The organism is Flavobacterium sp. ZT3R18 (genome assembly GCF_007097385.1).
Lineage (GTDB): Bacteria > Bacteroidota > Bacteroidia > Flavobacteriales > Flavobacteriaceae > Flavobacterium.
Genome location: NZ_VJZS01000018.1, coordinates 57,672 through 100,112, shown reverse-complemented (window position 1 = coordinate 100,112; position 42,441 = coordinate 57,672). Strand labels below are relative to the sequence as shown.

10 protein-coding genes (1 of these 10 cut by a window edge) are annotated in these 42,441 nt (G+C 32.2%); all 10 read right to left on the bottom strand.

The features are described from left to right. On the bottom strand, positions 1-2,534 hold a 2,534-nt coding region (locus FNW52_RS16320), incomplete at its 3' end, for a condensation domain-containing protein (RefSeq protein ID WP_143378544.1). 5 nt (positions 2,535-2,539) lie between these two features. Beyond that, positions 2,540-4,144 (bottom strand): MBL fold metallo-hydrolase, encoded by a 1,605-nt coding sequence (locus tag FNW52_RS16315; protein WP_143378543.1) that lies wholly within the window; start codon positions 4,142-4,144, stop codon positions 2,540-2,542. Position 4,145: 1 nt separating this feature from the next. Continuing rightward, entirely contained in the window at positions 4,146-10,712 is a 6,567-nt protein-coding gene (locus FNW52_RS16310; protein ID WP_143378542.1) for a non-ribosomal peptide synthetase, read from the bottom strand. Beyond that, complete coding sequence (locus FNW52_RS16305; RefSeq protein ID WP_143378541.1) at positions 10,712-15,163, bottom strand: type I polyketide synthase; 4,452 nt, start codon at positions 15,161-15,163, stop codon at positions 10,712-10,714. The genes FNW52_RS16310 and FNW52_RS16305 overlap by 1 nt, the downstream gene beginning before the upstream one ends. Then, the gene (locus FNW52_RS16300; protein WP_143378540.1) at positions 15,153-22,760 is read right to left on the bottom strand and encodes a non-ribosomal peptide synthetase; all 7,608 of its coding nucleotides are present in this window, start codon (positions 22,758-22,760) and stop codon (positions 15,153-15,155) included. Before FNW52_RS16300 ends, FNW52_RS16305 begins: the two co-directional genes overlap by 11 nt. Before the next feature lie 121 nt (positions 22,761-22,881). Beyond that, positions 22,882-25,275, bottom strand: coding sequence for an outer membrane beta-barrel family protein (locus tag FNW52_RS16295; RefSeq protein ID WP_143378539.1), 2,394 nt, complete (start codon positions 25,273-25,275; stop codon positions 22,882-22,884). A gap of 41 nt (positions 25,276-25,316) precedes the next feature. Continuing rightward, positions 25,317-31,799 (bottom strand): non-ribosomal peptide synthetase, encoded by a 6,483-nt coding sequence (locus tag FNW52_RS16290; protein ID WP_143378538.1) that lies wholly within the window; start codon positions 31,797-31,799, stop codon positions 25,317-25,319. Positions 31,800-32,263: 464 nt separating this feature from the next. Continuing rightward, a complete protein-coding gene (locus FNW52_RS16285) occupies positions 32,264-40,957 on the bottom strand; it encodes a non-ribosomal peptide synthetase (protein ID WP_143378537.1) in 8,694 nt (2,897 codons plus the stop codon). Between the two features lie 72 nt (positions 40,958-41,029). Next, entirely contained in the window at positions 41,030-41,260 is a 231-nt protein-coding gene (locus FNW52_RS16280; RefSeq protein WP_143378536.1) for a hypothetical protein, read from the bottom strand. A 984-nt stretch (positions 41,261-42,244) separates the two neighbouring features. Beyond that, on the bottom strand, positions 42,245-42,441 hold the 3' portion of the coding sequence (locus FNW52_RS16275; RefSeq protein ID WP_255515623.1) for a tetratricopeptide repeat-containing sensor histidine kinase. 1,495 nt of this gene lie beyond the right edge of the window; only the last 197 of its 1,692 coding nucleotides appear in the window; the start codon falls outside the window, past its right edge — the gene reads right to left on this strand; it ends in the stop codon at positions 42,245-42,247.

Here is a 42,441-nt window from a genome sequence, read left to right as displayed (position 1 = left end):
AGGATGTAAATCTGTGTGTTGGCTACTGGTTTTCCAATAGAAAAATACTTCCTTTCATCATACAATAATATTGTTGAAGCAACAGTAGCTTCAGTGGGACCATATTTGTGATAAAATTCACAGACATTTCTCCATTTATCTGCTAAACCAACAGAACACATGTCACCACCTGTCAAAACTCTTTTTAAACTAGGATATTTCTTTTTTTCAGATATTCTTTCAATTACAGAAGGTACCGCATGAAAATGAGTAATATCAGCTTTTATTAAAAAATCCTCCAGTTTATTAGAATCTAATACAATATCTTCTGTAATAATAAATAATTTTGCTCCATTTGTAAAAGCTAAAAATATCTGTTCTACAGAAGTATCAAATGAAATATTGGCAAACTGTAAAATATTATCGGTTTCTATTATAGAAAATTCTCGTGATTCGGAAATAATAAAATTAACAATACTGGTGTGCTCAATCATAACACCTTTAGGATTACCCGTAGAACCAGATGTATAAATGACATACGATAAATCATTCGGACTGTTTATCTTTAATATATTATCAGTCGAATAATTAGTCTGCACTTTATAAAATTCAGCTAATTCTTTTTCATCAATAATAAGCTTGCTTCTGCTGTCTTTTTCTAAATATGAAATTCGTTCTTGTGGATAATCTGTATTAATAGGCACATATGCAGCTCCAGATTTTAAAACTGCTAATATTGCCAAAATCATTCTTTCACTCCTGTCTAACTTTATACCTATTAAATCATTAGGCTGGATTTTATAATTTTGCCTTAGATAAGAAGCAAATTGATTGACCTTTCCATTTAATTCATCATAATTCCATTCAATGTCATTAAAAACTATCGCACCATTTGCAGGAGTCTTTTTTACTTGCTCTTCAAATAAATCGATAATTGTTTTATCTCTAGGATAATTTACTTCTGTATCATTAAAATCTATTAATAATTGATTTCTCTCAAACTCTGTTAAAAAATTCAATTTTTTCAAAGCAATATGAGAATCACTTACTACAGCTTCAATTAATCTTTCTAAATGTTTTACAAATCGGCTTATAGTCAAACTATTGTATAAATCGGTACTGTAATGCATGGACAAATCCAATCCATCTTCCAGTTCACTAAAAGAAAATGTCAAATCAAATTTACTTACTGCATGATTTCCCTCATTATATCTGCTAATTTTTAAATCATTATAAAAATCTGTCCCGCTTTCAGCGCTGTTCTTTTTATTGTCTAATACTACCATTACATCAAATAATGGATTTCGACTCATATCGCGTGTTAAGTTCAAATCTTTTACCAGCTCATCAAATGGATACATTTGATGGTTATAAGCTTCAAGGATATTCTTCTTTGTTATCTCCAATAAATTTAAGAAACTTTCATTTTCATTAAACTGAGAACGCAAGGCTAAAGTATTAACATAAACGCCTATTTGGCTCTCTAAATCAAAATGCTCTCTTCCTGCAACAGGGGTACCAATAATAATATCAGATTGATTAGAATATCTATACAGTAAAGTATTGACAATACTTAATAACCCCATGAATAATGTTGTATCCTGATGCTGAACAAGTTTTTTAAATTGTTTAACAAGGGATGGATTTATAAACTTGCTGTATGATCCTCCACTATAGGACTTTGTAATTGGCCTGCTTTTATCCTTAGGTATATCAAGTACCGGTAAAACACCTTTAAATTGATCTAACCAATATGATCTGTTTTTATTAAAAACTTCTCCTTTTAAATTTTCCTGCTGCCAAACAGCATAATCTTTAAACTGAATCCTCAATGATTGCAGCGGACTGCTCAAACCTCTTTTATTGGTCTCGTAAAGAGAAAATAATTCATCCATCATCACTTCCATCGACCAGCCATCATGAATAATATGATGTAAAACTAAAGTTATAATATATTGTTCTTCTGACACCTGAATCAGGTTCACTCTAATAAGTATATCATTAGCTAAATCAAAAGTTTTTTGCTGCTCTTCCTTGATGCATTGATTAATTATATTTTGATCCTCAACTAAACTTAGGTTTACATAATTAAGTTTAAAATTAACCTCCTGCGTATTCAATATCACTTGTCTTACATCACCTTGCTCATTGATTTTAAAAACCGTTCTTAAAGATTCATGCCGCCCAATTAAATAATTAAAAGTCTCCTCCAGCAAAAAAAGATCAAGTTTACCCTCTACTTTATAAGTAGCTGAGATATTATAAGCAGAATTACCATCCTCAAATTGACTTAATATCCATAATCTATATTGCCCTGAGGACAAAGGATAATCTGATGCAGCGGGAGCCGCAGCAATTGAAAAATGCGGATTAGATTTAAGACCTTCATTTTTTAAAAACTGTATTATTTTCTGCTTATTCTCCTTAAGCTGTTCTTGAAAAATCGGATCCAAATCTTCAGTATCATAGTATACTTCAAGATCAGAATCATCATTTAACATTACGTCAATTGAGTTTCTTTTTAAGTCTATTAAAAAATTTTTTATTTGAAGCATTTTTACTATTTTTTCTTATTATATAATATCTCTTTTTCCCCGAATAATCTTTCTGATATTATGTTTCTAGATAAACATTCCTTTATTAAAAGATTTGATTGAACAATTGGATTCGATTCCTCAGTATGCTTTAAACTGCTGATAAATTCACACCACGGTTCTTGGCCCATAGCATATACATATACTTCAGAAGGGTTAAATATATCCACTAAATGCATCCCTCTTTTGCAGTCAGAACCTGAAAGCCTTCTTGACTGATCATTTTCTTTCGACAAATTATTAATAATTAAAGGTCCATATAACCATGTCAATGGAGCGCCATCACATTCCATTCCCAAAAACAGGACATCTACATCTCCAACTAAAGATTGAGCATGTTTATATAATTTCTGCTCCAGAATTCGTGAGTCAGCAGCAAAAAAGAGGGTAAAATCACCTATCATTACATGATAACAAATTTTAGCTTTAATGTCTAAATCACTATGTTCTCCTGTAAATGGTATTCCCTTAATCTCGCAGTCAGAAAATTTTATCGTTGCAAACTCCTCAATTTCAATAACATTGGAAAAACCTATATTATTAAACATTAATTTCAAACTTGGATCCTGAAGATGCCCACCACCAGAGCGTGGTACTATTATATTTTTTATTTTATGCCTAAGCGGTAGTAAAGTTTCAAGTAAAATATGGTCTTGATGATTGTGTGTTATTAAAACATAATCAATTACCTCGGGAAGATCGTAATCAGAAAAATGATCTACAGAAGATTGATAACCGTAATAACTAATTAATGGATCTAACAGAATAGTAATGTCTTTTGTTTCAATTAATATACATGCATGACCGAAGTATCTCATTCTAATTTTATCTCCTTCATATTTAGAATATGGTACCACTGAAGTTTCGGTAAAAAAGGATTTAAATAAAGATTCCTGAGCATCATCCAAAGAACCTAGCATTTCTCTTATTTCTTTATAAGGACGCGGAGTTCTCTTCATCTTACCCAATTCATCAATGAATTTATCTTCAAAAGGAATATTAAGATGTAATATATTCTCCTCGTCTAATCTAGGAGTACTCAAGCAAAAAGGTCGAGAATCATTATTAGTAACCCATAGAGCTATGCTCTGATTTGTAATATTATAAAAATTGCTATTATATAATAGGTGCTCATAAAATCTAAAAGATGGATTTCCGTTAAGATCATAAATCAACTCTACATAACCTTTCAAAATATCCGGTACTAAACTATAAAAATCTTCCAGCGACTGACCTTTTGCCTCTTTGTTTAATAATAAAACTAATTTTCTTACTGCCAAAGAAAAATTTATCTCCTCTTTTTGATTTAAAAAAGTTGATTCTAATAATGCCCTAACATCTTCAGATCTATCCTCTTCATAATCCATAAAAGGTCCCCCTAGCATTCTTGGATCCTGCACTGCTTCTTTGTGTAATTCAGGAGATTCTAAATATGAATTCATTATTTCAATATGTCTCTTCATTATATTCATTGATGCAGTTGCAGGTGATATAATATGCGGCCATGCATACCATCTGCCTATTAATGGCTCTATAACTACGTTTGGCTTTAAATAAACTAAATTTTCCATTTTAAATAATTGTTTTTGATTTTCTTTTTTGCATTATAGAAAGTGACAGTAATTCTTGAATTATAGATGCAGCGTTTTCAATTGTTGGTTTAATAATAAGATCCCCGATCCCTAATCTAATTTCAAATTCATTGCTGATTAAATTTAGTACCCTCATTATCTGAAGACTATTTCCTCCTAATTCGAAAAAATTATCGGTCACTCCAATTGACGAAATACCCAATACATTTTCCCATATTAAAACCAATTTTTCTTCTGTTAAACTTCTTGCTTTAATATATTCTCTTCTGATCAGATCCTCTTGTGAGATTTCCGGAAGCGCCTTGCGGTCTATCTTGCCGTTTGAAGTCAAGGGTATTTGCGGAATCGCGGCATAAAAACTCGGAACCATATAATCCGGCAGTTTACTTTCCAAAAAGACTCTCAATAGTGATTTGTCGATATCATCACCTACAACATATGCTGCAAGCGCATTCTCTTCATTAACCATTTTTATCTCAACCACGACTTGGCTTATGTTGTCTGAATACTCCAAAATAGTGCTCTCAATCTCACCAAGCTCAATTCTGAATCCTCTGATCTTGATCTGGTGATCTTTCCTTCCCAGATATTCAAGTTCACCGTTTTCTCTCATTTTCACTATATCTCCAGAGCGGTATAAAATTTCTCCTGAAACAAAAGGACTTTGAATAAATTTTTCGCGGGTTAAATCATCTTTATTTAAATACCCTTTTGCCAATCCTTCACCTCCTACATAAAGTTCACCAGGAACACCAATTGGCTGTAAATTTTCATTTTGATCTAATACGTAACAGCTCATTGTTGGGATAGGCACACCAATATTACTTGCATTACTATTCATTTCATCAACTGTAATTTCTTTGTAAGTAACATGAACTGTAGTTTCTGTAATACCATACATATTTACAAGTTTTGTCATTGGATATCTTTCAGCATAATCCAATAACTTTTGAGAATTCAGTGCTTCACCTCCAAAAATCACAAAACGCAAAGAGAGATTATGTAATGGTCTTTTTAATTCTTCAAATAATAAATTGTAAAAATTAGACGGTGTCTGATTTAAAACCGTAACCTTTTCTTTAATCATCACGTTAAGAAATGCCATTGGATCTTTGGCAATATCACTTGAAATAATTATCAATTTACTTCCATTAAATAATGCTCCATACATTTCCCATACTGAAAAATCAAAACAATAGGAATGAAACATCGTCCAAACATCATCTTCTTTAAAATCAAATAATAATTTATCCGTCTTTAATAATCTAACAACGTTACTATGTTTAATTATAACCCCTTTAGGATTGCCTGTAGTTCCGGAAGTATATATCACGTAAGCAGAGTCGCTGACTTGATTGATCTTGCTTATATTTGTCTTTGAGTAGGAATTTTGGGCTTCAAAAAATTGTGCCAGCGCTGTATTATCAATGATTATTTTGCTGTCTATGTCTTTCTCTATATATGCAATACGCTGTTCTGGATAATTTAAATCAATAGGCACATAGGCGCCTCCAGATTTTAAAACTCCTAAAATTGCTATAATCATTAACTCACTTCTATCGAGTTTTATCCCAATTAAATCATTTGGTTCAATACTGTAATTTTCTCGCAAATAATGACCAAACTGATTTGCCAGCTCATTAAGTTTATAGTAGGTCAGCTCAATTTCTTCAAATAATACTGCTATATTATCCGGAGTTTTATCAACCTGTTCTTCAAACAGGTCAACAATGGTTTTTTCTTTTGGATAATCAGCCGCTGTGGAATTAAAATCAATCAGTAATTCCACTTTTTCAGCTTCGGTTAGATAACTGATCTCTTCAATATTAACCTCTGGTCTGTCTATTAATTTAGTGACAAAGATTTCCAAGTGCGAAAACATTCTTTCTATAAAACAAGAATCATAAAGATCCGTATTGTAATCAATTATTAAATCTAATTTCTCGTTTTCTACAAAAGTAAAACACATATCAAATTGAGAAGTAGTGCTCTTAAGGTCAAAATAAGTGGCCTTAAGGTTAATAAACTCTTCTCTTTCTTTTAAATTTTGGAGCTGGTCCTGATTTTGTAAAACAACCATTACATCAAATAAAGCAGAACGGCTTGAGTCTCGTTTTAAATTCAATTTGCCAAATAATACATCAAATGGATACCCTTGGTACTCAAAAGCTTCTAATAAAGTTTCTTTCTCATGTACTATCACATCTAAAAAGCTGTTTTGTTCTTTAAATCTGGTTCTAATGGCCAATGTATTTAGATATAACCCTAACTGATTCTCTACATCAGGATGTTCTCTTCCTGCTATAGGAGTACCTATAATGATATCGTCCTGACCTGAATACCTGTAAAGTAAAGCATTGATACCAGCAACCAAAGTCATAAACAAAGTGGCATCATGTGCTTTTGAAAATGATTTTAGCTTATCCAGAAATCGTTTGGAAAATTCATGTCTTATAGCTGCCCCATTAAATGTTTTGACTACTGGACGCAGTTTAAAACTTGGTAAATCTAAAACTGGCAGTTGTCCTCTAAATTGATTTAGCCAATACTGCTCTGATTCTTGTAACTTTTCTTGTTGTATTTCCTCGTTCAACCATACTGCATAATCTTTGTATTGGATATTTAACACTGGTAAATCAACATTTTTCTCCTGAACAAGACCATTATAGATCTGTACAATCTCCGAAATTAATAACTGTATAGACCAGCCGTCCCCAATAATATGATGCATTGATAAGAAAAACACATGCTCATCTTCTTTTAATTTAACTAACGAGCCTCGAATCAGAGGAGGGTTTTCCAAATCAAATGGAAGCTGATTTTTCTGTAAAAGATAATCAGATACCATTTCTGTAGAATCAGGCTCTGAACTATAATCCTGCAGATCAATTCTAAAATCTAATTCATCTGCCGGTATGATGTGTTGACGAACCTCGCCTTCTTCATTTATTTTAAAACTTGTCCGAAGAATTTCATGACGCTCAATCATTATACTAAGACAATCTTCAAGTTTATTTGCCTGTAATGCCCCTTTCAAAGTAACAGCAGCCATCATATTATAGGCCAGAGAACCTCCTTCCAATTGACTCAGAATCCATAGTCTTGACTGGGAAGCGGTCGCAGGATAAGATAACATCTCAGCTGCTTTAGGTATTGAAACATATTCATTAACAGTTAGCTCACCACTTAAATCAAGAATACTTGGATTATTAAAAAATGCCTTAAATGAAATGGTCTTCCCTAACTGCTTATTTATTCTGTTTATTACTTGGGCAACCATCAAGCTATGGCCTCCCAACTCAAAGAAATTATCCGTTATACCAATTGATGAGATTCCAAGCACTTCTTCCCATATGGATACTAAATTCTTCTCTAGATCATTTCTTGGGCCAACAAACTCCCTTCGCAATAAGTCCGATGCCGAAACCTCTGGAAGAGCCTTTCGGTCAACCTTGCCGTTTGGCGTTAAAGGAACAGCATCAATCTCAACATATAAGCTCGGAACCATATAATCAGGCAAATGCTCTTTCATATAATTCTGAATCTCTTTTGGTGAAAAGACCCCATTGGAAACAATGTAGGCTGTCAGGTTTTTATTTTTATTTTCATCCGTAGATATCAACAGCACACTTTGGCTTACCAGCGGACACTGGTGCAGTACGTTTTCTATTTCACCTAACTCTATACGGATTCCATTTATTTTTACTTGATCGTCTTTTCTGCCTATAAATTCTAATATACCGTCAGCATGCCATTTGGCTAAATCACCGGTCTTATATAATTTTTCACTGTGATTTAAGCTTCCTTCCCTGAAAAATGGATTTCTAACAAATGCCAGCTGTGTTTTCTCAATATCATTCAGATAACCCTGGCCCACACCTATTCCCGAAACATACAGATCACCTGCTGTTCCATGTGGCAGTAAGTTCAAATGATTATCCAAAATATAAATACTCATGTTCTGAATAGGTTTTCCTATTGGAACAGAACCTCTCCAATTTTCAGAACATTCCTTAAATATATAATGCGTAATATCATCTGAACACTCCGTTGGTCCATAAACATTCGCCATGGGGATTGACGGATAATACTCAAACCATTTTTTGCAATATTCAACCGGCAATGACTCTCCGTTCATTATCAGGTATCGTAGACTTCTTAATAATGGCAGAACTGACTCTCTTGATAAAAAATCCAATAAAATAGAAAAATGTGCCGGTACACTCTCTAAAATTGTTATACTATTATTATCTATACATTGAAATATTTTCTCAGGATTCCATGCGTCTTCGCCAATTAAAATAGTCGTCTTTCCTCCAACTATCAAAGCTGTCATGAATTGCCAAATACTCACATCAAATATGTGCGTTGCTGTTTGTCCTACATTATCTTTATCCGAAATCTCAAAATCAGTAATCTTTGCAAATAAATGATTGACCATCCCAAAATGCTCAACCATGGCTCCTTTTGGAACTCCGGTAGAACCTGAGGTAAAAATTATATAGGCCAAAGATTTAATTTCTAAAACTAAACCAAGATTATCCTTATCATAATTCTCACAATAAGCTGCTTCAAAAATTAAATAATCTACATTATCTCCTAATGCTTCAACTTGTAATAGGTAATCATTACTACTAAGAATAAAGAAATCTTTGGCTTGTTGAAGTATCCCCTTATTTCTTTCCGTAGGGAAATTAATATCCAAAGGAGTGAAATGCCCTCCGACTTTCCAAACCCCTAACATACACACTAAATAATCAATTCCTCTTTCCAGGAAGAAAAATACATGTGTATTTGATTTTACTCCTTTTTCTCTTAAATAATGCGCCAGCTGATTCGATTTCTCATTTAATTCCTGATACATTAACACCTGATCCTCAAACACAACAGCTATATTATCTGGTGTTCTTGCTACCTGATCCTCGAAAAGATCAACTATAGTTTTATCCTTTGGATAAGCTACTTCTGTCGAATTAAAATCAAACAATAACTGATGCTTCTCTGTCTCTGTGATATAACCAACATCTTGAATATTGATCTTGGGATCTTCAATCAATTCACTCAATAAATTCTCAAAATGTAAAAACATTCTTTCTATCAAATATGAAGCATAGATATCCGTATTATACTCAATTGCAAGGTATAATCCTTCACTCTCCACAAAGGTAAAACTCATATCAAATTGAGACGTCCTATTCTCAAAACTATAATTACTTACTTCAAGATCAATCAATCCCTCATTACTATTAATACTGGTAAGTTGACCCTGATTTTGTAGTACAACCATAACATCAAATAAGGCTGAACGACTCATATCCCTTTTTAAGTTCAATTTACCAACTAGTGCGTCAAATGGGTAACCTTGATGCTCATAAGCACCCAATAAGGTTTCTTTTTGTGCTGCAATCAAATCTAAAAAGCTATTTTCTTCTTTAAATTTGGTTCTAATAGCTAAAGTATTTAAATACAAACCCAATTGATTCTCTAAATCCGGATGCACTCTTCCTGCGATCGGCGTACCAATGATAATATCGTCCTGGCCTGAATACCTATAAAGCAAGGCATTGATACCCGAGATCAATGTCATAAACAATGTAGCATCTTGTGATTTAGAAAAAGTTTTTAACTTATCTAAAAATGATTTTGAAAATTCATGTCTAATTGTTTCTCCATTGTAAGTTTGAACCAAAGGACGTGCCTTAGAACTTGGTAAGTCTAAAACGGGTAGATCTCCGCTAAATTGATTTAGCCAGTACTGCTCAGATTCTTTCTGCTTTTTTTGTTGCAATTCTTCGCTCAACCATACTGCATAATCTTTATATTGGATATTTAACACAGGTAAATCAATCTCTTTTTCCTGAATCAGGCCATTATAGTTTTTTATTATCTCTGATATTAATAACTGTATAGACCAACCATCTCCTACGATATGATGCATCGATAAGAAAAATACATACGCATCTTCTTTTAATTTAATTAATGATCCTCGAATCAAAGGGGCCTGTTCCAAATCAAATGCCTCTCGATTAATATCTTGTAAATAATCAACAACACATTGCTCCGGATTTACTTCTAAACTATAATCTCGATGGGTAAGTCTGAAATCCAATTCTTCAATAGGCATAATATATTGTTGAATCACTCCTTCTGAAGTTGTTCCAAAATAAGTTCGCAGAATCTCATGTCGCTCAATCAGTAATCTAAAGCATTCTTCAAATTTGTTTACTTCAATTAATCCATTTAATCTAATAGCATTATGTATATCATTTGCTACTGAACCATCTTCCAACTGACTCAAAATCCAAAACCTATTTTGAGATGGAGTTAAAGGATATGATTCTCTTTTAGATGCCTGCAAAAGAGGTCTATAAATATTCTCAACCTTCACGTTTTCTTTTAAAAAAGAAATAAGATTAAATTTATTTTTTCTTATCTCTTCTAAAATATACTCGGGAATATTTTCTCCATCAAATTTTATCTTTAAGTTTTCATTCTCTAATGAAATATGAATTTTATTTTCTCTAAGTGTAGTTATTAATTCTCTCATTAGATAGTTATTTCATTTTCTAACTCAATATTATTGTTTAGCCATTTTTTTTCTTCAATTAAATTTGCAGTACCTTGTATATTCTTATTGGAGAAAAAATCACTTATAGAGATTTCTATATTAAATTCTTTATTAATTTTTTTCAGGATTACCATTGCTCTTAACGAATCTCCTCCTAGTTCGAAAAAGTCATCAGTGACCCCTATATCAAGTATTTCAAAAAAATCTTCAAAAATTACTTTAAGTCTTCTTTCTATATCTGTTTGAGGTGATTGATATTCTGATTGTAAAACTGGACGCTCAATTTTTTCAAAAATTTGTTTGCTTTTTAAAGCCTCGCTTTGAATACTAAACATCCTATTCAATTTTAACGGAATATCTTCTTTAGAAACATAAATTACATTAGACGATTTAATATTCAAGCTTTTTTCAAAAACCTCGATTACTTCATCTACAGACAATATATTTTGCTGTTTGTCAACAAGACTTTCTTCAAAATTAATTTTCGGTAATTGCACACATTTTAATTTTCCGGATTTACAAAAAGTAAAATAATCTAAATAGCAATTAGCAGCAGCATAAGCCCCAAAGCTAATACCTCCGAATGTTGCTGCCAAACTAGAACTCATCCATATAAAATCTAAATCATGATTTTTGAAAACTTCATATAGGCATTCTACTCCTTTTACTTTTGCAGCCAACATACTTATTGTTTTTTTAAAAGATGTATTTTCTATGAATTCCAGATCATTACTATCTACATTTCCAGCAAGATGAATAATCCCGTTAATATCATCAAACATCGCTTTATTTACTGATAATTCTTCTTTAAACTCATCAATATTTGATATATCTACATTGAGATAAACTACATTATTATTTATACTTTTTAACTCTTTAAATCTTTTTTCATAAAGGTTATTTTCATTTATCTCATTAAGGCTTTTTCTTCCTAATAATATGACATTAGCTTGGTGTTTATTTATCAAATGCTTTGAAATTGAAAACCCTAAATTCCCTAATCCGCCAGTAATTAAGTATGTTCCTTGTTTTTTAACAAATGATGTTTCTTTTTTAGTTAAATCTTGGGTACCTTTTTGAAATTCTTGAACCCATCTCTGACCTAATCTATATGATATAATTCGCTCGGATTGTAAGTCATTATTTAAAAATTCACTGACGATATCTCGAATCAATTTTTCATCAACATCACTTAAATCAATATCAATGTTTGCACCTATTATCTGATTTTCAAGAGGCATAACCTTAATCAGCCCCAATAATAAAGAATGGACATAATTAATGTTTTCATTTCCAAGTACACTATGTAATAAATTAGTAAATACAAAAATATTCTTATCAACACCTTTTCCCCATACCTTTATAATCCTTCCTAGACAAAAATATATCAGGTTGAATTCCAAATTTTCTTCTACTAACTTTATCTCTGATGATTTAATATTTAGCCCCCATAAATAAATGATATCTGATATATTTAATCCTTCAGATTCAACATCTTGAAACAATTGATTATAATCCCTTATATCCGATGGATCTATTGAAAACTTTGTAGAAGAATGCTTAAAATATGACATTCCTATTGATACTTCAATTACACTATTGTTTGTACATAATATTTCTTCAATTATTTTTTTAGAACAATCCGAATTATCCGAAAACACGAGAAATATTCTACTGTCTGAGGTGCTTTTTTGATTTAGTACTGATCGTTTCCAAGAAGGAAAATAAAAACTGTTATCTAAATCATTTAACATCTTTTGATTCACTATATTAAATAATTTTTCCACATCAATTTCCGTTTGATACATTAGCTTATCGAAAGCATAAGTAGGTAAGGAAATTCGATATCTATCTTCATTCTTATATAACTCTTGCCATTTTATACTTACTCCATAAGTCCAAAGTAATCCTAGTTTTTCTAAGAAATATTTTTCATCATTTTCTATGATTTTTACGGATCTTAATATATCTACTGTAGTAAATTTCTTTTCTGTTTTTTGCTGTCTAATTAAACTACTTAAGGAACTTCCAGCACCAACTTCAATAAATACAAGATTATTATCTGATAAAAAATTACTAATTCCTTTAGAAAAATTAACAGTATTTCTGAGCTGATTTGTCCAATATTCACTTGAAATCGCTTCTTCATTTTTGATAAAATCTCCGGTTAAATTAGAAATGAAAGGAATTTGAATATTATTAAACTCTACACTTTTAAATTCATTATCAAATTCTTTAAGAATGCTTTCCTGCATACTTGAATGGAAAGCATGTGAAGTATGAAGTCTAATATAAGAAATATCTTTTTCAGTCAATTTTTCGATTAATTCCTGTATTGCATGATCGCCCCCTGAAAAAACTATTTGTTCTGGTCCATTTATTGCAGCAAGAGAAATTTCTTCATTAAGAAAGCTTTGAGCTTGGAGTTCATTCATAGGAACACTAATCATAGACCCTTTTGGCAATCTGTGCATTAATCCCCCTCTCTTAACCACTAATTTAAGCGCTTGTTCAAATGTAAAGAGCCCACTTATACAAGCAGCTGTATATTCTCCAATACTATGACCAATCATGTATTTGGGTACTATACCGTAGTTTATTAATAATTTTGCCAAGGAATATTCTACCAGAAAAATAATTGGTTGGGCAAAACAAGTATCATTTATATTATAACCCTCATTATTATTGCCGGGATATAGTATTTTTTTAAAATCCTGATTTGTTAATTTTTTCAGAAGCTCAAAACCGCTATCCATATATTCTCTATAAATAGAATTTGATAGATATAAATCTTTACTCATATCAACATATTGGGAGCCCTGTCCAGGAAACATGAAAATAATAGTATTTTGAAGACCTTTTACTTTTGCAAATGTTTTTTTCTGTTTTACAATTTCTTCTAACTTTTGCTGTAACTCATTTTTGTCTTTAAATGATAATGCAATTCTATTCTCAAAACTTTGACGTCCAGCTTGATACGTATAACACATATCTGATAAATTTAAATTTTCTTCTTTTGCTAAAAAATTTGCTAACTTATCCAGATAATTATTTAGTGAAGACTCGGTTTTAGATGACAAAACAAGCAAATTGTAATTTTTTTCAAAAGAATTTTTATCTATAACTGGTGCTTCTTCAAGAATTATATGTGCGTTTGTACCACCTACACCAAAAGAGTTTACAGCTGCTCTAAGAGGATTATCCTTTTTTACTGTCCATTCGGACAAACTATTATTAACAAAAAATGGCCCATCCTGAAAATTTATATTTGGGTCGGGTTCACTAAAATGCAAGCTTGCCGGAATTTTTTTATTTTTTAAACTTAATACTGTTTTAATAAATCCCGCCACACCTGACGCAGTATCCAAGTGTCCTATATTAGTTTTTACAGACCCTATAGCACACGGAAAATTCTTACTATTATTAAATGCGATGTTTAGTGCTTCAACTTCAATGGAATCCCCTAACTTAGTACCTGTACCATGCGTTTCTACATAAGATATGGTTTCAGGTTCAATCCTTGAAAACTTTTGAGCCATTTTAATACATGCTACTTGTCCTTCAACACTAGGAGCTGTATAGCCTACTTTTTTATTTCCATCATTATTAATAGCACTCCCCTTAATTACTGCATAAATATTATCTCTGTCTGCTAAGGCATCTTTTAATCTTTTCAAAACGACTACGCCTGTTCCCTCTCCGTTAACTGTACCAGTAGAGTCTCTATCAAAAGCCTTACAATGGCCATCCTTTGAAACGATGGATCCTTCTTCATAAATATACCCCTTTTGACTATCAGTAACTAGCGAAGAAGCTCCGGCTAAAGCGACTTTAGTTTCTCCAAAAATTAGTGCTTTACAAGCAGTATGAATAGCAACTAAAGAGGTCGAACAAGCTGTATTTATATTCATTGAAGGTCCTTTCAACCCTAATTTATACGAAACCATTGTAGCAAGATAATCTTTATTGTTTATCTTATTTAGATAAAAATTATTGACTTTTTGACCGTCAGTGGATAGGTTAACAAAAGATTGCCACAATGCATCTTCTCCTGCTCCTGCATACACCCCAACAGGTACATTTATATTTTCAGGAATATAACCTGCATCTTCTAAAGCTTCCCAGACACACTCGTGAAAAAATCTATGACCGGGATACATCATTTTTGCTTCATCATTGGAATATCCAAAAAATTTAGAATCAAAACAATCCTTGTTTATTAAATTTGTTGTACAATTCACATAATTTTTATCTTTAATAACAGATTTGTCCATACCTGCATCAATTAGCTCCTTTTCGGTTAAAAAACGTAATGATTCTTTTGACAAAACTAGGTTTTCCCAAAATTCCCTCCAGTTTGAAGCTCCTGATGTCCTTATGGACATACCAACTACTGCAATCTCAAATCCCGTATATTGATTAGTCTTCATTTGCAAAATTTAATAAGTTGTACGATTCTTCCATTATATTATAAAGTTCTTCTATTTTATCTTCTTCTATTAAATAATCATTGTTAGTATTAGATATGATAAATTCAGAAATTGAAAAAATATTAGCGAAATTATATCCTTGTAATAAAGTTATATTCATTTGAAGCTCTTTATTCAAGCTATTCAACATTTTTATCATTAACAAGGAGTTTCCTCCTAAATCAAAGAAATTATCTTTAACTCCTATTTTCTCAATTCCTAATACGTCTTGCCATATTGCAATTAGCTTATTTTCAGTTTCATTTCTTGGTGCTGCGTATTCTTTTCGGATTGTATCTTCATCAGAAATACCTGGTAGTTTAATTCTATCTATTTTCCCATTTGGTGTAAGTGGAAATTCTTCTAATTGAATAAAATGGTTCGGAACCATATAATGAGGCAATTTCAATTCTATATATTCCTTTAATTCTGCTGATTTAATTTTATTATTACTAATAAAATAAGCAACAAGAATATTATTACCACCTTCTTTTTGTGCAGCGGTTACAACTACCTGATTAACATATTCATGTTTTAATAATTTATTTTCTATTTCACCCAATTCTATTCTGAATCCATTTATTTTAACCTGGTTATCAAGCCTTCCTAAATGTTCTAAAGTACCATTTGGTAACCATCTTGCTACATCTCCTGTTTTATATACTTTTTTAGTAAGAGTTGAAGAATACTGAAAATCAATAAATTTATCTTGAGTTAACTTTTCTTGTTTATAATACCCTCTTGCCAAACCATCTCCTCCAATACATAATTCACCTTTTACACCTATTGGACATATTTTTTCATTATTGTCTAAAATATAAACCTGAGTGTTTTGTATTGGTTTCCCAATATTCAGCACCAAATTTTCTTGTGCTTTTTGAAAAGTGGACCAAATAGTAGTTTCTGTAGGCCCATACATATTATACACATTTGATTTTGTACGGGTTATAAGTTTATTTAGCAGTTCATTGGAAAATTTTTCTCCTCCAACAATTATGTTTTTCAATGATTTTATAAATAAACCAGAATTATCATCTTCCAATAATGCTTCTAAATAGGAAGGCGTTATTTGCATTGAACTAATTGGATGGTTGTCCGAATGATAATTTTTTTCCTCTTTTTTATATTTATTTTTGAGCTCAGTTAGATGTTCTAAACCCTTAAGTACTTCTTTATCTGAAATTCCAAAATCAATTAAACAAGCTATTTCTGTAACTCCTATCGAATGAATATTAGATAGAATTTTTTTACAAGAATCCTGTGTTCCTAATAATGCTGAAGTTTGCCAATATCTTTCAAAAGCTAATTCCAATAAATCATTCAGATCATTTTCACTAATAGTCGAAATATCTTTATCCAAATCCTTAGCTAAATTTTGAATTAATCCTACACTAGATTTTAAATAGGACTTAAAAGGCTCTTTTGCTTTATCTTTTACTTCCTCTAAATCAGTTCCAATATAAGTGTGAAGCATTAAAGATATTTTTGCATTTTCTACAGAAAAACCGTTCTCTACTAATGCCTGCTTGTAAATCTTTATATTATTTGCTAAATCCTTTATTTCCTGTCCTAACAAGTGAGTCAATATGTTAGCTCCTATTTTTCCTGCACTTCTGAATGTTTCGGGATTTCCTCCTGAAGTTATGTATATATCTAAATTGGAATTGACTGGTTTTGGATATATTTTAAAATCAATTTCTTGATTTAAACCATTTTTTCGTTTAATAGATCCTCCTTGCCAAAGAGTTTTTAATTCTTCTATTTGTCCATACATTATTTTCTGCCTGTCTAAATAATTTTCTGGTTTCAATACAAAATCATCTGCATGCCAACCAGATGCTATAGACAATGCAACCCTTCCATTAGATAAATTGTCTACAACCGACCATTCTTCAGCAACTCTTACAACGTCATGTAATGGTAAAACAACACTTCCTGAACGAATTTGAATATTTTCTGTAATTGTAGATAGACCCGCCGCTAATACTGATGGATTAGGGAATATTCCTCCAAACTCATGAAAGTGTCTTTCTGGCAACCAAATTGCAGAAAAATTATTTTTATCAGCATAATCGGCTGATTCCTTTAAAAATTGATATTTATTGTCATCTGAATCATTCTGACTTGAAAAATAAAACAAACTGAAATCTAAAGTCTCAGAATGATCTTTTAAAAATAAATTAAAATTATTTAGTGGAGTATTACCTGATTTTAAAGTAATTGTACTACCCTTTGTTAAAGTCCAAAACAATTCTAAAACTGAAATATCAAATGAAATTGAAGTAATAGCTAATAAATGTTCTTTTTCATTTGAAGAAATAGAATCATTCATTCCATGTAAAAAATTGACAACATTTTTATGTTCAATCATTACCCCTTTTGGGTTTCCTGTTGTCCCCGAAGTATAAATTACGTATGCTAAATCATTTGGTTGATTGATTTTTTCAATATTCTCTCTTGAATACTTCTCTTGAACTTTAACAAATCTACCTAATTCTTGTTCATCTATAACAACTTTAGTATTACTGTCCTCTTCTATGTAAGCTATTCGCTCTTGTGGATAATTTGGATCAATAGGCACATAGGCTGCTCCTGATTTCAATATTCCTAAGAGAACAGCAATCATTCTCTCACTTCTATCTAACTTTATTCCAACTAAATTACTTGCTATAATTCCATAAATCTCTCTTAAATAAAAAGCCAGTTGATTTGACATTTCATTAAGTTCTCGATATGTTAACTGAGTTTCTTCAAATACAATTGCTACTTTATCTGGTGTTCTCGCTACCTGTTGCTCAAATAAATCTATTATCGTTTTATCTTTCGCATAATCAACTTCCGTATCATTGAACTCAAATAATAACTGGTGCTTTTCTGTTTCTGTTAAATAATCTATCTCTTGAATCTGTATACGAGGTTCTGCTAATGATTGTATTAGTAGATTTTCAAAATGAGTAAACATTCTCTCTATCAGATAAGCATCATAGATATCTGTATTGTATTCAATGATTAGGTCTAATCCTTCGGTCTCAACAAAAATAAAACTAATGTCAAATTTGGAAGTCTTACTCTGCAAATCATAATCACTTAATTCAAGGTTATCAAGCTCTTCTGTGTTAAGATTGTTTAACTGTCCTTGATTTTGTAATATTATTAGAACATCAAACAAAACAGATCGACTCATATCTCTTTTTAAATTCAACTTTCCTACTAAACTATCAAAAGGATAACCTTGGTGCTCGTATGCTCCCAATAAAGCCTCTTTTTGTGCTAATACCAAATCTAAAAGACTAAACTGTTCTTTGAATTGGGTTCGTATGGCCAATGTATTCAAGTACAATCCCAGCTGATTCTCCAAATCAGGGTGCTCTCTTCCTGCAATTGGAGTTCCGATTATAATATCATCCTGACCTGAATATCGATACAACAAGGCATTTACTCCCGCCATTAAGATCATAAATAAGGTTACATCTTGCTTTTTTGAAAAATATTTTAGTTTGTCTAAAAATGATTTTGAAAATTTATGCCTAAGATGATCACCATTATAAGTCTGAATTAAGGGACGGGGTTTGAAACTCGGCAAATCCAATACAGGTAACTCCCCCTCAAACTGTTGCAGCCAATACTCTTCTGAGCCTTTATGCTTCTTCCGCTGGATTTCCTCATTAAGCCATACTGCATAGTCTTTATACTGAATGCATAATTCAGGTAAATTTATTTTTTTTCCTTGGATTAGTGCATTATACGTTTTTACAATTTCTGAAATTAACAGTTCTATCGACCAACCATCTCCTATAATATGATGTAGGGATAAGAAAAAGACATAGTCCCCCTCTTTTAATTTGAGTATCGAGGCTCTTACCAATGGCCCTTGTTCTAAATCAAAAGGCTCGTTGTTCGTTTCTTGTAAATAATTGGCAATGAATTTCTCTTGATTTAACTCCAAACTGCAGTCTTTCTCAGTTATTTTAAAATTGAAGATTTCACTAGGTACAATATATTGACGGATTTCACCAGCTTCATTTGTTTTAAAATAGGTTCTTAAAATCTCATGACGATGAATTAATCTTTTAAATGAGGCTTCAAATTTATTGATATCAACAGTACCCCTTAACCTTACCGCAGCCGGCATATTATAGGCCAATGAACCACCTTCTAACTGACTCAAAACCCATAATCGCCCTTGTGAGGCAGTTAATGGATAAGATTCCGATTCAGCGGCTTGAGGTATTGATAAATATGCACTATCCCGAAGCTCCTTGCTTAATCCCTCTATTGTTGGATTGGCAAAAAAAACTTTAAAGGACACGGTTTTACCCAATTGCTTATTAGTCCTATTAATTACCTGAGCCACTATCAAACTATGCCCCCCCAACTCAAAGAAATTATCGGTAATACCTATCATTTTGATTCCAAGTACCTCTTGCCATATCAAAACTAAACTTCCTTCTGTTTTATTCCTTGGTGCTATATATTCTTTTCTGATTATATCTTCTCCTGAGATACTTGGCAAAGCTTTTCTGTCTATTTTTCCATTTGGCGTTGTAGGTAATTTCCCTAGATTAACATAAAAGTTAGGTATCATATATTCAGGTAACTTATCCTGTAGAAAACTCCTTAACCCTAATTTATCTACTATTAAGTCAGAGACCAAATAGGCAACCAAGACTTTGTCTTGACCACTCTCTTTTACCTCAACAATCACTTGTTTTAAGCCTGCTGAATATTGTAAAATGGCATTCTCTATCTCTCCAAGTTCTATCCTGAATCCTCTAATCTTAACCTGATGGTCTTTCCTTCCTAAAAACTGTATATTACCATCTGACAACCAACCACCTAAGTCACCTGTGTCATACATCCGAGCACCCTCAATAAAAGGATTATTGATAAACTTCTCCTTTGTAAGATCAGGCCTATTCAAATAGCCTCTGGAAACTCCAGCACCCGAAATATATAACTTACCTGTAACACCTATAGGAACAGGCTGTAATGCTTCATCTAATATGTAAATCTGAGTATTAGAAATTGGGCAACCAATAGATGGATTATGGGTTAAATAATTATCTTTTACTTTAATTGTGGTTACAACATGAGTTTCGGCCGGTCCGTAGTGATTATAAATATTAGTATCCGACTTTCTAATTTTATTAATCACATTAGAAGTTAATATAAGCTGTTCTCCTGCAACTATAATATTCTTAATGATATTGAAATCTAATAAACTATAGAAAGATCTAACATCCATTAATATATTAAAATAAGCCGTTGGTAAAAAGACAGTGTCAATATTATTACTTTTTATAAAAGCAGATAATTCTTCAGAATCTTTTTTAACTATTTCAGTGATTGGATATAAAGTGGCTCCTCTTAATAAAGTCGTAAATATTTCCTGAAATGAAACATCAAAACTTATACTTGTAAATTGTAAAACCTTATGAACATCATCACTTGTAAATTGTTCATTGTGAAAAGTAATCAAATTAAGCATACATGAATGTTCCATCATGATGCCTTTAGGTCCTCCTGTAGAACCAGAAGTATAGATAAGGTAAACTAAGCTATTGTTTTTAATAGAAACACTATTATTTTCAAAAGAAAACTTTTCCTTATTTTCATTAAATATTGCTAACTCAGCTTCATCAATAATGACTTTACAGTTACTGTCATTTTCTATAATATCTATTCTATTTTGTGGGTAATTTGGGTCAATTGGAACATAAGCACCACCAGCCTTTAAAACACCTAAAATAGTGACAATCAATTTTTCGCTTTTTTCTAATTTTATCCCAACTAAATCATCTTGCTGAATAGCATAGTTTTCTCTTAAATAGTAGGATAATTGATTTGACCTATTATTAAGTTCCTGATAAGTTAATTCAGTTTTTCCAAATACTACCGAAATATTATTTGGTGTTTTCTCAACTTGCTCCTCAAATAAATCAACTATGGTTTTATCTTTTGAATAATGAACTTTTGTGTCATTAAACAATGATACTATTCGTTTTTTTTCAAATTCTGAAATATAATTTAATGAGTTTAAAGCACTTTCAGGATTCTCAACAATACTATGCAATAATGTTTCGAGATGAATTAATATATTCGCAACAAATTCTTCCGAATAAATATCTGTGTTAAATATTAATTCTATACTTAATTTTTTATCAACTTCTCTAAACGCAAATTCTAAATCAAATTTACTAAACTTTGTATCTTCACATTGATATTTAGTAATTTCAAATTCAGACATTTTTTGAACATCTCCTTTAAACACACTGGTATCCTGAACTCTGACCATAACATCAAACAAAGGATTACGGCTCATATCCCGATTTAATGACAAAAGTTGCACCAGCTCGTCAAAAGGAAAAATTTGATGTTCATATGCATCAAGAGTAACTTCCTTTACGTTTGCTATTAATTCTTTAAAACTGTCAATACCGCCAAACTGAGTTCTAAAAGCTAAAGTATTTACATAAAAACCTATTTGATTCTGTAAATCTATATGTTCTCTTCCAACAATTGGACTTCCTATTACAATGTCTTTTTGATTAGAATATCTAAAAAGCAATACCTTAACCGTTGCCAATAATCCCATAAAAAGAGTGCATTCCTGAGATTGACACAAATCGTTAAAGCTTTTTAAAAGTTCCTTACTATAAAGTTTTTTGACAGATTTCCCGTTATATGTTTTAATTGCAGGCCTTGCTTGATAACAAGGTAAATCTAATACAGGAATTTCTCCTTGCATTTTTTTTAACCAATAATTTCTATAAACTTCTACCGTATCGCTTTTTAATTGATTCTGTTGCCATGCAGCATAATCTTTATATTGCAGTTTTAATACTGGTAATGTATTAGTTTTTCCCTTTGAATAGATATCATATAGAGTAAATATTTCATTCGTCATTATTTCTGACGACCATCCATCACTTACAATATGATGTATAACACAAATGAATACATGGTTATTCTGAGATCTTTTTATTAATTTGGCTCGTAGTAACGAATCTACAGATAAATCAAAAGAGTATTCAATTTCTTTTTGAATTATTTCCTTAACTCTTTCTGTTATATTAGCTTCATTACTTAAATCTTCGTATTGCAATTGAAACTTAGTTTCTTCCAAATTCAATATAATTTGCTTTACTTGCCCTGATTCTTCCTCTTCTTTAAAGAGTGTTCTTAGTGACTCATGGCGTTCTAAAAGAAACTGAAAAGCTTTTCTCAATGAACTAATGTCTAAATCTCCATACAATTCAAAAACACTTGGCATATTGTAAGCAACATTCCCACCTTCAAATTGGCTTAATAACCAAAGTCTTCGTTGAGATGAAGATAACTCGTAACTAATTTGTTCACGGACCTTAGGAATATTTACAGAATCCTTTCTATTAGCTTTATAAGATTTAATAAATTTTATTAAATCATTTTTATGCAATTTAATTTCATTCAATAAATCGTCGGTTATAACTCCCTTGGGGGCTTGAATATCTAATTTATCATCAAGTAAATCAATCTTTATGTTTAATTTATTTATTTTTTTAAGTAATAATTGCATAGTTTATTAAAATTGAGGCTTACTAAAAATTGGGACACAAAAAACATATCTTTAATAATATAACCGCATAATCAAAATATCATTCTGATTTCTATTATTAGATTTAATTTTTAATTAGACCTTAATTACCTGTTCTTCTTCTTTCTTCTTGGTTACCCGTTTGTCTTTGCTGGGCTTTTATTTTACTATTTCCAAATTTATAAGAAACAGAAAATTGGAGATTTCTGCTGTCAAGGTACATAGAGGTTTTATTCAGAATATTATTAACTGTTGCACTTGTACGAGGTCCTGCCGTTTTAAAAATATCATTCACATTTAAAGAGATTTTTAAATTTTTATCCATCAATAGGTATTGAAATCCAGCAGATAAATTACTTACTGCTTTATTTTTATATATTCCATTTATTCCTGGAAAATCATACCAGTAATTTGCAAAAAAAAGTACCGTCTTTTTAGAATTTAAAGTAAACTGATTATCAAGAGAAACTGAGGAATTGAATCCCTTCTGCTCCTGTGCGGTAATTGCAAGTCTTGATTTAGAAACAGAATAGTTAACATCTAATGAAAATGAACTTTCCCACCATTTAAATTTAGTGAAAGAGTAGGTTTCATAAACACCATATCTTTGTGTATCCAAATAATTTTCAGTACTTGATATAACAGTGTTTGTAGTTGGATCTGTTATATCGATACCAGCAAATAAATTGTTTGAATAACTAAAATAAACCTTGCTATCAAGATGCTTAAATGTATAATTTAAATCAACATTATCTATAAAAGCAGGCTGCAACAGCGGATTACCTCTCTGGCTTTGAAAAGGATTGCTGAAAAATATATTTGGATTTAATTGAGCAAAACCAGGTCTTGAAATTCTTTTGCTGTAATTTATGTTAAGTGAGGAATTATCATTTATTGTGTAAGCTAAGTAAAATGTGGGGAAAAGTTTCAAATAATTATTTTCTATTGTCCCTAATTTTTCTGCAAATGCTTCTGTTTGTGTAGCTTCCATTCTTAATCCAAATTGTGATTCCCAGCTCTTATTTATTTTTTTATTTAAAGACACGTAAGCTGACTGAATATTTTCAGTATATTCGAATTTGGAATAAGTTAAAGGAAAATCTGAAACAGGATTTTCAACTACACCGCTATTGAAGCTATAAATATCATTCTTAGATTTAGAACTGGAGATCTTGCCTCCATAGCTCCATTTGGCCCATTTTGTTGGATATTCAACATCTACTTTTCCAGATAAATTGGTAATGTCCTGAATATTTGAATTTTCCCCTGTATAATATTCTTCAGAAGCAGGTTCAGGATTTAGAGTAACAGATTTACCATCATAAACTCTGGAATCATTATTATTAAAATTAAAGTAATCTAAATTTAAAGTCAGCTTTCTGCCCAAAGTGTCAAGTTTGAAATCATTGTAAAAGTTATATGACCTAATATTTGGTTTTATTTTTGCATTAACTACTGTTGCTAAGTAACTGTCAACGTTACCTGATGTATAATCATTAATAGATGTGTAGGGTTTGCTGTCAAAATTTCGCTTATTCTGTACATATAAAACTTGTATTCCCATAGTCCACCAAGGCTTGATTTTATAATTCGCTCCTACATTTAAATTTAAGCTTTTAGCATTGATTTTAAAAGGATTACTCGAATACCACAAATTATCGGGAAAATAAGTCTCTTGATTATTTTTAAATGCATCAGTTATATCTCTGTAATTAATAACTGAAGAAAAACTTAATTTATTCTTATTGTAATTAAAACTTCCCATAGTAGCTTGGCCGGCATAGGTTTTTTGAATATAAGTAGATTGTAGTAAGGCATTCCACGAATTTTCTTTTGCTTTCTTCATTATAATATTAACTAATCCACTATTTCCTTCTGCTTCGTATTTAGCGGGAGGAGTTGTGATTACTTCTATTTTTTGAATAGCATCTGAATGTATTGTTTTTAAATAATTAGTAAGATCTTCTCCAGACAGTTGTACTATTTTATCATCAACCAAAACGGCAAGCGTACTTTTTCCAATGATGCTTATATTATCATTTTGAACTCGTACACCAGGTGTTACACTAAGTGCGGTTAACGCATTACCCCCTGCGGAACTAATTGAATTTTCCACATTAAATACCACCCTGTCAATTTTTCTTTCTATTAATTTCTTTTGTGTCCCTGCAACAACAACAGATTCTAACTCAATAGCTTCATTTACAAAAATTTGCCCCAAATCCTTATCTGTAATTAACTCAATATTTTGAGATGCAACTATTTTTGCATTCTGTCTTATCTGCAGCGTGTAAAAACCTTGCACAGCCTCCAAGAAAAATTCTCCTTTTTCATTGGTAAGTTCACTTTTAACGGCTAATGAATCTTTATTCACTAATATAGTCTCAATAGATGTAATAGGAATATTATCTTTTGTGACAATTTTTCCAGTTATTTTAATTTGTGCAAACAATGTTGTACTGAAAAGTATTAATGAAATGTTTATGATTTTCTTCATTCTATTTATTATTATTAATTGTTTTTTATATATTTTGCTAATTACAAGGAAAAAAATTCAGTTTCAATATTACCTTTACCTTCATCAATTTCTGTATTGGTATCAATAACTGAGGTTATATTAATATTTTCAATCAAAACTGCGAGATCCTCCAATCTCACATTTTTAAATAAATCATTTATAGAAATCTTTATTTCAAATTCTTTTTGTATAAAACTGATTAATCTGGTGGCAATCAAACTATGACCTCCTAATTCAAAGAAATTATCTGTAACTCCAATTGGTGAAACCCCTAATACTTCTTCCCATATCAATACCAACTGATGTTCTGTCCCGTTTCTTGGAGCAACATATTCTTTTCTTATTAAATCTTCGCCCGTTATACCTGGCAAAACTTTCCGATCTATCTTACCATTGGGGCTTAAGGGTAAACTTTTCAAAGCTACATAGAAACTCGGAACCATATATTCCGGTAACTTTCCTTGAAGATAACTACGAATTGACGACTTTTCTATCTCTGCTTCGGAGACAAAATAGACAACTAATACTTTTTCGCCTTTTACTTCTTTTACATCAACTATCGCTTGTTTTAAATCTGCCGAATATTGCAATAATGACGCCTCTATCTCTCCTAACTCTATCCTAAAGCCCCGTATCTTAATCTGATGGTCTATTCTACCTCTATATTCAATATTTCCATCAGGTAACCAACACGCTAAATCGCCTGTTTCGTACATTCGTTCTCCTTCCAGGAATGGATTTGAAACAAATTTCTCTGATGTTAATTCTGGTTTATTTAAGTAACCTCTGGCTAAACCTGAACCTGAAATATATAATTTACCCACAATTCCGATAGGAACCAATTGTAAATCATCACTTAAAACAAACAACTTAATATTATCAATGGGCTTCCCTATGGGAACTAATTCTAAATTTCCTGAACAATTAAAATAACTAACATCAATTGTTGCTTCAGTTGGTCCGTATAAATTAACTAATGAAACATTTGGCAATTGGAGGAAAAACTTGTTGTTGTGATCAACTGTTAAAGCTTCTCCACTTGTAAATATTCGTTTAACGCTTTTTAAATTTTGAATTTCGTGCTTATTTTCATATAAATAAGTTAAAAGCATATTTAACATCGAGGGCACAAAATGAAGAACTGAAACTTTGTACTTTTTAATATGATCAATAATTTCTTTTGGATTTTTTTGACCTTCAGGTTTTAATACACATAACTTAGATCCAGTGAATGACCACCAAAATAATTCCCACACAGAAACATCAAATGAATAACTTGTCTTCTGAAGAATAACATCATTAACTGTTAATCCATAAGAATTTTGCATCCATTCCAATCGGTTAACCAAAGCAGTATGTTCCACCATCACCCCTTTAGGATTGCCTGTAGTTCCTGAGGTATAAATAACATAGGCTAAATCACTCGGAGTATTGATTTTTTCAATATTAAATTGAGAATATTGCTCTTCGTCTTTGTAAAACAATTCTAATACTGCTTCATCTAAAACCAATTTACTATTGCTATCCTCTTTTATATATTCTATCCTATCTTGTGGGTAACTTGGGTCTATCGGAACATATGCTCCTCCAGATTTCAATATCCCAAATATTGCAACAATCATCCTTTCACTTCGGTCTAACTTGACACCTATCAGATCATCAGGTTTAATATCATATTTCCCTCTTAAATAACTCCCTAATCGATTAGCTTGTTCGTTGAGTTCTTTATAAGTAAGCTCTTTGCCTTCAAAAACAACCGCCACATTCTCTGGTGTTTTTTCTGCCTGCTCTTCGAATAAATCTATAATTGTTTTGTCTTTCGAATAATCGACTTTTGTATCGTTAAAATCTGCTACTACCTGATTTCTTTCCTCTGGTGTTAAATATGCTATTTCTTTAATAACCTGAGATGGATTATCAATCACTTCTGTAACTAAATTCTCTAAATGTGAAAACATCCGTTCTATCAAAAATGAATCGTAGATGTCTGTATTGTATTGGATATTTAATGATAATCCCTCTTCTTTCTCTATGAATACGAAACTTACATCAAACTGCGAAGTCTTACTCTTAAATTCATAATTCTCTATTTGTAATCCTGTTAACTGATCTTCATTTACTAAGTTTTTTAACTGTCCCTGATTCTGTAAAACTACCATGACATCAAACAAAGCTGAACGACTCGTATCTCTTTTTAGATGGAGTTTACTCACTAAATCATCAAACGGAAAATTCTGATGCTCATAAGCTTCTAATAAAATTCGCTTCTCATTGTCTAATACTTCCTGAAAACTGCTCTTTTCATCAAATTGGCTTCTGATGGCCAGAGTCTTCAGATAAAGACCTGCCTGATTTTCTAAATCCGGATGCTCTCTCCCAGCTATAGGTGTTCCTATAATAATATCTTGTTGATCCGTATATTTATAAAGCAGGGTTTTTATACCCGTCATCAAAGTCATAAATAAGGTAGCATTATGCTCCTTCGAATACCCTTTTAGTTTATCTAAAAAACCTCTGGAAAACTCATGGCTTATACCATCCCCTTTATAGCTTTGAACTAAAGGACGTTTTTTAAAACTCGGAAGATCTAATACAGGAATTTCTCCTGCGAATTGTGATAACCAAAACTCCTTAGACTCTTGGTGTTTTTCCTGTTGCAGGTTCTCAGCTTGCCATACTGCATAATCTTTATATTGAATACTTAATTCTGGTAAATCTATCCCTCTTCCCTGGATTAATGCATTATAGATTTTTACAGCTTCTGAAACCAATAATTCTATCGACCAGCCATCTCCTATGATATGATGCATCGATAAGAAAAAAAGGCGTTCTTCTTCTTTTAATTTTACCAGATTTGCTCTTATCAAAGGAGCTTTCTCTAAGTCAAAAACAATACTGTTCTTCTCTTGAAAATAAGTAAACACAGCTTCTTCCTGATTATCAAATGATGTGAAATCTTCTTCCAGTATACTAAAATAAAAGGATTCTGCTGGTATAATGTACTGACGAACTTCTCCTACTTCATTAGGCTTAAAACAGGTTCTTAATATTTCGTGACGCTGCATTAATAACCTAAACGATTCTTCAAATTTGTCTTTATCAATATTACCCAATAATTTAACTGCAAATGGCATGTTGTATGCCAATGAACCTCCTTCTAATTGACTTAATATCCACAACCTGTATTGTGATGCTGTTAAAGGATAGCTATCCTGAACAGGAGCCTGCGGAATGGCTAAATACTCATTATTACTTAAATATTCACCTAAGGATTCTATCGTGGGATTGGAAAAGAAATCTTTAAAAGAAACGCTCTTGTTTAATTGTTTATGTATCCTATTGATAACCTGTGCTACAACCAGACTGTGTCCTCCCAGTTCGAAAAAATTATCAGTTACCCCTATCTGGTCCAACGACAATAACTCTTGCCAGATTATAGTTAAATTCTGCTCTGTCTCATTTCTTGGAGCTATATATTCTTTTCTTATTAAATCTTCGCCCGTTATAACTGGCAAGGCTTTCCGATCTATCTTACCATTAGAGGTTAAGGGTAAATTCTCTAATGCTACATAGAAACTAGGAACCATATATTCTGGTAATTTTCCTTGAAGATAAGTACGAATTGATGCCTTTTCTGTTTCTGTTTCGGATACATAATAGGCAACTAATACTTTTTCGCCTTTTGCTTCTTTTACATCAACTATCGCTTGTTTTAAATTCGTTGAATATTTCAACAAAACAGCCTCTATCTCTCCTAACTCTATCCTAAAACCCCGTATTTTAATCTGATGGTCTATTCTACCTCTATATTCAATATTACCATCAGGTAACCAACATGCTAAATCTCCTGTACGATACATTAGTGTATCAGGATTAAAAGGATTTTGTACAAATTTCTCCTTGGTGAGTTCAGGCTGATTTAAGTAGCCCACCGATAGTCCTTTTCCGGAGATGCAGAGTTCGCCAACAATTCCGACAGGAGCTAATTGAGTAGAATCTGGCTCAACAATATATACTTGTCTGTTGGGTATAGGTTTTCCAATTGGGATAGTCGTTTCTTTATTCGTTATTTGATGGTACGTAACACACACAGTACTTTCTGTAGGCCCATAAGTGTTGTACACCGACATTTTGTCCCATAAGTTATTTATATAATCTGGTTGTAAAATGTCTCCACCACTAATCAGGATTCTTATTTTAAGATCGTACTGGTCATATACATGATTTAAGTATTGCAATGCATATGGATTGCTACTTAAAACCGTTATTTTATGGTGTTCACAAAGGCGGAATAATGTTTCAAAATCACCCTTCCCTTCATGTAATACTAACGTTCCTCCACTGGTAAGAATAGGAAATATTTCTTCTACAGAGGTGTCAAAAGAAATGCTAGCTTGCTGTACTACACTGTCTTGTGATGTTAAGTGAAAGTAATCTTTAAAGGTTACCACATAGTCTGCAAAAGAGGCATGTGTTATTTGAACTCCTTTAGGATTTCCTGTAGATCCAGAAGTATATATTACATACGCTAAATCTTTTTGAGTTATTACTGATACATATTTTCCAGGATAGTCATGGAAATAATTTTTAAATTCTTCCAATACTTCACCAGTGACAATCAGCTTGCATCCGATGTCTTGCTGAATATAGTTTTTTCTTGCTTCAGGATAAGTAGGATCTATGGGCACGTAAACCGCTCCCGTTTTTAATACGGCCATGATAGTTATGATGGCCCACGAACTCCTTTCCAACTCTATTCCGATAAAGTCACCTTTGATAACATTAAATTGACGCTCAAGATGATTTGCCAATTTATTACTGTATTCTTCTAAAAGTGCATAGCTTATTTTTTCTCCTTGATGGATCAGTGCTGTTTTATTCGGGTTTTCCTCAGCAATTGATTTTATAAGGCTTACAACCGTCAAAGAAGGTTCATAAGGTGTAAGAACTTGATTAAATTCATTAAGAAGTTTGTTTTTTTCTGCCGGAGTTACAATTTCAATAGAATTTAAGATACGATCAGGTTTTTGTAAACCTGCTTTTACAAATACTTCAAAGTGGTGAAAAAGATTAATAATAAAGCTTTCTTCATAGATATCCGTATTATATTCCAGACTTAAGGATAATCCTTCTTCTTTTTCTACAAATACAAAACTGATATCTAATTGACTTACTCCTCGTTCTATTTCATTGTATTCGGAAGCAACAACTCCTTGTATTCCTTTTTGATCATTGATTTCCAATCTCCGGTGATTTTGTAATAACACCATGATATCAAACAATGCTGATCTGCTTTGGTCCTTAGGCAGAGATAAGTGATTTACAAGCGCAGTAAAAGGGTACTCTTTGTTTTCATAAGCTTTTATGAGTGTCTGCTTTTGTTTTTGCATCAGATGTAGGAAGCTGTCTCCTTTTTCAAATTGCGTTCGTATCGGTAAAGCATTCGAATATAAACCTATTTGATGCTCAAGATCAGCATGCTCTCTTCCGGCAACAGTAGTACCAAGTGTTATATCTGTTTGACCTGTATATTTGGAAAATAATCCATTAAGACCTCCAAACAACAGCATAAACAAGGTCATTTGTTGTTCTTTAGCAAATGTGTTTAACTGATCTAAAAACTGTTTTGAAAATTCATAATTTTGTACACTTCCCTTATAGGTTTTCATAGCTGGACGTTTTCCCGAAATCAAATCCAGCACGGGAGATTTTGTTTCAAACTGTTGCTTCCAGTATTGTAATTTGTTATTATATTCTGGACTTATAAGCTTTTCATTAAGCCATTCGCTATAGTCTTTGTATTGTATAGATAATTCAGATAATTTTATTTCATCCTCACTGGCTAAACTATTATAAACCATCATTACCTCTCTGGTTAATATTTGCAATGACCAACCATCTCCTATAATATGGTGAAGTACAAATAACAGAATGTGCTCTTCTTCATTTCTCTTTAATAAGGTAGCTCTTAACAAAAGGTCTTTTTCTAAATCAAAAGCTTTTTGGTATTCTTGTGTAATTTGATTGTGAAGTTGCTCAACAGAAAAATGCTGCAACGTTACAGTTAATAGCTTAAACTCTGTTTCTTCCTTCGTTAGGATATGCTGTTGTATTTCTTCTCTTTCATTTTTTCTAAAAATGGTTCTGAGTGATTCGTGTCGTGCTATAACTTGTCGAAATGCATTTTCCAGAAGTGTACTATTAAGTTTTCCCTTCAGCTTCAATGTTGCTGTAATATTATACGCCCTGTTTCCTCCAAGATATTCATGAGTAAACCACATGAAGTATTGTGTTGGCGTTAAAGCATAGCTTTCCTTTACCTCAGTTTTAGGTATAGATGTGCTGGAAGATATCAAATTGATTAAATACGCCTTGTGTTCTTTAATCTCATCTAATAACTCTTTTGTTAACAATCCTTTAGGCGCATTTACTTTAAGATTACCATCAGTTATTTTCAGCTGAACTCCCAAAGAAATAAGTTTATTTATAATTTCATTTTTCATAAAAAAAAAGTTTAAATCTAGTATTGTCTTTCATTTTATTTTCTCGATCATCTTCCTTTCTTTCCATCTACGATATTCCTTAACTAATGCTAAAAAAATTGATAAACAAGCACTTCGTAAACTTTTTTCTCTTAACGAGATTCAACATATATAAAACACCAACCATTGTAAACTGCTCTCAATATATAATAAAATATAAATTTTAAAAAATAGCTTCGCTATCCTCAGTTACGAGAATTCGATTTTGAAAGTTATTTTTCAGCATTTAGCCATAAAATATTTTGCGCAAAAATATCAGCAACATTCCTACAAAAATTACGGACTTTTGATGTATAATTTACGGACTTTTTAGCCTAGCTCATAAGCCGCTAACAATGAATCGAATAGCCATACAGATTATATTTAAAATATTTGATTCCTTTAAAAGCTATAAAAACATTGAATCTTCATTTTTTTAAAAACCTTTACAAAACGATTTCGTCTTGATCTTGTTCCTGAAGTATCGTATTGAATTCCTGATTTTGAAGTATTGAGAAGTTCAACAATGCTGATAAACCTCGTATGTTTAAGGTCTCGTATAGGTTTGCTATAGAAAACACAGTATTATAAGTCTTGTTTATTTTATTAATCAAAACAACTGCCTGCAAGCTGTTCCCTCCCAATTCAAAGAAATTATCTTCAGTTCCTACTATCTCAAGATCCAATTTCAGAACTTCTGCCCAAATAGCAACCAATTTACTTTCTATCTCGTTTTTAGGAGCTACATAGGGCACCGTTTTTAAATCTGAAACCATAGGGTTTGGCAACGCTTTTCTCTCTATTTTACCAGTTCGGGTCAACGGAAACTCTCCCAGGGTTATATAGATCGTCGGGATCATATATTTGGGTAATATTTGTCCTAAAAGCATTTTTATTTTAGTTGCTTCTAAACTTTCAGTTACCCGGATATATGCAGTTATATAACTGTTTTCCTGTAATTCTTTAAGCAAAACCACCGCCTCCTTTATAGGCTCAATTTGCTCTAATTGATACTCTATTTCTGACAGCTCTATTCGTAATCCGTTGATTTTTACCTGAGAGTCTTTGCGTTGCATGAATTCAATTTCCCCAGTAGGGAGCATTTTTCCGATATCTCCGGATCTATAAACTCTTCCTTCTCCTGTCAACGGATCGGTTATAAAGACGTTCTCTGTTAGTTCTTGCCTGTTTAGGTATCCCAATGAAAGGTAGTCGCTTTTGAAAGCAATTTCTCCCGTTTGATAAACACCTTTCAGTTGATTGTTTTCATCCAATAAGAAAATGCCCGTTTCCTCTACTGCTTTACCTAAAGGCATATTGTTTCTCGTTAATTGAGACGTGTGTTTTAAGAATTTTTGAGTTACAATAGTAGATTCGGTTGGCCCATAATCGTTTACTAAAAAAGCTCCTTCAAGGAAATGTTTTTTAAATAAATCCAAATCTGGCTTATGACATGATTCTCCGCCTAAATCAATTAATCTTACCGTAGGTAACACTTCGCCTTCTTCCAGTCCTTTTAAAAAATTCCTGTAGATGGTTGGCACCATATGTATAATCGTAATATTTTGAATGAACAGCCATTCTGAAAGTTGGTCAAGCCCATTTTCAAGCATATCATAGATACTAACTGTAGCGCCGTTTAAAATAGCACCATAAATATCTTTTACAGAAGCATCAAATGTATAAGTGGAGAAAACACTTAAATTATCATTTATTGCAATGTGAACATTATTAGTATATACTCTTATAAAATGAAGTACATTTCTTTGATTTTGCAAAACCCCTTTTGGCATGCCCGTAGACCCTGAAGTATACAAGACATAAGCCTCTGCTGCGGCACTTACACTATTCTCCGGATTTGAAATTTCTGGAAGAATATAGTTTTCAGATAGCTTTATAATTGATAATTGCGGTAATTCCTGTTGTAACTGTTGGACTTTTTCTACAGTGGTAACATTACAGACCAGTAGGTTACATCCTGAGTCTTCAATAATGTACCGAATTCTGCTCAAAGGATTGTTCGCATCTATAGGTACATAAGCATATCCAGCTTTAAGTACTCCCAGCATTCCTATTACACAAGTTTCATTGTGATTTAAAAGCAGGGCTATTCGTTGTGTCTCCTGATTGGCTTTTTCATTAATTTGTCGCGCTAAATGATTGGCACAATTATTAAGCATCGTATAGCTAAGTACAGTTTGATTGGCAGATACTGCCGTATCATTTGGAAATCGATCTACTTGTTTTTCAAATCGTTGAGCTATACTTTGTTGAATTTCGACCGCCTCAAAATATTCAAAATCATTAGTCGGTTTTAAATCTTCTTCCTGATAAATAAAATCTTCAAATATTTTTATAGTGTGTAACGGTTTTTCGTAATTCTCTATTACCTGATCAATGATTGATAAATAGGCGTTTATCCAATATTGGATGGTTTCTTTTTTAAAGAGCTCATGATCATATACACAGTTGATACTATATCCATTTACGAAACTTTTTATATAGCATTCCACATCAAATTTTGGTGTTGCTTCCAACACTTCGTGATTTGAATTAAAGTCAGCTATTATTTCCAGTGCTTTTGTATCAAAATCAACCATATTTATAAACACCGGGCTTAGAGGAAAACGATTGTCATTGTAAGGGATATCAATCAGTTCTAATAACTGCTCAAAAGGATAGTTTTGATGTGCTAAAGCGTTTATTAATGTTTCATTAACGTGTTGTAACCATGTCTGAAAGGATTCATTTTCACTTATTTTATCACGCAGCATGAGCGTGTTTATAAAGCAACCTACCAAATCTTTTAATTGATAATGATTTCGGTTGGCCACTGGAATCCCTATAATAATATCTTCTTCTGAAGTTAGTCTATACAATAGTATTTTTAGCGTCGCAACAAAAACTGCAAAGACACTCGTCCCTTTTTTCCAAGATAATTCTTCTATTTTTTTCTTCTGCTCTTCCGTAATGTAAAAGGTATAGGAAGAAGAAGTTCCGTAGTTCGTTTTTAATTTAGCGGCATAATCCGACGGTAATTGCAAATACGGCAATGGCCCGGTGAACTGTTCTTTCCAATAATTTTCCTGAACACTTACTTCTGGCGATTGCAACAGTTTATTTTGCCATTGTGCATAATCTTTATACTGTATTGACAATTCCGGAAGTTCAGCAGTCTTCCCTGTTATTGTGGCATTATAGATGTCCATTAAATCTCTGGATATAACTCCCATAGACCAACCGTCGCTTATACTGTGGTGTATGTTAAAATACAATCTATGAGTTGAGTCTTCTTTTAAAATGGCTATTTTAAACAAGGGATACGCTTCAAGATCAAACTCATGTTCAAACACTTCCCTTTTACTGTCTGATTCCGATTCGAAGCACGGAATGGACATCAGCAAATGAGACAATACCTTTTGTTTAGGAATACCAGCCTCATCCACAAATACGCTCCTTAAAATCTCATGACGCTCCAAAAGGACATTAAATGCTGTTTCAAAAGCAGTGACATTTAAATTATCCGGTAATTCCAGTGTGCTGTATATATTGAATTCTCTGGATTTTCCCTGGATTTTATACAGTAACCAATATCGGATTTGGGAAGGAGATAAATCATAGTATTTCTGTGAAGCTGCTTTTTCAATCTCATGTACTTCTTCTTTCGAATCATTTAAAAAAACGGCATGGCTTTTCAGATTGGTGTTGGCATAGAGTGTTTTAAGGTCAACCGAAATTTTAAATATTTTTTGGTATTCGCTTAATAATTTCGTTAGCAGCAGGCTATGCCCGCCAAGCTCAAAGAAATCATCAGTAACACCTATGGTCTGATGTCCTAAAAGTTCCTGCCAGATTACTGCAATTTTAGCTTCTGTTTCGTTACTTGGCGCCACATATTCTTTTTTCAGAACATCTGCTTCGGAAATGACTGGCAGATTTGTAATATCTACTTTACCGTTGGCATTCAATGGTAATTTTTCGAGCGCGATATAATAACCTGGCACCATATAATCCGCCAACTGTTCCTTTAAGTAATTTCTCAGTGATTTTTTATCTATAGAAGCCGACGCTTTATAATAAGCTACAATGACTTGCTCATGGTTCACTTCTTTTACGAGAACCAGTACATTGGATATCGAAGTGTCATATTCCCGAATAACATGTTCAATCTCTGCCAATTCAACTCTGTTTCCTCGTATTTTTACCTGATTGTCTTTTCTCACTATGAATTCAAGATTCCCATCAGGCAACCATCGGGCTAAATCTCCGGTTTTATATAGTTTTCCTTCTGCCGTAAATGGGTTTTTAATAAATTTTTCTGTCGTGAGTTCAGGTTGGTGCAAATAACCTTTTGAAAGTCCGATTCCCGAAATACACAATTCTCCAATAACTCCAATCGGTTGTAATTTTAAGTTTTCAGATAGGATGTAAACTTGGGTATTCGCTATTGGTTTTCCAATGGATACCTTTTCTTTTAAAGCTTCCTTACAATCATAATAAGTCGTTACAACTGTATTTTCAGTTGGTCCGTAGTTATTATATACTTGTAAAGAAGTGTTTATAGAATAATTCAGGTTTTCTCCTCCTGTAAGGATCACCGTAGCTAATTCTAACCCTTCTTCTGCCATGATATCCTGGCATATTTTGGAAGGCAGATAGGCATGCGTTATTTCGTTTTTTTGTAAAAAGCTCGCTAACATTGGTATCTGAAGACGTATTTCTTCTTTTTGAATCGGATAAAGTGTGGCTCCCGATATCAGATACGGGTAAATTTCCCAAACGGACGCATCAAAGGCAACGCCGGAAAATAAAGTTCCTCTGCTGGTTTCATTAACGCTATATGTTTCTTTATGCCAAAAACATAGGTTGACCAAACTCTGATGCGTAATCATCACTCCTTTCGGTTTTCCTGTAGATCCGGAAGTATAAATTACATAAGCCAGATCCGTACTTTCGGTTTTTATTTTCGGTTGGATAGTAGATAACTGTTCTTGACAATAAAAGTCATCCAAAAAAGTATCGTCTATTACTACCTTGGCCGCAACATCATCCAAGATATTCTTAATCCTGTTTTCAGGATAGTTCATATCTATAGGAACATAGGCAGCACCCGTTTTTAGGATTCCTAGTAATGATATGAGCAGGCGTTCTCCTCTCTCCAGTTTAACTGCTACCAAATCATGCTGAACGATCTGATAATTTTGAATAAGATAATTAGCTAATCTATTGGATAATTCGTCTAATCCGGCATAACTTAAGGTCTGATCATCTGCTATGACAACCTTATTTTGTGGTGTCTTCCCTACTTGCTCCAAAAACAAATCTACTATGGTTTTTTCCGTATCAAAAACTACATCAGTATTATTAAATGTATGTAATAAGGTTTCTTTTTCACTTTCGGAAACCAAATCTATTTCTTCCAGCAGCATTTCAGGGGTTTTTACTACCTGATAGAATAGGTTCTCCAGGTGCTTACATATTCCCTGAATAAACTCGGAGGTATAAAGATCTATATTGTAAAGAACTTCTAAGTGGAATGATTCTTTTTCTGTAAAAGTAAATACAATATCAAACGGAGATACATTTCTGTTGATTTCAAACTCTTCCATCACAATATCGGAAGAAACTTTATTCTTAAAGCTCGATAATTGATGCTGATTTTGTAAAACCACCATTACATCAAACAAAGGTGATCTTGAAGTATCTCTGGAAATTTTCAATTGCTCCACCAAAGCATCAAATGGGAAATTCTGATGCTCGTAGGCTTCTAAAAGTTGTTTACCTTCTCTTTGAAGCAATGCCGAAAACCCTTCCTTTTGGTCTACTAATGTTCGTATGGCCAGCGTATTGATATACAAACCTATCTGATGTTCCAAATCCGGATGCTCCCTTCCGGCTATAGGAGTTCCAATAATAATATCGTCCTGATTGCTGTATCTTGATAATAACGTTTTTACTCCTGTCATCAACACAGTAAATAGTGTTACCTGACAACTCTTGGAAAGGTTTTTTAATTCGGTAAGTAATTCTGTTGAGAAAGTATAACGAAACTGGCTTCCACAGTATGTTTTTACAATAGGACGGTTAATATAACCCGGCAATTGAAGTAGCGGTATTGTTTCTTCAAATTGTCTAAGCCAAAATTCTTTTGCAACCTGATAGCTTTCTTTTTTCTGATCTTCTTGCAGCCATACAGCATAATCTTTAAATTGAACAGGATGTTCAGACAATATAATAGAACCTCCTGTCTGTAAGACATCGTAGCATTCTAAAACCTGTGCAGTCAATACTTTCAGCGACCATCCGTCACTTATAATGTGGTGAATTGACAAATAAAATACAAAATTATCAGTAGCAGTCTTTAATAATGAACCTCTGAATAAAGGTGCTTCTGCCAGATTATAGCTTTGTTTCTCCTTTTCTCCTATATAGTCTTGTACATGATGATATGGTGATTCGTGATTGGAAAAATCCCTGGTTTCTATCGTAAAATGAAATTCCTGATTTGGAACAATATATTGTTTTACTTCTCCTTCTTCATCCTTCTTAAAAAAGGTTCTCAGAATTTCGTGATGCGTAACTACTTGATTGAATGCTTTGACAAAGTTAACGGTATCAACAGTTCCTTTTAATGCTACTGCTCCTGAAATTTGATACGCTTCATTGCCTCCCTCCAGCTGGCTTAGTAGCCACAATCGGTTTTGAGAATGTGTCAATGGGTACGATTCTGAATAGGAAGCCAAAGGGATTGGCAAATACTCCTGACTCTTCAATACTTTTCTTAAATCACTGACAGTAGGATTAGTATAAAACACCTTATATGGGACACTCTTGTGAAGATTTTTGTAGATGGCATTAATAATTTGCAAAATCATTAGACTATGGCCTCCCAATTCAAAGAAATGATCGTTCATACCTATGGGCGAAATTCCCAGAGTCTGTTCCCAAATTTGAACCAATACTTTTTCTACAGCATCGGCAGGTGCTACATATTCTTTTTTAACAATAGTAGTATCCACTATTTCAGGAAAGGCGTTCTTGTTTACTTTTCCGTTAGGAGTTAGTGGAACCGCCTCTACTTTTATGAAGTATGAGGGAATCATGTAAGCAGGGAGCTGTTTTTCTAAGTAAGCTCTTAAATGTGTTTTATCTACGGTGGAGTTTTCTATATAATATCCCACTAAAGCATCTTCGCCCTTATTCTTTTTAACGGCAACAACTGCTTGTAGTATGTTTTCAGAAAACGAAAACATAACATTTTCTATTTCTCCAAGTTCAATACGATAGCCTCTGAGTTTTATTTGATGGTCTTTTCTCCCTAAAAAGGCAAGATTTCCATCAGGCATCCATTTTGCCAAATCACCTGTATCATACATCTTTTCCCCTTCTTCAAAAGGATTTTCTATAAACTTTGTTGAGGTTAGTTGTGGCTGATTGAGATAACCTTTGGCAATTCCATCTCCCGAAAGATATAATTTCCCCATAATACCCGCTGGCACTAATTGCAACTCTTCATCTAAAATATAAGCTTGTGTATTGGTAATAGGTTTACCAATAGGAATGGTCTGATATATCTTTTCTGAAGACAACTGGTAACAGGTACTATAAGTTGTATCTTCTGATGGACCGTATAAGTTTCTGATTTCGGCATTGGTTTGTAACAGCTTTTTAGCTATATCCACCGGAAAGGGCTCTCCTGCAAGATTAATTACAGTAACGTTTTCAAGAGAAAAACCTTCCTCTAAAATATTTCGAATACTCGAAGGAACTGTATTCAATAAAATCTTATGATCTTTGGCTAATTCTGTCCCAATCTCTAAAGCATTATTTAATATTTTTATTTTTTTTCCAATAGAAAGCGGATAAAACATCTCATATACAGAGAGATCAAAACAATGTGATGTAGCAACATAAACAATATCAAAACTTTCCGTATTGAATTCCTCTTGTGCCCAATGAATTAAAGCTACGGCATTTTGATGCGTTATCATCACGCCTTTAGGATTACCTGTAGTACCCGAAGTGTAGATAATATAAGCCAGATCACCTGATTTTCTGTTGGATGATGGATTTTCTTTAGAGTATTTAACTTGGTTTTCCTGAAAATCACTGTATACTGCAACATCAATAACCAGCTTGGACTTACTGTCTATTTCTATGTAGGCAATTCTTTCTTCTGGATAATTAACATCTATTGGAACATAAGTAGCTCCCGCCTTTAAAACAGCCAATATAGCTATAAGCAGTTTTTCGCTTCTTTCCATTTTAACCCCAACAAAATCACCTTCGCAAATACCATGCTCTTTAATAAAATAATAGGAAAGCTGGTTTGCCTGTTCATTAAGTGATTCATAAGTAAGTGACGTTTCCTTACAGACAACCGCAATATTTTGAGGTGTTTTATGAACTTGTCTTTCTACAATTTCAGCCAGTGTTATTGTGCTATCGTAGTCGCTTTTTGTAGTATTAAAAGTATTCAATAGGACGCTCTCTTCCTCTTTGGAAATTAAAGGCAGCTTAGTTATCGATACATTAATATTTTCTTCTAATTCCTTTAGCCATTTTTTAAAATTAATTAAAAAGTGTAAGACAATAGAACTTTCAATAAACTTCTCAGAATAATTTAATGAAATTCTTAAATCTTTATTTTCAAGCTTTTCAATATGACATGTTAATCCATAACACAACTCGTGAAGTTCATTATCCTCGCCATAATTAAACTGAATATAATTTACATCAGACGTTTGTTCAATAAGAGCATCTCCATAATAAGGAGCATACTTATAAACCTCTTGAACTTCTTCTTTAGTTTCCTGTATAAACTCCTTTATCGTTTTTTGACCAATCGATTGAAATTCATAACACAACAGCATTTTTTGAGAAGACGAAAATGATTTCGAAGACAGAACATTACAATCTTCAAAATACCGCTGAAGCAGCATGTTATAAAGTGCTATTAAAACAGTAAATTCTGCAACGATATTTTCCGCTGTCAATTTGTAGAAGTAAGAAAGTTCACGGGCATCAACTATAATAAAATCCATAGAAGAACTTCCTGGAAAACCTTCTTTAGAATGAACAATCCTACTGTTTTTTTTAAGCCAATAGTCTTTAGCTATCTTGTCGTTGATGTGATCCATTTTAGTGTAATTCTTTTATACCATTAGTTTATTAAACAAGTAGCTAGACGGGATAATCGCGGTTATGTTTTGTTACAAAGATTCTATATGACCAATGATTTTATGTTCATCATCTACTTTTACAACTTTGCAATTCAAGCCAAAAATAGGACTATGTGTAATCTCTATTAAATCACCATTTTTTTGGCTATATACAGGACTAATCTCGATGTTGGCAATATATTCTTTGCCTGTTAAAAACCTAATTTTATTAATTTCTTGCTCAGAAATTTCAGCATACTCCATTCCAAAACGAACATACATATACGCTCAATTTACGGAAAGAGTTTTGTAGAAATTTAGTAAAGAATTAATATTTACAAAAACATATGAAGGAAAAAATGATTTCTGAATAATCATCTTCCTTTCTTTCCATTTGCGATTTCTTTAACTAAAGGTAAAAAACATCAATTGATGAATTTTAAAGTGTCTCGTAAACTTTTTTATCCTAACAAGATAAGATTTAACATATAGAACATCCCAGCTATTGTGAGTTGCTTTCATAGATAATAAAAATATGGATTTTAAAAACTGTATCAATATAAGTAGTCACTTTTAAATAATCGACACTTTTAAGCAAAACAATTAATCCTTTTTCTTAGGCTATTATTACGTTTATAACTTTGTTAAAAGTGTCAATTATTTAACCACAACCACTTATCAATATCCTCAGCCATGAGAATTCAATTTTAAATGTTATTTTTAACATTTAAGCATAATCACTTTTTCACGAAAATAACAGCAACATTTACCAAAAAATTACGGGCTTTCTGCATAAAAATTACGGACTTTTATATACAATGCACAAACAATTAATAATGAACAGAATAGCTACACGGATTTTAATTTTAAGAATATTTTATTTCTTTAAAACCCATAAAAAAACAGCACAATTACATCTTTCATAATAAACACGTATTTATCCTGTTTCGATATCCTTTTCTAAGGGGGATTGGGGAATCTGTATGATGTGAATTTATTTATGCTTTTTTGCCCTACCTCAAATTGAGTAAAAAATCATATTTGTCACAAAAAATGGTAACAGAATTATTTTTTGAAGAGTTAAATATTCCAGGTCTAACTGGAAAGTAGAATAAAAGTCTAATTTGAAAATTCAAAAATAAGGCATACATCGAAAATACTATTTCTAAAAATTACATGAAATTTAAAAATGAATTTAAAAAGTCCGATTTGAAGTTTATAAATATGTAGCTATTCCTAGAAACTGTTCCATTTTTGAATGGTCTTTTATGATAGCGTCAGAAAATTAAAAATAACTTCAATTTTTGTTCCTTTTCCAATTTTTGTTTCAATATTAAATTGACCTTTTAATGAATTCGCTCTTTCTTCCATATTACTTAACCCAATACCATTTTTTTTAGCTTTAACATCAAATCCTTCACCATTATCAGTAATACTCAGTTTTAAAAGATTGCTATCCTCCC

What these genes read in the sequence shown, in the direction of transcription:
- FNW52_RS16315 (WP_143378543.1), bottom strand. Translation starts at nt 4,144, where the DNA reads ATGGAAAATTTAGTTTATTTAAAGCCAAACGTAGTTATAGAGCCATTA.
- FNW52_RS16305 (WP_143378541.1), bottom strand. Translation starts at nt 15,163, where the DNA reads ATGAAGACTAATCAATATACGGGATTTGAGATTGCAGTAGTTGGTATG.
- FNW52_RS16280 (WP_143378536.1), bottom strand. Translation starts at nt 41,260, where the DNA reads ATGTATGTTCGTTTTGGAATGGAGTATGCTGAAATTTCTGAGCAAGAA.
- FNW52_RS16295 (WP_143378539.1), bottom strand. Translation starts at nt 25,275, where the DNA reads ATGAAGAAAATCATAAACATTTCATTAATACTTTTCAGTACAACATTG.
- FNW52_RS16300 (WP_143378540.1), bottom strand. Translation starts at nt 22,760, where the DNA reads ATGCAATTATTACTTAAAAAAATAAATAAATTAAACATAAAGATTGAT.
- FNW52_RS16310 (WP_143378542.1), bottom strand. Translation starts at nt 10,712, where the DNA reads ATGAGAGAATTAATAACTACACTTAGAGAAAATAAAATTCATATTTCA.
- FNW52_RS16285 (WP_143378537.1), bottom strand. Translation starts at nt 40,957, where the DNA reads ATGGATCACATCAACGACAAGATAGCTAAAGACTATTGGCTTAAAAAA.
- FNW52_RS16290 (WP_143378538.1), bottom strand. Translation starts at nt 31,799, where the DNA reads ATGAAAAATGAAATTATAAATAAACTTATTTCTTTGGGAGTTCAGCTG.